Here is a 57,671-nt window from a genome sequence, read left to right on the forward strand (position 1 = left end):
AACGCCCCGCAGTGGAAGCCGGGCTCCCTCGCCGAGGTCGACGACCAGGAGGTCGCCCGGTTCTTCGCCCCGCTCGGCCCCGGCGAACAGGAACTCGGCCTTGCCCAGGCGCCTGCGGACATCTCCGCAGGGGAGGGACAGGACGGACAGGGCAGGTAGGGCGGACGCTGCCCGTGGCGCCCGGCGCAAGCCTGCCCGCCGGGCACTATCCGTCGCCGCCGGAAGGCCGGGCGCTATCTGTCGCTGCCGGACAGGCTCGGCTGCAAGGCCCGGACGAGCGCGAACAGTCGGTCCTCGTTGCCCGTCAGCCCCGCGCTGCGCAGGGCCTGGTCGGCCTCCCGCATCGGAGAGGTGAGCAGCGGCAGGTAGACCGGTGCGTCCTCGGGGTCCGCGAGCGCTGCCCGGGTGGCCTCCAGCAGGCGGACGTACGCCTGCGCCGCGGCGAGTTCGTCGCTGTCCATCTCAGCATCTCCTCCTCAGAGCTGTCGGACCGTCAAGCATCTCTCATGGGTCTGACAACACCGCCTCACGACCGGGCGCGCCCGCCGGACAACCCGCCCGGCGGCTCCACCTCCAGGTAGCGCCGTCTGCGCGGCCCCCGGTAGAGCAGCACGGTCCAGCCCAGCTCCCGCAAGGCCGACGCGCAGCCGGCCAGCGCCTCCTCCTCGTCGTGCGCGGCGCCGCTGCCGGGCGGCCCGGTCCACTCCACCCGGACCGAACCCGCCGACTCCCCGTCGCTCACCCGGTATCCGGCCGACACACGGCGCCCCGACGGGTCGACGGCCGAAGGCGCCGCGCCCGACCTCTCCAACGCCAGCGCGACCGCCCGCACCGGACGGTTCAGCTCCCACGGAGCCGGCGCGCCCTCGGGGTCGGGCCGCCCCGTCCCGGTGAGCCGACGGATCTGTAGCAGCCCCTCGAACGCGGTCCGCACCGAAGCGGCCCGTGCCGCCGCGGGCTCGGCAAGCGGCGGTCCGTCGCCGGTCGCCGGCTCGAATCCGGTGCTCTCCTCGGTGCCCATCCGCCCCCTCGTGTGACGCGGCCGCCTGACCGGTCAGCTTCCGGTTCCCCGCACATCCGCCTCCAGCGCCGCCTTGAGGCGCTTCAGCGTCGTACGGATGTTGCCGGCCTGGAACTGCGCGAAGGTCTTGCCGCCCGTCGCCACGCGGTCGAAGGCGTTGGCGAGAAGGTCCGGCCAGCGGCGGCGGTCGTCGGTCCAGGTCTCCGTGACCCGGGTTCTTCCGTCCACCGCCTCGAAACGGTACTCCCACGTGGCGATCGGCCCCGGGAGCAGCGGGCGCCGCAGACCGATCGCGTGCACCCGGAAGGCGAAGCGCTCGCCGGGATCGGCCGCCGTCACCGTGCACCGGGTCGTCCAGCGTGCCGGGCCACGCTTGTTCCGGCCCTCGAAGACCATGCCGACGTACGCGTCGCGCCGATCGCCCCGCACGGTCGCGCCTCGGTTCTCCGGGCTCCAACGCCCCATCGCCGTGGGGTCGCTGAGCTGCGCGTAGACCAGTGCCGGGGAGGCGTCGACGATGATGCTGTCCGCTACGGACATGGTGCGGGACATGACGTGACTCCTTGTTCACGGCCGTCGACGGACCACGCCCGGGCGCCGGACGGACCGTGGAGCCGGCATCCCGGAGCCCACACCTTACTCACGGGTAGATTCACGTCGTAAGGGCGCGGTCCGATGGGCGGCCGACGATCCGGCCGGGCGAGTACCCCCGTTTCCCGCCCGGCCGGAGTCTTCGCCCAGCCAGCCGCCCGACACGTGGTGTCGGGCGGCGGAACGTCCGGTGTCAGGCGCGGAACTCCGCCGGACGCTCCGGCGACGCCTCCGCGAGCGCCTTCACGACGGCGTCGGCGTCACCCCGGTTGCCGTACACCGGTGTGCCGGGCTGCTGGCGCCACGAGTCGTCCAGACCGCCGCTGTCGACCGTGTCGAAGCCCAGCGCGTCGATCAGGTCGCGCACCGTCCGCTTGGCCGCCGGGTCGTCGCCCGCCACCGGGAGCACCAGCCGGTCCGCGGCGCCCTGCGGGCGGGCCCGGTCCAGGATGTCCTGGGCGTAGGTGCCGTTGAACGCCTTGATGACGGGGTGGCCGATCTGCTGCTCCGTCCACCGGCTCTCGGGCAGCCCGTCCTCGATGGCGGCGATGCGGCCGTCACGCTGCTGCGGGTAGTAGTTGCCCGTGTCGATGACCGCGACGCCCTCCGCCGCGCCGTCGAGGAAACCGGCGGGCAGATCGGGCACGGCCTTCAACGGCACGGTGACCACGACCACCTGGGCGCCCTTCGCGGCCTCCGCCGCGGTCACCGGCTTCGCCCCGGTTTCCTCGGCGAGGGCGGTGAGCGTCTGCGGGCCGCGGGAGTTGGCGACCGAGACCTCGTGCCCGAGGGCGGCCAGACGCCGTGTCAGATTGCCGCCGATGTTGCCCGCGCCGATGATGCCGATCTTCATGGATCAGACCTTCCGTAGCTTGCCCGGTGGAGAGGAGTGCGTTCTGTCGCTTCACCAACTCCGGCCCCGGAGGAGCTATTCCGTTCTCCGCGAAGGAATATCCGATCGGCTCCCGGGCGTTGATATCCGCTTCGCGTTGCGCCGACCGAGGCCGGAGCGTGCGCCGTAGGCCATTTGAGTGTCCTTGTCGGCCGCTCACGCCGGACGGGGAAGGATGTCCCACCGCACCGATCGCCGCGGGTCCATTCTGGTCGCCGAGTCCACACGGGCCGTCGACCGAAGGAGCGTCGTAGTGACGACGAGGGGCATCTCGCAATCGGTGGAGACCGATACCGCCGAAGAGGACGAAATGCCGGTACGGAGCGGAGAACCCGGCAACGTGGTCATCAAGTGGATGACCACGACGGACCACAAGACGATCGGTACGCTCTACCTCGTCACCTCCTTCGCGTTCTTCTGCGTGGGAGGGATCCTGGCCCTGGTGATGCGGGCCGAGCTGGCCCGGCCCGGTATCCAGCTGATTTCGAACGAGCAGTTCAACCAGGCGTTCACGATGCACGGCACGATCATGCTGCTGATGTTCGCGACGCCGCTGTTCGCGGGATTCGCGAACTGGATCATGCCGCTTCAGATCGGCGCGCCCGACGTGGCGTTCCCGCGGCTCAACATGTTCGCGTACTGGCTCTATCTCTTCGGCTCGCTCATCGTGGTGGCGGGCTTTCTCACCCCGCAGGGCGCGGCGGACTTCGGCTGGTTCGCCTATGCCCCGCTCAACGACGCGGTCCGTTCGCCGGGTATCGGCGCCGACATGTGGATCATGGGTCTGGCTTTCTCCGGCTTCGGCACGATCCTCGGTTCGGTCAACTTCATCACCACGATCATCTGCATGCGCGCCCCCGGCATGACGATGTTCCGCATGCCGATCTTCACCTGGAACGTCCTGCTGACCGGTGTTCTGGTCCTGCTGGCCTTCCCGGTCCTGGCCGCGGCCCTGTTGGTGCTGGAGGCCGACCGTAAATTCGGCGCCCATGTCTTCGACCCGGCCAACGGCGGCGCCCTGCTGTGGCAGCACCTGTTCTGGTTCTTCGGCCACCCCGAGGTCTACATCATCGCCCTGCCGTTCTTCGGCATCGTCACCGAGATCTTCCCGGTCTTCAGCCGCAAACCGGTCTTCGGTTACATCGGACTGATCGCGGCCACCATCGCCATCGCCGGGCTGTCCGCGACCGTATGGGCGCACCACATGTTCGTCACGGGCGGGGTGCTGCTGCCGTTCTTCTCCTTCATGACGTTCCTCATCGCCGTGCCGACAGGCGTGAAGTTCTTCAACTGGATCGGCACGATGTGGAAAGGGTCGCTGTCCCTGGAGACCCCGATGCTGTGGGCCGTCGGGTTTCTGGTCACCTTCCTGTTCGGCGGTCTGACCGGGATCATCCTCGCCTCACCGCCCCTGGACTTCCATGTCTCCGACTCGTACTTCGTCGTCGCCCACTTCCACTACGTGGTGTTCGGCACCGTGGTGTTCGCGATGTTCGCCGGATTCCATTTCTGGTGGCCGAAGTTCACCGGGAAGATGCTGGACGAACGGCTCGGGAAGATGACGTTCTGGACGCTCTTCGTCGGATTCCACGGCACGTTCCTCGTTCAGCACTGGCTCGGTGCCGAAGGCATGCCCCGCCGTTACGCGGACTATCTCGAAGCCGACGGATTCACCGCGCTGAACACCATCTCCACCATTTCCTCGTTCCTGCTCGGCCTGTCTCTCCTGCCGTTCTTCTACAACGTCTGGAAGACCGCGAGGTACGGCAAGAAGATCGAGGTCGACGACCCGTGGGGGTACGGCCGTTCGCTGGAGTGGGCGACCTCCTGCCCGCCGCCGCGGCACAACTTCGTCACGCTGCCGCGGATCCGTTCCGAATCCCCGGCGTTCGACCTGCACCACCCGGCGGTCCGCTCCCTGGAGGAAGCCACCAACCGCCCCGGCGACTCCAGGACCGTCGCCCCGGGGGACCCGCACGAGCGGTGACGCCGGCCCCGGGCCTGACGGAGCGACGGAGAGGAGGACGGATGGAACCCGACAAGGACAGCGCCAGGGGCCTGGCGCAACTGGAGGGCTTTCTGCTGTGGAACGCCGAGGTCGAACGGGCACGACGGCAGGCACGCCGCTTCACCGACCAGTTGCCCTGGCTGACCACGGCGCAGCGTGAGGACGTCGAGCGGGTGTTCATCACCGAACGCGTCGCCGTCGCGCGGGAGTCGCTCACCCGCATCCGCGACCGCGCGGACGAACTGCGCGAGGAGTACAGCGGGCGCTACGCACGGCTCCGGGCCCGCTGCGTCGCCGTCTCGGTCGGTGCGGTGGGCGCGGTGACCTGCCTCGGTACGGCGGTGACCCTGGCCATCCGCTGACCCCGCGAGGCACCACCGCCCCACCGCGCCCCGGAGCTCCCCGGTGCGGCCGGTCACCCGGCCGCACCGCACGGGCCCGGGGCGCAGAAGCGGAACCGGAAGCGGTCAGTGGCGTACCAGGCAGAAGGGATGCCCGGCAGGGTCGGCGTACACACGCCAGCCGCGCGCCTCGTCCCCGGCGTCGAGCAGGGAGGCCCCGGCCGCCAGGACCTCCTCGTGCGCCCGTTCCTGGTCGGTCACGCCGAAGTCCAGGTGGAACTGCTGCGGCGGCTCCTGGCCCGGCCAGTTCGGCGGCCGGTGGCCCGCCACCCGCTGAAAGGCGAGGACGAGCCCGCCGGGCGTGTGCAGCGTGGACCACTCTGCGTCGCACCCCCACCGCCGGTCCGGACGGTCGACCTCGCCCCCCAGCAACGACGCGTAGAAAGCGGCCAGTTCCCTCGGGTCCGGGCAGTCCAGGACCACGCACTCCAGTTCAGCGATCATGACCGCATCGTAGGCATCCGCCGCGTGCGCCGCCCGCGTCGCGCCGGCTCAGCGGGCCCCGAACACCTGCGTCCACACCGGACCGCCGCCGGAGTCCACCTTCCCCATGCCGATCTCCTTGAACGAGCAGTTGAGGATGTTCGCACGGTGCCCCGGGCTGTCCATCCAGGCCTGCATCACATCGGCCGGCGTCCGCTGACCCTTGGCGATGTTCTCGCCGTACGTCGACCACCGGTATCCGGCCGCGGTGATCCGGTCGCCCGGGTCCCTGCCGTCCTGCGAGGTGTGGGAGAAGTAGTCCTGGGCCGCCATGTCGGCGGAGTGCCGCTGCGCGGCCGTGTTGAGCAGGCTGTTGACGGACACCGATCCGCAGCCCTCCTTGGAGCGCTCGGCGTTGACCAGCTCGGCGACCTGCTCGGCCATCCCCGACGGTGCGGGCGGCGCGGGCGTGGGCGGGGCCGGCTTCGGAGCCGGGGCGGCGGAGCTGGGCGCGGGCGGCGGCGTCGTGCTCTTCTTCGGCTTCGGCTTGGGCTTCGGCTTGCGCGACGGGCTCGGAGACTCCGAGGGGCTGGGGGACTCGGACGCCGTGGGGGAGGGGGACGGCGTCGGGACGGTCGACGTGGGCAGTTCCGTACGGGGGGCCGGGGCGTCGGCCGTGACGGTCGTCGCGTCCCGGTCGTCGCCATCGGTGTAGAGGTGCACCGCCGCGCCGCCCGTGCCCAGCGCCGCGACCGCCACGACAGCGGCGACGGCCGAGTTACGGCGGCGCCGCCGGGCCTGTAGCCGTCTGCGCTCGGCGCGGCCCGCCCCGGCGCCGTCGGCGCCCGGAGCGGGGGCCTGGAGGTGCGCCGCCGTGGCGAGCAGCTCGGGAGCGGCACCCGCCCCCGCCGCCGCGGCCACCGGAACGAGCGCCAGACCCACCAGCAGCCCCTCGGCGGGCACCAGCCCCGAGCCATGACCCGAGCACACCGTGCACTCGCGGGCATGGCGGGCCAGCCGCTTGCGCCACAGGGCGGAGGGGACGCCGTCCCAGCCGGCCGTGATGTCCTCCAGCAGCACGCACGGCGGCTCGGCCGCCAGCGCGCCCACCACGACCCGCGCCGCCTCCAGCTGGGCCTTCATCCGCTGCACCCGTACGGCGGTGTGCTGCGGGGTGAGTTCGAGAGCGGCGGCGACCTCGGCGCGGGACAGATGCCCGGCGGTCTCCAGCCACCACAGCGACAGCAGGGCGCGGTCGTCCTCGTCCAGCCAGCGCGTCGCCTCCGCCACCTGCCGCCGCTGACCGGTCAGGCCGAGCTCCAGGATCGTCACCTCGACGAAGTCCGCGCGGGGATCCGGCAGGTCGTACGCGGCGTCCAGCCGGTCCGCCGGTATCGCGCCCGCCTGCTTCTCGCGCCAGTGCGCGCGTATCTCGTTCATGGCTATCGCCACCAGCCAGGAACGGAAGCGCTCCGGGTCGCGCAGTTCGGGCAGGGACCGAAGCATGCGCAGCACCGTCTCCTGCACCACGTCGTCCACGTCCGCATGACCGTCCAGCGCACGTCCGACGACGTTGTACAGCAGCGGCAGGTACGCCGAGACGAGCTGGTCCTTGGCCCGCTGATCGCCGCCCTGCGCGGCCGCGATCAAGACCGTCGGGTGATCCTTGCCCATGCTGTGCTCACTCTTCCGGGGTCCGGTGCTGTCACTTCCCACACTCGGGAGATGGGGTGAGGGCGGGACGATAACAAGAATCCGGCGAGCAACCCCGGAAACCTTCGCCGCGGACCTCCGCAGCCCGGACCCGGCAGGCCCGTTTCGCCACCGTGCGCGGCGGCCCGGGCACACTCCGCGCACCGGTCCACGTCACGGAAGGTGATCCATGACACGGACCGGTGCGCGGGTCGGGCGGCGGCCGGACATCGGCCGCCCGGTCACGGTGGACCGGTTCAGGTGCGGTGCGGCCCGTCCTGGTCGCGGTCCGAGCCCAGCTGCTGCTTGAGCTTGTCCTGGGCGGTGTCGACGTGGCCCTTGTACTTGCCGTGCGTACGGTCGTCGACCATGTCGCCTGCCTTGTCGATGCCCTTGCCGGCCTGGTCCTCGTGGCCCTTGAGCATCTTCTTGATCTTGTCCATCGCGGACATACGTCCTCCTCGTCGACGGTGCGCCCCCACACATCAAGGGTCACCGCACCGGGCGCTGCCCGCATCTGCGCCGGGACACCGCGAGCCCCGGACCGACGGACCGGGTGCCCGCGGGACGTGTGAAGCCGCGCCGACTGGGCACATACCGGTTGACCAGGAGGAGGTGGTGGCATTGGGCCGCATCCGAGTCGTCGTCCGTCGTCCCCCGCCCCCTTCGGGGCCGCCGCCGCTCGATCTGCGCACCCCGTCCGGCCGCCCCCTGCCGTACTGACCACGGATCGTCCGCGTTACGGATCATCCGGGTGCGGGCCGCCGTCGAGCGGGCCGTGCCGCCGCGGTCTGTCCTCGTACCGTCCCGGGTCCGGCCCCGACAGCGGCGCGAGCTGCTCCACCAGGGCCTCCAGCTCCTCGACGGCGTACTCCGTCTCCCGGCGGATGTTCTGGTGCTCCGCCACGATGGCCCCGAGCAGCAGCGCGGTCAGCGCGACGCATCCGTTCAGCAGCGACAGGTTGGCCATGATCTGCATCAGGCTGTGCCCGGCGAACGGCCCCAGCGCGTCCGTACCGGCGAGGATGGCGAGCACCGAGACGACCAGGGCGCACGGTGCGCTGCCCGGCAGCTGGAAACGCAGGGCGGACCAGATGATCACCGGGAACACCAGATAGACCATCGACAGCGAGCTGTGCGTGGCGATCCACGACGACACGAACACGACGACCGCGAGGATCGACGCCTCCAGCCACCGGTCGCTCCGGCGTGGCCACCGCGCCCTGCGCAGGACCAGCAGGACAGGGGTGACGACCAGGACGCCCATCGCGTCCCCCGCCCACCAGGACGACCAGACCAGCCAGAACCGCCCCGGCGGAACCTTGTCGTCGAGCAGCAGGGTGAAACTCCCGATGGTGGCGCTGATCAGCATCCCCGCGAACGCGCCGAGGAAGACCAGACAGACCCCGTCCCGCAGCCGGACCAGCTCATTGCGGAAACCGACCTTCCGCAGCAGGGCGTACGCGGCCAGCGGGGCGACCGTGTTGCCGAACATGATGGCCAGACGGCTCACCGTGAACGCGTCGCCGATCTCGGTGACCGTGACCAGCGTGCCCAGCGCGATGCCCGGCCAGACGCGGACGCCCAGGCACAGCAGCGCTGCCAGGGCGATACCGGTGGGCGGCCACAGCGGAGTGACGACCGCGCCGTCGATGACGACCTGGCGCATCAGCCCGACCCGCCCCACCAGGTAGTAGGCGCCCGCGACGCCCAGGATCTGCGCCACGTACACGGCCCGACGTCTGGCTTCCTTGCTGCGGATCACACCACTCATCAGACACCGACCGCGGGGGCAGTCGGCAGGTGACACGCGCGGTACGGTCCGCCGTCACCGCCCTCCGCGGCGGGCGGCGGCATGGCGCAGGACCAGGACGGCGGCATCGTCCTCGTGCCCCGTCACCTCCGCCGCGCCCAGGACCTCGTCGGCCAGTTGCGCCGCGCTCACCGAGGCGTGCGCGGCGACCAGCTGCCGGACCCGCTCCAGGCCGTCCTCGATCACCAGCGACGGTCCCTCGACGACCCCGTCGGTGAGCAGCACGATCGCCCCGTCGCATTCGAGGGTGTGCCGGGTGACGGGATAGCCCTCGCCGGGCTCGATGCCCAGCGGCATGCCGCCCGGGTCCTCCGTGACGCCGGACCGGCCCCCCGTGGTCGCCCACACGGACGCCACGTGCCCGGCCCGGGCGCTGTGCAGCTCCCAGGTCGTCGGGTCCAGCCGCAGGAACGTACAGGTCGCGAACAGCCCCGAGTCCACGGACACCAGCAGATCGTTCGTCCGGCCCAGGATCTCGCCCGGATCGGACGCCGTGCCCGCGATGGCCCGCATCGCGATCCGGACCTGGCCCATGAAGGCGGCCGCCTCGACGTCATGACCCTGTACGTCGCCGACGGCGAAGCCGAGCGCCCCGTCCGCGAGGGGGAAACCGTCGTACCAGTCGCCGCCGATGTCCAGGCCGTGGCGGGCGGGCGCGTAGCGGGCCGCGGACTGAAGACCGGGGAGCGTGGGCAGGGCCGCCGGAAGCATGTCCCGCTGGAGGGCCTGCGCGAGTTCCACCCTGGCCTGGTGGAACTCCACCTCGCGCCGAGCGCGCGCGGTGAGGTCCTGCAAGGTGTTGAGCAGGTCCTCGGCGCTGGCTGAGCGGGAAGTCCGACGCCGGTTCATGTGCCGCTCCGCGGTGCGTTAAGTCCCTGAATCATATGGCGGGCCACCCCGGGCGGCGACTGCGGCGACGCCTGCGGTGGCGCTCGGCTCAGGACGGGCGCGAGCGGTACAGATCGCGGAGCAGGCAGATCTCGGCGCCGTGGTGCAGCACCTCCTGGTTGACCCACCAGACGACATCGACAAAGGGATCCTCGGCGTCGCTGCCGTTCGGATACGCGCTGTACCCGACGGTGTCCAGGGCCGCGTCGTCCGCGGTGAGCAGGGCCTCGCGCCAGGCTGCGGACGCGGCCTCGAAGGCGGCGACCGCCCCGGCGGCGTCCCCGGGCGTGCGGTAGCCCTCGCGGGTGAGCGACCTGCTGCCGTGGGTGTGGTCGGCGCGGAGGGTGAGCATCTCGGAGAGATGGCTCAGACGCCACGCGGTCGTGGTGAACGGCGGGGGAAACGGATGCGGGAAGTCCGCCGCGTCCCGTCCCCAGTCACCGGCTCCGGCCAGCGCGGTCGCCCGCGCCCCGGGCCCGTCGCCGCGACGGCGTACGGACCAGCAGTCGGGCACGGGTTCCCAGAGGTACTCGTCGTCGCCGAGCGGGGTGACGCCGATGTCGATGCCGTTGCCGCTGTCCATGACAGGACCGGCCAGGCGGGCGAGAAGCCGCTCGCAGGCGAAGTCGAACTGCTCCAGCAGGGGGATCAGGCGCGGTGGGATGGTCACCGGTGGAGCGTGTCACAGCCGCAGGACGGTCGCGCGTTCTTTTCCGGCGGCGGCCCAGCGGTTCTGGCCCGGCGGCCCGTCGGCCCCTGGCCCGGACCCGGACGGCCTGCCGTCCGACGGTGGCCGGATGGACGCTCGTACCGAGCCGTTGTCAGTGCTCGGTGGGATGCTGCCCGCATGGACGAGCTGATGAGGCAGCGACGGGTGTACGGCACCGACCACGACGACCCCCGCCCGGGACCGAGGCCGGGGCACGACTACCGCGAGCTGGTCGGCGGCCCGCTGGACGGGCTGCTGCTCGACGTCACGGGCTGGGACGAGGCGGACCTGCGCGACGGCGTCGGGCTGGTCACCGAGATCGGCGCCTACGGCCCCGGCGGACGCGCCGAGTACGGGCCGCGGTCGCCGGACAGCCACCAGTGGGACTGGCGCGGTGACGTGAGGTGACGAAGGCCGGGTGACGCCCAAGCCCCTCTCCGGCCTTCCCACGAGCCGGGGGAGGGCTGCCGGCCGGTCCCGGCCGTCCGATAGGTTGGCCGGTCATGTGGGCTTTGAGCGCGGTCGGGTACCGGCGGCTGGGTGCGGTGGGATCCCTGGCGGTCGTCGGCGGCGGCTGGTTCGCCGGGAAGCTGCCGGTCCACGACCCCTGGGGCCTGTGGACCGACCACGGGTCCGCCACGAAGGCGGTGGCGGCCGCCCTCGCCTACATCGGGCTGACCGTGCTCGTCGTGGCCTGGTGGCAGTACGGCAAGACCGCCTCCACCGCCCGCGACACCCTCGTCACGCTGGCCTGGTGGACGGCCCCGTTCCTGCTCGCGCCCCCGCTCTACAGCGCCGACGTCTACAGCTACATCGCCCAGGGCTCGATGGTCGTCGAAGGGCACGACGTCTACACCGTCGGCCCCTCCGCCCTGGACCCCGGCGGCATCGGCGGCGACGCCGCCGCGAGCGTCGGCAACCACTGGCGCGACACCCCCGCCCCCTACGGGCCGCTCTTCCTGCTGATCTCCGCCGCCGTCGCCTGGACCACCGGCGGCACGATCGTCCCCGCCGTCCTGGCGATGCGCCTCGTCGCGCTCGCCTCGCTCGCCCTGATCGTCTGGTCCCTGCGCCGCCTGGCGCGCGAACACGGCCGCAGCGAGAGCCGCGCCCTGTGGCTGGGAGCCCTCAACCCGCTGCTGCTGATCCATGTCGTCGGCGGCGTGCACAACGACGGGCTGATGATCGGCCTGATGCTCGCCGGTTTCGTCCTCGCTCTGCGCGGAAAGTGGATCGCGGGCAGCGCGCTGGTCGGACTCGCCATGATGGTGAAGTCGCCGGCGGCCGTGTCGCTGCTGTTCATCGGGGTCCTCGTGCACGCCGCCGCGACGGGGCCCGAGTGGCGCCGCTGGGCCAAGGGGCTTCTCGCGCCCGGCCTGATCGCCTGCGCGGTCGCCGGAGGGGCCACGCTGGTCAGCGGCACCGGGTTCGGCTGGCTCGACACCCAGGGCGTCGCCGCGAACATCCACACCGCGCTCTCCGTCACCAGCGACCTCGGCCTCGGACTGGGCGAGCTGGCCCACCTGCTGCTCGACGTCGACGCGGAACCGGTCAAGTCCGCCGTCCAGACACTGGGCCTGGCCGTCGCACTCGGCCTGATCCTCGTTCTGGCCCGGCGAGCGATGCGCGGCACCGTCACGCCCGCCCACGCCCTCGGCCTCTCGCTGCTCGTGCTGGTCGCGCTTTCGCCCATGGTCCAGCCCTGGTACCTGCTGTGGGGCATGGCCGTCGCCGCCGCGACCGCACCGTACGGCCGTCTCTCCGCCGTCCTGATCGTGCTCTCGGCGGCCCTGGTGTACGAGACGCACCCCATGGGGGCCACCCCGCCCTACGGGTTCGCCCTCGCCGGTCTCGCCGTCGTCCTCGGCACCCTCGCGATCCGCCGGACCCCCGTCGTGCCTCCGGGCGTTCGGCTGCCCCGCCGGCGTACCCCCGAGGACGCGACGGAGCACCAGGACACCTCTGCTTCCCCGGCTCCGGCCACGGCTCCGCAGAGCGCTCCGTAAACAAATCCCCTCGACGCCTTGCAAGATCCTCCGTTACGCTGAGCGGGTCCTGTTGTCTCCGATAGAGGTGGACGTTGCGCATCTGAGGTCCGCGATCATCGCGCGGTACGGCCCTGGCCCGTACACGGTCACGACGTTGTCGGCATGTCTGCCGCCCGTGACTTCCGCGTGGATGCGACCTCGGTGCTGAGCCGTCCCTCACCTTCGCAGGACTGTTCCTCCCACCGCCTTCCGGCCCCCGGGCCGGGTCGCCGCGTGCTGTTCGCATACGAAGCCCCCTTGTTCCTCCGCTTCCGACTGCGAGAACCCCATGAGCCATCCCACCGCGCCCGGCGCCTCCGTCGCCGCCTCCGGCCTCACCTTCCAGTGGCCCGACGGCACGAACCTCTTCGACGGGCTCTCCCTCACCGTCCCCCGGGGCCGCACCGGACTTGCCGGGGCCAACGGCGCCGGCAAGTCGACCCTCCTGCGCCTGTTCGCCGGACTCCTGCGTCCCGCGTCGGGGTCCGTCACCATCGGCGGCAACCTCGCCTACCTGCCGCAGAACATCACCCTGGACACCGGCCTCCGCGTCGACGCCGCCCTCGGTATCGCCGAGCGGCGGGCCGCCCTGCGCGCCATCGAGTCCGGCGACGTACGGGAGGAGCACTTCGAGACCGTCGGCGACGACTGGGACGTCGAGGAACGCGCGCTCGCCACCCTCGGCTCGCTCGGGCTCGGCGGCGTCGAACTGGACCGCACCGTCGGGCAGTTGTCCGGCGGGGAGACCGTCCTGCTGCGTCTGGCCGCGCTGCTCCTGGAACGCCCGGACGTCCTCCTTCTCGACGAACCGACCAACAACCTGGACCTGTTCGCCCGACGCCGGCTCTACGACGCCGTCGACTCCTGGCGCACCGGAATCCTGATCGTCGTCAGCCACGACCGGGACCTGCTGGAGCGCGTCGACCGCATCGCCGAACTCCGGTCGGGCTCGGTCAGCTGGTACGGGGGCGGCTGGTCCGCGTACCAGGAAGCCCTCGCCACCCAGCAGGAAGCCGCCGGACGGATGCTGCGCGCCGCCGACGCCGACATACGCCGTCAGCAGCGCGAGCTGGAGGAGACCCGGATCAAGGTGGCCCGCCGCCAGCGCCACGACAAGAAGCTGGACGGGCAGCGGAAGGCCCCGCGCATCGTCGCGGGGGAGCGCAAACGTTCGGCCCAGGAGTCCGGGGACCGGCTGCGCGGACTGCACGAGGACCGCCTCGACGAGGCCCGGGAGCGCAGGGAGGAAGCCGCCGAAGCCATTCGCCGCGACGCCGAGATCAAGGTGAGCCTGCCCCACACCGCGGTCCCCGCGGGCCGCACCGTCCTGACCGTACGGGACCTGAGCCTCCCCTACGGGCGGCTGCGCGAGGGCAGCCTCCAGGTGCGGGGACCCGAGCGCATCGCCCTGATCGGCCGCAACGGGGCCGGCAAGACCACCTTCCTGCGCACACTCACCGGGGAGCTGGCGCCGAGCACCGGAGAGGCCACGGCGACGGTGCCGTTGAAATTCCTCCCGCAGCGGCTCGACGTCCTCGACGACGCCCTGAGCGTCGCCGACAACGTCGCCCGCACCGCCCCGGGGACCACCGACAACCAGATCCGCTCCCAGCTCGCCCGGTTCCTCTTCAAGGGGGCCCGTGCCGAGCAGACGGCGGGCACGCTCTCGGGCGGCGAACGCTTCCGGGCCGCGCTCGCGGCGACGATGCTGGCCGCCCCGGCCCCGCAGCTGCTTCTGCTGGACGAGCCGACGAACAACCTCGATCTGGCCGGCGTGCGCCAGCTGACGAGCGCCCTGGAGGCATACGAAGGCGCGCTGCTCATCGCCAGCCACGACCTGCCGTTCCTGGAATCCGTGGGCATCACCCGGTGGATTTTCCTGGACGACGAGCTGCGGGAGACCGACGCCGACGAGATCCGCGAACTGTTCGGGAGCCCGGAGTCCACTCAGGCCGCTTCGTAGCTGTGGGCCCGCCCGCCCCGCCACTCCACCCAGACCGGGTTGTCGAGGATCCGGTCCGCTTCTTCGAGGCCGGCCTCGCTCAGGAACACGATCACGTCGTGGTCGCTGTGGGCCAGCCCGAGTATCTCGTCCCGGCCTTCGTAGTGCACGGTCACCCGGCGGCCGCCCGAGGGGGTCGGCCGGTGGATGACGATCGGGGGATTTGCCATGGCTCCACCCTGCGACGCGCCCCGCACCCTCGCATCCCCGGCCGGACCTCTCCGCGAGCGGTCCGACGACGGCTCGACGACGGGCCGGCGACGGCCCGGAAAAGGCCCCCGCACCGCCCGCTGGGCCCGCGGGGGCCCTCACCGCCCGGCGGCCGCGAGTTCCACCGTTGTGGTGACGCGGACCAGGGAAGGGCCGCGCGGGGCGGAGCCGAACCCGAAGGCGACCGGCGGATCGAGCGGGGCGAGCGCACCCAGGCTCACCCCGTCCAGCACGGCGTCGGCGGCCACGACGGGCCGCAGTCCCCGCGCGCCGTACCACTCGCGCCGTCCCGGGCCCGCACGGCCCAGGGTGCGTACGCCGGGCATCAGCAGCCGGGCCGGTACGTCGCACAGCGCGGCCCACACCGGGCTGCGGGCGAACGGGGCCGGAACGGCGGACAGCAGCAGACCGAGGGCCGACCGGCGTCCGGTCCGCAGCCGCAGACGCAGCGGACCCGCCTCGACCAGCCAGGCGGAGTCCCCGGCCGGGGCGACGGCGGTGACGGACACGGGCACCACCTCGATCCGGTCGAAGCGGTAGGTGGCGGCGACGAAGTCCGCGATCCGCCGGGACGGGGCCAGCAGGACCCGTTCGCCGTCGGGATGCTCGACCATGACGTCGCTGAACGCCCCGAACGGCGAGCGCGGCCAGTGCCCGACCACCAGCCGGGTGCCCGAGGAGGTCCCCACACCGGCGATCCAGCCGTCGAACCGCAGTCGCTCACCCGTCATGACCGACAGTCTGCCCGGCCGCCCCGGATCACTCGAAGCGGGACGGGTCCCCGGCTCCGCGGCGTACGATCTCGGGCTCGTCGCCGGAGAAGTCGATCACCGTGGTCGGCTCGGTGCCGCAGTCGCCCGAGTCGATGACGGCGTCCACCTCGTGGTCGAGCCGCTCCTTGATCTCCCAGCCCTGCGTCAGCGGCTCCTCCTCGTCCGGCAGGAGCAGGGTGCTGGAGAGCAGCGGCTCGCCGAGCTCCGAGACCAGCGCCTGGGTGACGACGTGGTCGGGGATGCGCACGCCGACCGTCTTCTTCTTCGGGTGCAGCAGCTGACGGGGGACCTCCTTCGTCGCGGGAAGGATGAAGGTGTAGCTGCCGGGTGTCGCCGCCTTGACCGCACGGAACACGTCGTTGTCCACGCGGACGAACTGCGCCAGCTGCGCGAAGTCGTGGCACACCAGCGTGAAGTGATGCCGGTCGTCGAGATTCCGGATCGACCTGATCCGGTCGATGGCGTCGCGGTTGCCCAACTGGCAGCCCAGGGCGTAGCACGAGTCGGTCGGGTACGCGACGAGCGCACCGGAGCGGATGCTGTCGACCACCGTGCCGATGGTGCGGGGCTGGGGGTTTGCGGGGTGCACGTCGAAGTACTTGGCCATTCGCCGAGCTTACGCGTTCGGGCCGGGCCGGGAGAGCCCTGTGCGGAGAAGCGTGAGAGGCGGCCCGTCGCGCGACGGGCCGCCTCTTCTTCCGCTTCGTACACCGGTGTTCGGCGCCGGGCCCGGTCAGACCGCGGCGGCCCCCACCAGCTCGTCCAGGACGTCCTCCATGGTCACGAAGCCGATGACCGTGCCCTTGCCCCCGGTCACCGCCGCGAGGTGCGTACCGGCGGCACGCATCGCGGTGAGGGTGTCGTCGAGCGGGGTGTCGATCTCGACCCGGATGACGGGGTGGAGGGCGGACGTCGGCAGCGCCTTGGTGCGCTCCGCGACGCCGAGGGCGTCCTTGATGTGGAAGTAGCCCAGCAGCCCGTCGTCGGGGCCGGTGACCGGCAGCCGGGAGAAGCCCGAGGCGACCGCGGCCCGCTCCAGACCCTGCGGGGTGATGCCCAGGTCGACGGTGACGGTCCGGTTCAGCGGGACCATCACCTCGCCGACCGGCCGGGTCCCCAGCTCCAGCGCGTCCCGCAGCCGCTCGCCGTCGGCCGGGGCCAGCAGCCCGGCTTCGCTGGAGTCCTTCACCAGACGTACGAGCTCGTCGTCGGTGAACACCGAGGCGACCTCGTTCTTGGGCTCCACCTTGAGCAGCCGCAGCAGCATGTTGGCGAAGGCGTTGATGCCGAAGATGACCGGGCGCAGCGCCCGGGTCAGGGCCACCAGGGACGGCCCCAGTGCCAGGGCGGTGGCGACGGGGGCGGCCAGCGCGATGTTCTTCGGGATCATCTCGCCGATGAGCATGTGCAGATACGTCGCCAGCGTCAGCGCGATCACGAACGCGATCGGGTGGACCAGCGCGTCGGGCACGCCGACCGCGTCGAACGGCGGCTCCAGCAGATGGGCGATGGCCGGTTCCGCGACGGCGCCCAGCACCAGCGAGGAGATGGTGATGCCGAGCTGCGCGGTGGCCATGGCGGCCGACAGGTGTTCGAGCCCCCACAGGGTGCTCTTCGCCCGGCGGCTGCCCCGTACGGCCTGCGGCTCGATCTGGCTGCGGCGGACCGAGATGAGCGCGAACTCCGCGCCCACGAAGAACGCGTTGGTGAGGAGGGTGAGCGCGCCGATGGCGAGCTGTACGGCGGTCATCGGGCGTCCTCCTCCACAAGGGCCGGCGCCGGCGCGGGCGCGGTGATCCGGACCCGGTCGGCCCGGTGGTGCTCGATGTCGAGCACGTCGAACTGCCAGCCGTCGACCTCCACCCGGTCCGCGCGGACCGGGATGCGGGCCAGCTGGTTGGCGAGCAGGCCGGCGAGCGTCTCGTACGGGCCTTCCGGCGCGGTGAACCCGATCCGGTCGAGCTGGTCGAGACGGATGCTGCCCTCGGCCGCCCAGACCTGGCGGCCGTCGCCGAGCGGCTCGGCCGGTGCGAGGTCGGGGCGCTCATGGGGGTCGTGCTCGTCGCGGACCTCGCCGACGACCTCCTCCACGATGTCCTCGACGGTGGCGACCCCCGCGGTACCGCCGTACTCGTCGATCACCACGGCCATCGTCCGGTGCTTGCGCAACTGCGCCAGCAGCCGGTCGACGGGCAGCGAGTCGGGGACGAGGAGCGGCTCGGTGGCGAGCTTCGTGACCGGGGTCCGGGGCCGCTCCGACTCGTCCAGGGCGAGGACGTCGCGGATGTGGACCGTGCCGATGACCTCGTCCAGGCTGTCCCGGTAGACCGGGAAGCGGGACAGGCCGGTGGCCAGCGTGAGGTTGGCGGCGTCGGTCGCGGTGGCGTGCGCTTCCAGCGCCCGGACGTCGACGCGCGGCGTCATGACGTTCTCGGCGGACAGCTCGGCCAGGTGCAGGGTCCGGACGAACAGCTCGGCCGAGTCCTGCTCGATGGCGCCCTCGCGGGCGGAGTGCTGGGCGAGCGCGATCAGCTCCTGCGGCGTACGGGCGGAGGCCAGCTCCTCGGCCGGCTCCAGGCCCAGCCGCCGCACGAAGCGGTTCGCGGTGTTGTTGAGGTGCCGGATCAGCGGGCCGAAAGCCGCCGTGAACGCCCGCTGCGGGGTCGAGACGACCTTGGCGACCGTGAGCGGGCTGGAGATCGCCCAGTTCTTCGGGACCAGCTCGCCGACGACCATGAGCACCACGGTGGACACGGCCACACCGAGAAGCGTGGCGACCGTGGACACGGCGCCGGACGGCAGCCCGACGGCCTCCAGCGGGCCACGCAGCAGCACCGCGAGGGACGGCTCGGCCAGCATGCCGATGACCAGGGAGGTCACGGTGATGCCGAGCTGGGCGCCGGAGAGCTGGAAGGTGAGCCGCTTGGCCGCCTTGAGGGCGCTCTCGGCGCCGCGCTCACCGGCCTTCGCGGCGCGTTCGAGCTCGCTCCGCTCGATGGTCGTGAGCGAGAACTCCGCCGCGACGAACACCGCACAGGCAAGTGTCAGCGCGAGGGCGAGAAGAAGAAGGACCACTTCGCTCACCGTGTCACCTCCGTCCCCTGGTGCGTGGGGTCAGGGATGACACGGTTCGTACTGGGAGGCTCACCCATTGCGGTGCCGTAGCTCCTTCTCTGTTCGGGCCGTCGGGATCGACGGTGGGGGACGGGTGTGAAACCCGCCTGATAGATAGTAAAGGGAACGCAAAGCTATGGGGAGTGGCGGGTGTCACACAGAGTGCCGCCGGGGAGCAAGTGCCTCGCGGTGGGTGACGGGGTGCGGGGAAGTTTACCGCGATCTTGATGGCCGAAACTGTGCGTAGCGGTCGTGGGCTTGGGAAATCCTTTACCTCCCGGGAGCCTCTGCCCGGCGAGGTGGCTCACGCCCCTCGATCGCCCATCCACAGAAGGAGCGGACGCCGCACATGGTGTCCAAGAAGTTGCTCGGAGCCCTCGGGGTCGGTGGCCCCTCGGTCGACACCGTTCTGCAACCCGGCCCGGCCCTGCCCGGTGGTCTCCTCTCCGGAGAGGTCCGCCTGCGGGGCGGCGGGTCGGACGTGACGGTCGACCGGATCTCCCTTCTCCTCGTCGCCCGGGTCGAGAGGGAGGGCCAGGAGGGAGAGGACGAGGCCACGGTCGTCCTCGAACGCTTCACCGTCGGCGGCGGGTTCCGGCTGGCCGAGGAGGCCGACCATATGGTGCCGTTCACCGTCACGCTGCCGTGGGAGACGCCGATCACCGAACTCCACGGCCAGCACCTCGGCCCCGTGCTCGGCATCCGGACGGAGCTGGAGATCGCGGGGGCGCGCGACAAGGGCGACCTCGACGCGCTCGCGGTGGGACCGCTGCCCGCGCAGGAAGCGATCCTGGAGGCCTTCGGCCAGCTCGGATACGTGTTCAGGTCCGCGGACCTGGAGCTCGGCCACATCCGCGGAACGGGCCAGCAGCTGCCCTGCTACCAGGAGATCGAGATCCTCCCGCCGGCCGGCCACGCCCACGCCGTGAACGAGATCGAGGTGACCTTCATCGCCGCACCGGGCGGCCTGGAGGTCGTCATCGAGGCGGACAAGCGCGCCGATCTCTTCACCGAGGGGCACGACACGGTTCACCGCTTCACCGCATCCCACCACGCGGCCCCCCAGACCGACTGGAACGCCCAGGTCGACGCCTGGCTGAAGGAGGTCGTCGCCGGCCACGAGGCCCATGCGGCGCCGCCCTCGTACGGTGACGACCACGGCGACCGGCACCGCTCGGGCCCGGGTGCCGGCGCGGTGGTGGCGGGCGTCGCGGCGGGCGTGGCCGTGGGCGTTGTCGGCGGCATGGTCGCGGCCGAGGTCGTCGACGAGATCGGTGACGCCTTCGAGGGCGAAGACGACGAGGACGCGGGAGGCGACGACGAGGGCTGACCGCAGAGGCCCCGGTCCATCGGGGCCTCCGCGCCCTCACCGTGTTCTGCGGTGGTCGTAGGAGATCGTGAGCCACGGCACCACCAGCCCCGACCGGAAGAGGATCTGCGGCCAGGAGCGGTCGGTCCACGGGACCTGGGTGATGAGCAGGGCGCACAGCGTCGTGAAGGACGCCTGACCGACGACGACGCGGGCCCAACGGCCGCGTCCCCCGGCGCGTGCCGCAGGGCCACCGCCGCCTCGGAGACGGCGGCCTCGTGCGCACCCGAGGCGAGGAGCGGCTCGGCCAGGTGCAGGCGTAGCGGTACGTCGTCGGGAGCGGCACCATGGTTGCTCCCCTCGGCCCTGCCCGGCGGGTGCCGCGGGTCCCGGGGGAGGAAGGTGGGAAGCGGAACGGCCGCTCACGTGGACAAGGAGTCCCATGAACCCTGGACCCCCTCCGCCCGATCCGCGGCACCGGCGCCCCGAAGGCGTCACCGGCACGACGGTCGAGGCGCTCGGTGCCCTGTCGAAGGCGCTGGAGACCGCGGAGCGCGCCCGGGGTGCCCTGTACGAGTTCCACCAGCTCACCGGGAGCGCCGACCTGGCCCTCGACGATGCCGTACGGCTGCTCCGCGCGGCGGGGCACGGGCGGCAGGCAGATCACGTCGAACGGGAGATCCTCGGCCGCAACGTCATCCCGGGGCACTGGACGTTCCAGATCGTCGAGGAGTACAACTCCACCTACTACGACGTGTTCCGGACGATCGAGCGGGAGATCAGGCAGGAACTCGCCGAGGGCCGCGACCACCTCTACGAGGCCGAGATGAAGGCGGCCCGGCGCACCGAGGGGCATCCGGACCACACCGCCGACTGACCGCCGCCCGTCCGCTCGGGAACCTTCCTCCCTCCGTCGTCACCGTACGTAGCCGCACGAGATGCGGAGCGCACCGACTCCGGTGACGCTGGGGCTCCGGTCGCGCGCAACGCAGGTCGCCGACGGAGGAACCACGACGGAGGACACCCCCATGAACCTGTACGACAGCCCGGTGGAGCGAGCCCGCCGCACCCGTGAACGCGCCGAGGAACTGGGCCGCGCCGCAGACCGGGCCACCGACCCCGAGCACCGCCGGCGGCTGCGGGCCAAGGCCCAGCGGCTGCTCCGCGAGGAGCCCACGCCCGACCCCGGCCGCTAGCGGCCGACGTACGGGAAAGCCGATTGCCCGGGCGCCCGCCGCCCGGGTAGCGTCACGCACCGTGACCCCGACTCTGCGTACCGAGAGGCTCCTGCTGGAGCCGTACGTCCCCGAGGACGAAGAGGCCTTTGTGGCCCTGTTCCAGGACACCAGGGTGTCCCGGTGGATGGGTGACGGCCCTTCCTCCGAAGCGGAGGACCGGGAGCTGTTCGGGCGGGTCTTCACCAAGGTCTACGCCCAGGACCTGTTCGCCGTCTGGGCCGTCCGCCGCGACGGCCGGCTGGTCGGGCACGCCGAGATCAAGCGGACCGACACCGTCGACGGCCACGAGATCATCTACGCCCTCGCGCCCACGGCGTGGGGCTCCGGCCTCGGTACCGAACTGGCCCGGGCCGTCGTCGCCCACGGCTTCGACACCCTCGGACTGGACGAGGTCCACGCCACCGTCGCCGCCGCGAACGAGGCCTCGCTGACGCTGCTGGACCGGATCGGCTTCGCGTACGTGAGGGACATCGAGGAGGACGACGGCAGCACCACCCGCGTGCTGACCCTCCGCCGCTGACCCCGGCCGCCGGGCGACCGCCGGCGAAGGGTTCAGGCCGCGGGGGCCACCGACGCGCCCTCGACGCCGTGACGCTTGAGGGCGTCGGCGACAAAACCGTCCGCCTTCATCTCCTCCACGAACGACGCCAGCAACTCCTGCGCCGCCGCCCCTCGCCCGGCCGGTACGCCCATGGCCTGCTGGATCACCATGAACCGCCCGGGCAGCAGCCGTACGCCTTCCTCCCGCGCGGCCTCCGCCTCCAGCAACTGCCGGATTCCGGCGGCCACTTCGACCTCGCCCGACCGCAGGGCCGCGAGCGCGCGCGGGGCGCCCACCAGGCGGACGACCTCGGCGTGGCGGATCTCGCGGGTGAGGAAGAGGTCGTAGGCGGACCCGGCCCCGACCGAGATCCGGGTGCCCTCGCGGTCCACCTGGTCGTTCTCGGTGATGGTGGCTTGCTCCGGCACCAGGTAGCTGCCCTCGATGAGGACGTAGGGGGCGGTGAACCGCAGCCCCTCGCTCCGCGCCGGGTCGACCGCGAAGAACCCGATGTCCGCCCGCTCGGCCCGCACCGCGTCGACCGACAGCGCGGCCCGCTCGAAGGCCACCAGCTCCACGGGCACCCCGAGCCGCCGCCCGAACTCCCGGGCCAGATCGACGGAGACCCCGGCGGGCTCGCCGCTCGACGGATCCCGATGGGCCAGGATCGGGTTGCCCAGGTTGATCGAGGCACGCAGGGTGCCGCCGGGTGCGAACGTGGAGACCAGGGCGGGGGATATCGGCTGCTGAGTCATGGAGCCGAGTCTACGAGGGACCCCCGGCGGCCGATCGGCGTACGGGACCGGACCGGCCCCGCAGGCTGTGGCCGGCAGAAGGCGTACGGGACCGGCGACCTCCGGCGTATCAGGTGCCCCACCCGACGCCTCAGGCCCCCACCGTGCCGTCCACCCCTTCCCGCAGCAGGTCCGCATGACCGTTGTGGCGGCCGTACTCCAGCAGGACGTGCACCATGACCATCCGCAGCGAGACGTCCTTCTCCCAGCGCGGCTGACGCCCCACCAGGTCCAGCGAGTCCGCCTCCCGCTCGATCCGGCGCGAGGTCTCCACCTCCGCCTCCCAGGCGGCGAAGGCCTCGGCCCCGGTCGAGGCGCTCGCGTCGTACGCCGCCTGGAAGTCGAACAGCTTCTCCGACCACACCATTGGAGCCGCCTCGTCCTCGAACACCCGCCGGAACCAGGCGCGTTCCACCTCCGCCAGATGCCGCAGCAGAGCCAGCAGCGACAAGGTGGACGGTGGCATCGACCGCTCGCGCAACTCCTCGTCGCTCAGCCCCGCGCACTTCATGGCCAGGGTCTCCCGGTGGTAGTCGAGAAAGGCCCGCAGCGTCTCGCGCTCACCGCCCAGGAGCGGGGGCCCGATCCGGTCGTCACTCGTCATGGTCATCTTCCTCGGTTCCGTGGTGCCGGCCGACAGTATGTACGTTCCGGCACTCCCCGGGCAGCCGGGTTTCCGCGAAGCCGCCTCTAGGCTGTGGGGCATGGACGTACGAGAGCTGCTGCGGCGCTCCGGGGGACCGGTGACACGCGACCGGATCGGGGACGACCTGGCCGCGCTCGGCCTCGGACCGGGCGACACCGTGATGTTCCATACGCGCCTGTCCGCGATCGGCTACGTCCCGGGCGGCCCCCGGACCGTCATCGACGCCCTCCTCGATGTCGTCGGCCCGACCGGCACGCTGATGGTTTCCTGCGGCTGGAACGACGCCCCGCCGTACGACTTCACCACCTGGCCCAGCGCCTGGCAGGACGTCCTGCGCGCCCACCATCCCGCGTACGACCCGGAACTGAGCGAGGCCGAGCGCACGAACGGCCGACTCCCCGAGGCCCTGCGCCGCAGACCGGGGGCCGTGCGCAGCCGCCACCCCGACGCGAGCCTCGCGGCGCTCGGCCCGTCCGCCGCCGCGCTGATGGCCGACCACCCGTGGGACGACCCGCACGGCCCGGGCAGCCCGCTGGCCCGCCTCGTCGCCCTCGGCGGGCGGGTGCTGCTGCTCGGGGCGCCCGGCGAGACGATGACGCTGCTTCATCTGGCGGAGTCGCTGGCCCGGGCGCCCGGCAAGCGCTTCGTGACGTACGAGCAGCCCATCCGCGTGGACGGCGTCCGGGTCTGGCGTACTTTCCACGACATCGACTCGACGGACGGCGCGTTCGACTACTCCCGTGTCGTGCCCGAGGGGCAAGACCCGTTCGCGGTCATCGTCCGGGCCATGCTCGACGCCGGCATCGGCAGGACCGGCACCGTCGGGGCAGCCGACAGCTGCCTGTTCGATGCCGGTCCCGCCGTCGACTTCGGCGTTCGCTGGATCGAGAAGCAGCTGAACGCACCCGCGTGACGGCGTTCGCTCAGGCCAGCCGCACCTTGACCGTCTGCGTCGCCCCGCGCGTACCGGACAGGTCGCCGAAGACGAGGCGCAGCGACGCGCCCGTGGTCGCCGACGTCACCGTCGCCGGCTTCGACACGACCGAGGCGACGGCCCGGTTCCAGGTGAGGGTCAGGCTGGTGCGCATCCGCATGGGGTCGCTCACGCGTACCGTCGCCGTCCCGTCGGCGTGCTCGGTCACCATCACCGAGCACGGGGCGTCCGCCACCAGCGGCCCGACGCTTCCGCCGAACCAGAAGTTGACCGCCGTCAGCCCCAGCGAGGGGACCGCCACCCCCTGCTGGTCGTCCGTGTTGGCGAGCACGCGCAGCCAGCCGCTGTCCGCCGCCCGTGCCGCCGTGCGCTGTTCGGACGCGCCGGGCAGGAGCTGGTACGCGTACGTGGCGTCCGACGGGTCCGTGCCGTGGTCGAACCAGAGGGTGAGGTACTTCCGGGAGACCGGATCCGTGGAGCCCGCCTGGTTGATGTCGCGCCAGCGCCCCGTCCGGTTCTCCCGCAGCGCCTTCACGTTCGCCCCGCCCGGGAACACGTAACCGCCGTGCCCGGCCAGGTGCGCCCAGGACGCGCCGGACAGCGTCGCCGACCAGGGGGCGGTGACCGGTTTCGCCGAGCCGTCGACGGTGAACGGGGCGTTGCCCGTCGGCCCCAGGTTCCGGTTGTCGACCGTGGTCTCCACGGCCGCGCCGTCCCGGCCGTGGATGCCCGCGCCCAGACACACCACGGTGTCGTCGAGGAAGAACCACGACTTCTTCGCCATCAGCGTGCTGGAGAGGCCCTTGAGGTACTGGCCCACGGCGGCGCGCTTGGTGTCGGTGACCCCGCCGACCCAGTTCACCTCCGGGAGCGCGACGCCCCAGTCGCCGCCCGCCCCGTCGGCGAGCACCTTGCGCGAGACCGTGGTGCCGGGCAGTCGGTACGGGTCTACGGTGGGCCAGAACGCGTCGCTGTACTGGCCGTTGGCGAAGGTGTCGCCCCACCAGTAGAGCATCCCGTTGCCGGTGTGCCAGCCGCGCAGGTTCTCGCCGTTGCCGGTCTCGTAATAGGTGATCCGCCGGTCGGCCATGCTCAGCGACGCCGCCCAGCCCGGGCGGCGGTGCGTGGCCCGGGCCATGTCGGGGAAGAGCCGGTGGCCCGCCGGCTCGGCGACCGGGGTGAGGGAGGTGTCGTCCAGGACGCTCTTGATCCGGGCCAGTGCGGTGAGCCCGAGCGAGGGGTTGCTCAACGGCGGGCTGTAGTAGTCGCGTTGCGCCCAGCCCTTGACGAGCGCCCGCCACCGCGCGTTCTCGGCGGCCGACGCGCCCTGCCCGAGCAGCACGATCGAGGCCATGATGGGGTGCCCGCGCCGGTGGTCGTCGACCTCGCCCCGGCTGATCGCGCGCCCCGCCACGGAGTCCATGACCAGGCCGTTGTAGAGGAACGGGGCCCACGCGTTCTCCACCGCGTCGAACACCACCTGCCGCTTCGGATCGGTGACCTCCCAGGTGGTCCCCTTCAGCAGCGCGAACAGCAGCCCGAGCCCGCCGAGCATCACCGATCCGTAGCTGCCGGTGTAGGGCACGGTGGTGTGCTGGATGAACGAGCCGTCGGCGTACAGTCCGTCGCCCTTCGTCACCAGCGGGAAGACGGGGGAGAGGGCGTCGCGGGCCAGCGCGATCTTCGCCGCGCTCCCGCCGACGACCCCGCGCAGGGCCAGCACCCGGCACAGGTCGACCCGGTTCGCCCCGGTGCTGGTCCCGGTGTACGAGGCGACGGCGGAGTCCGGTACGAAATGGTCGACGGCGGCGCAGTAGCGGGCGAGCCGTTCCGGGGCGATGGCGTCGTACATCAGGACGCACACGTCCAGCAGGGCCTGCGGCGCGCCGATCTGCCAGCTGTACCAGTTGCCGTACCGGGTCTGCCCGTCGTTGTAGACCTGGGTGTTGAGGTGTTCCAGGCCGGTGAGCACGGCGTCGCGCAGGGCGGTGTTCCCGGTGAGCCCGGTGCCCTGCTGGCGGTAGGCCTGGGCCATGGTGTTCAGGCGGATGAAGCTGTCGGCCATCCGCCCCGAGAAGACGTACGACTCGGGGTCCGTGTCCGGGTCCGGATCCGCGAAGACGGCGTCGGGCCAGAGCGAACCCTCCGCCGGGGCCATCGTCTCCAGCCACTGCGACGCCTTCGTGCCGAGGTCGGCCAGCCGGCTCTTGAAAGGTTCCGCGGTCGGGCTGAACCCCTCACCGAGGATCAACGCGCTCCACGTGGTGCGGAGTGCGGCGTACGCATCGTTCTCGGGGGCGGCGGAGGCGGCGCCGGGCGCGGCGAGTATCAGCGCGCCGCCGCTCGCGGCGGTGAGCACGGCGGAGGTGGCCAGGAAGGTACGGCGGGACCAGGCAGAAGTCATGGGAGAGCTCCGGGTCGGGGTGACGTGTCTCCGGCGGGAACCCGGCGCGCGGCGGGCGTTGCGTGGGCGGGCGCTGAACCGACCCCGGGATCCGACTGTTCTGAGCGGGCGGGCACTTTCTAGCAGTCGCCAGGCGAGTCGCTCAATGACTTTGGCCGAATTGATCGTATCGATCGGTTCTCGCGGCGTGTATGTCGCCCTCGTGGGTGAACCGGCGTGTGCCCGTCGCGCGGAGGCAAAACTCCGCTCGGATCGTTTCGAGCGGATGTGATCGATATGGTTGAGCCAGGCCGACGGCGGCTGTTCGGGGCCGGAAACCCCGTGCTTCCGCCGCCGGGACACCGTCCGCCCAGAGCCCAGCCGTCTCCGAGTCCAGGGGGATCCATGCGACTGCACGTCGACCAGCGCCACGAGCGGGTGCTCGAACTCGTCCGCGAGCGCGGCAGCCTGCGCGTCGCCGAACTCGCCGAGGAACTCGGCATGTCCGCCGTCACCCTGCGCCGGGACGTCGAGGCGCTGGCGGCCCAGGGTCTGGTGGAGCGGCTGCACGGCGCGGTGGTGTGGCCCGCCGGGCAGTCCCGGCCCGCCCCGGCCCCCGTGCCGTCCGCCGAAGGGCTGGTGGTCGGGATGGTCGTGCCGACCACCGAGTACTACTACGCGGACGTGGTGCGCGGCGCCCGGCAGACCGTCGAGGGCGCGGGCGCCCGGCTGACGATCGGGCTCTCCCGCTACCTCCCCGACGAGGATGCCGCCCAGGCCCGGCGGCTGCTGTCCACCGGCGCCGACGGGCTGCTGCTCACCCCCAGCTGGGAGCGCGGCTGCCCGGAGCAGGGCGAGGGGCTGTGGACGGTGGAGCAAAAGACTCCGGTCGTCCTGGTGGAACGCTCGGCACCGCTCGGCCATCCGGCGGCGCGCCTGGACCGGGTGCGCTCGGACCACGCGCACGGGGCCGCCGAAGCGGTGGCGCACCTGGCCGGGCTCGGCCACCGGGCGATCGCGCTCGCCGTGCAGGACAGCCCGACCGCTCCTCGGCTCCGGGTCGGCTACCGGGCCGCCGTGGAGGCGCTGGGGCTGACTCCCGTGTCGCCCTCACCGCTGGACGAGGCCCCGTCACGGTCGGAGGCCGATCGTTTCGAGCGGACGCTGGAGTACCTGTGCCAGGGCGTGGCGAGCGGCAACGTGACCGCCGCGATCGTGCACAGCGACGCCGACGCGATCGTCCTGATCCCCCGGCTCCAGGCCAGGGGGGTGCGGGTGCCCGAGGACCTGGCGGTGATCGCGTACGACGACGAGGTCGCCTCGCTCGCCGACCTGCCGCTCACCGCGGTGGCCCCGGACAAGCACGCCGTGGGCGCCGCCGCGGCCCGCCTCCTGCTGTCCCGCCTCGGCGTCCACGACCCCGGCACGACGGACGCCATGGATGCGACGGGCCAGGGTTCCGGTGCCCGTCGGCACTTGGACATCCTGCCCACCCTGCGGGTCCGGGTCTCCTGCGGGGCGGCCGCCGCCGCTCCGTAACGCAGAAACGACGCGAGACGCACCGCACCACGAGCCGTGCCCCGGGCCAACAGGCCCTGCGGGCGCGGCTCTTCGCATTCCGGGGGGCAGAGGTGCGTCACTGATCGATTCGATTGAATTGGTCATTCGCTCTTGACGGCGATCGGTTCCGCGCAAAATGATGTGTGCCGTTCACCTCATCTCCCGCAGTTCGAGGTCTCGTAGGAGCCGGCCCATGCCCTGTATCGCCCGCACGTCCCGCCTCGCCCTCGCGGCGTCCGCCGCCTCACTCGCCCTGCTCGTCACCGCCTGCGGCGGCTCGGGCTCGGACGCCTCGGGCCCCGGCGGCGGCAAGCCCGTCACCCTCACCTTCTGGTCGGCCACCGCGGGCGCCAAGGAGACCGCCGACGCCTTCAACAAGACGCACACCGACATCAAGGTGAAGTTCTCCATGGTCCCCGCGGGCCCCGAGGGCGTCACCAAACTGTCCAACGCGGTCAAGGGCGGCAACGCCCCCGACGTGGCCACCATGGACTACTCCGCCCTGCCCGAGTACGCCAGCGAAGGGAACCTGGAGGACCTCACCTCCAGCTCCGGCGACCTGGTGAAGAAGGAGTTCCCCGAGGCCGTCCAGTCCCTGGTCAACCTCGGCGGATCCACCTGGGCGGTCCCCTTCGACGTCACACCGATCCAGCTCTTCTACCGCAAGGACCTGTTCAAGAAGCACGGCGTCGACGTGCCGACGACCTGGGCCGAATACCGTACGGCCGCCGAGAAGATCCACGCCGGCGACCCCGACGTCACCATCACCAACTTCGGCGGCGGCGACCCCGCCCTGCTCTCCGGCCTCGCCTGGCAGGCCGGCGCCCGGTGGTACGGCACCAACGGCGACGCCTGGAAGGTCAACATCGACGACGCGGCCTCCCGTAAGGTCGCCGCCTACTGGGACAAGCTCCTCGCCGACGGCCTTGCCTCCAAGACCCCGCTCTGGGGCGAGGGCGAGACCAAGGAACGCGCCACCGGCAAGGTCGCCACCATCATCGGCGCCGCCTGGAGCGCCGGGAACTTCCCCGTCAGCTACCCCGACTCCAAGGGCAAGTGGGGCATAGCGCCCCTGCCCACCTGGGACGGCAAGCCGAGCACCGGCATGTACGGCGGAACCTCCTACATCGTGCCCAAGGGCAGCGAACACACCGAAGCCGCCGCCGAGTTCATCAAGTGGGTCACCACCGAACCGGAGGCCATGACCGCCCGCCTCAGCTCCCTCAAGACCCCCAGCAGCGCCCTGCCCGCCAACGAGGGCATGCGCGCCACGGCGGCGAAGCAGTTCGACAGCTCCTACTTCGGGGACCAGGACGTCTACGCCGTGGCCGGTCAGGCGGCCGACACCATCGTGCCCGGCTGGACCTGGGGCCCCGTCCAGCAGCAGGTCACCTCGGTGCAGATGGCCGCGGGCGGCGACCACACCAAGATGCTGAGCTCCGGTCAGGCGAAGGGTGAGAGCGCGGTCACCGATCGCGGCCTGAAGCTCGACAAGTAGGGCCTGACGCACGGCCCTGACCCCGCGGCTGCCCGGCACCCGCCGTGCCGGGCAGCCCCACCCCTCGACCGACCGCCCCACCCCGCCGAAGGAGCACCAGGTGGCAGCCCCACTCGCCCGGCCGGCCAAGACCCCGGCACCCCCGGCCGTGCCGCCGCCCGCCGGACCCGCCCGATCCGCCGGACCGGGAAAGCCCGGCGCCCCGGGCGGCCCCGGCACACGACGCGGACAGCGCCGGGCCGTCGCCTTGTTCACCGTCCCGTTCTTCGCGCTGTTCGCCGCCGTCACCGTCCTGCCGATGATCTACGCGGCCTGGATGAGCCTCTACCGGGAGGAGTCCTCCGGCCTGGGATTCGGCGGAACCGAGCGCGTCTTCGCCGGATTCGGCAACTTCACCGAAGCCCTCGGCAGCGAGGCGTTCCTCCGCTCCTTCGGGAACATCGCCCTCTACTGCGCCCTCTACATCCCCGCGATGGTCGGCGGCGCGCTCATCCTGGCCCTGCTCGTCGACTCGGCCATGGCCCGGGCCAGGCGCTTCTTCCAGATCGCCTACTTCCTGCCGCACGCGGTGCCCGGCCTGATCGCCTCGCTGATCTGGCTCTACCTCTACACACCCGGCCTCAGCCCGATCATCGACGTACTGGACGCCCTCGGCGCGAACTGGAACTTCTTCGGCGAGGACGAGGCGATCTACTCCGTCGTCAACATCTCCGCCTGGCAGTGGACCGGCTACAACATGATCATCTTCTACGCGGGGCTCCAGGCCGTTCCCCGCGAGGTCCTCGAAGCCGCGACCGTCGACGGAGCCGGCGCCCTGCGCACCGCCCTCCAGGTCAAGATCCCCATGATTCGTCCGACCGTCGTGCTGACCCTGCTGTTCACCTGCGTCGGCGCCATCCAGCTCTTCGACGCCCCCAAACTCGTCCAGCTGCGCGCCAACACCATGGGCGAGGACTGGTCGCCGACCATGTTCATCTACACCGCGGCCTTCAAGGGCCACGACTACGGCCTGGCCGCCGCGAGCTCCCTGCTGCTCGCCCTCGTCGCCGGGCTGCTGTCCTTCGTCGTCACCAAGCTCGGCAACCGGTGGAAGGCCTCATGAGCACCCAGACAGCCAACCGCGAGGCACCGGCCGCCGTCACCCGGCGCGACCGAGCCGAACGCCGCACCGCACCACGGCCGCCCGCACGACGGAGCCGCACCGGCGGCCTCACCTCCCGGGTGGCGGTGAACGCCGTCCTGGCCATCGTCGCCGTCTACACGCTGATGCCGCTGACCTGGCTCCTCATCGCCTCCACCAAGAGCTACCGGGACCTGTTCGCCACCAACCCGTTCAGCCTCGGCGACTTCCACCTCCTGGCCAACCTCAACGCCCTCCTCGAATACAACGACGGCGTCTTCGTCCGCTGGATGCTCAACAGCCTCCTCTACACCGTCGTCGCCTCCCTCCTCTCCACCCTCATCTCCGTCGCCTGCGGCTACGCCTTCGACAAATACGCCTTCCGCGGCCGGGAGAAGTGGTTCGGCGTCGTCCTCGTCGGCGTCCTCATCCCCTCGACCGTCGTCCAGCTCCCGCTGTACCTGATGGCCTCCGAACTGGGCCTCGTCAACACCTACTGGGCCGTCCTGATCCCCAGCCTCGTCAACCCCTTCGGCGTCTACCTGGCCCGCGTCTTCTCCGAGGGGTACGTGCCGGGCGAGGTCCTCGAAGCCGCCCGCGTCGACGGAGCCGGCGAGGTGAAGACCTTCGTCAAGGTCTCCCTGCCGATGCTCGCGCCCGGCTTCGTGACCATCTTCCTGTTCTCCTTCACCGCGAGCTGGAACAACTTCTACGGCGCGCTCATGATGCTCAACGACGACCGGCTCTACCCGGTCAACCTCGGCCTGTTCATGTGGAACCAGAACGTCTACCAGCAGCCGGAGCTCTACCCGCTGGTCATCATCGGCTCCCTCGTCGCCGTCGTCCCCCTGATCGTCGCCTTCCTCTGCCTCCAGCGCTTCTGGCGCTCGGGCCTCACCGCAGGAGCCGTCAAGTGAGCCACTCCGCCACGCCCCGGGTGACCCGCCCCCGCACCGTCCTGGCGATGAACGGCGAGACCCGGGCCGCGATCCTGGCCCCCGAAGCCCTGGACCGGCTCGCCCGCGTCGCCGACCTCGACCCCCGACTCCTCGTCACCGACTTCGGCGCCGACGACCCCGCCCAGCGCACCGGACTCCACGAGGCCGAGGTCCTGTTCACCGGCTGGGGCTGCCCCCCGCTCGACCCGGCCGCCCTCAGCGCCATGCCCCGGCTGCGCGCCGTCGTCCACGCCGCAGGATCCGTCAAGCACCACATCACCCAGGACGTCTGGGACCGGGGCATCGCCGTGAGCACCGCCGCCACGGCCAACGCCCTCCCCGTCGCCGAGTACACGGTCGCCGCGATCCTCTTCGCCAACAAGCGCATCCTGGAGAGCGCCCGCGTCTACCGCGAAGCACGCTCCCGGGTGAACCTCCTCGAACGGTTCCCCGGCGTCGGCAACTACCGCCGCACCGTGGGCATCGTGGGCGCCTCCCGCATCGGCCGCCGCGTCGTCGAACTGCTGCGCCCCTACGACCTGCGCGTCCTGGTTCACGACCCGTACCTCGACGAGGCGGACGCCCGGGCCCTCGGCGTGGAGCGCACCGAACTCGACACCCTGGCGGCCGAGAGCGACGTCGTCAGCATCCACGCCCCCGAACTCCCCGGCACCCGCCATCTGTTCGACGCCCCGCGCCTCGCGCTGATGCGGGACGGGGCGACCCTCGTCAACACCGCACGCGGCTCCCTGGTGGACACCGAAGCACTGGTGAAGGAAGCGGTCACCGGACGCCTGAACGCCGTCCTCGACCACACGGAACCGGAAGTCCTGCCCGCCGACTCGCCCCTCTACGTTCTGCCGAACGTCCTGCTCACCCCGCACATCGCCGGCTCCCAGGGGGGCGAACTCCACCGGCTCGCCGACGCCGCCGTCGACGAACTCGAACGGTACGCGCACGGCTTGCCGTTCGCCCACGCGGTGGACCCCCGCACCCTGCACCAGCAGGCCTGAACCCGTCCCCGTACCCACCTCCGTACCCCTCCGGGAGACCCGCCATGTCCCGTGCCCGCCGCGTGCTCGTCGTCGGCATCGACGGAGTGCGCCTCGACACCCTGCGCCGGGTGCCCACCCCACACCTCGACGCCGTGGCCGACGCCGGATTCCTGGCCCCGGTGACCGTGGGGGAGGACACCCCCACCATGTCCGGCCCCTGCTGGGCCACCGTCGTCACCGGAGTCTGCGTTACCAAGCACGCCGTATGGAGCAACGACTTCAGCGGCCACCGCCTCGGCGTCTTCCCGGACTTCGCGACCCGCCTGGCCCGCCAGGACGGCCGCCGCACCTATGTCGCGGCGGCCTGGGAACCCCTGGTCACCGTCGCCGACGGCGGTCCCCTGTTCCGCCGCCCCACCCGGCTCACCCACCACGCACCGGCCGCCGACACCCCCGCCGCCTGGGAGGAGGCCGATGCATCGACCGTGCGCGACGCGGTGGCCGTCCTCACCCATGAGGATCCCGAGGCGTCCTTCGTCTACCTCGGCGCCCCCGACGAGACCGCCCACCACCTCGGCTGCGGCGAAGCGTACGAGGCATCGATCGAGTCCGCCGACCGCCGCCTGGGCGACCTCCTCACCGCCCTGCGGGCCCGGCCCGGTTACGAGAACGAGGCCTGGACCGTCCTCGTCGTCACCGACCACGGGCACCGGGACGAGGGCGGCCACGGCGGCGACAGCCCGGCCGAACGCACCGCCTGGCTCGCCTGCGCGGGCCCGGACATCACCGCCGGGGCCCGCCCCGCCCGCCCCGTCCGGCACGAGGACGTCGCCGCCCAGGTGTACGCGGCCCTGGACCGTACGCCCGACTCGCACTGGACGCTCGAAGGCCGCCGGATATCCACAGTGCCGCGCGGGGTGCTCCTCGATATGGACGGCACGCTCGTCGACACCGAGCCGCTCTGGCTGGAGGCGTCCCGGGCCGTTGCGGCGGCCCACGGCCACCACCTCACCGAGGAGGAGGGCGCCGCGGTCCTCGGCCGCACCTGCGCCGACACGGCCGCCGGCCTCGTACGGCTGTGTCCGGAGCCCACCACCGTCGCCGGGCTGGAGACCGAGCTGGAGGACACGTTCCTCGCCGCGGTCGAAGCGGGCGTGGAACTGCGGCCCGGAGCACGCGCCCTGCTGGACCGGCTGGAACGGGATGACCTGCCCGCCGCCCTGGTGTCGGCGTCGCCGCGCCGGGTGGTGGACGCGGTCCTGCGTACGTTGGGCGGCGAGGCGTTCCGTACGACGGTGGCGGACGGCGAGAGCGACCGCTCGAAGCCCTTCCCGGACCCCTACCTGAAGGCGGCCGCGCGGCTGGGGCTGCCGCCCGAGGCCTGCTTGGCGGTCGAGGACAGCCCCACCGGAGTGGCCGCGGCGGAGGCGGCGGGCTGCCGGGTGCTGGCCGTGCCCTCGGCGGCGCCGATCGCGTCGGCCCCGGGACGGCGGGTACGGACGGACCTCACGGCCCTGCTGCGGGAATGGGGACCGGAGCAGTCGGCATGACGTGACGTCATGAGGACGCCGGGGGCCGACGGGCGCGCTGCCCGCCGGCCCCCGGCGTCCTGGTTGTCACGCGGCGTGCGCCCGCCCCGGGGCCAGCACCGCCATCAGCCGCGCCACCGTACGGGCCATCGCGTCCCGGCCGTCCGCCAGATACCGGCGCGGGTCCACACCCCGGTCGTCCTGGGCCAGCCGCTCCCGTATCGCCCCGGTCATCGCGATGTTCAACGCGGTCCCGATGTTCACCTTGCGGATCCCGCCCTCCACCGCCCGGGCCAGTTCCTCGTCGGAGGCCCCCGATGAACCGTGCAGCACCAGCGGAACCGGCACCGCCGCACGCAGCCCGTCCAGCAGACCGTGGTCGATGACGGCGTCCCGCGAGGTCATGGCGTGCGAGGTGCCGACCGCCACGGCCAGCGCGTCGACCCCGGTGGCCGCGACGAACGACCGCGCCTCCTCGGGGTCCGTACGCGCCCCGGGCGCATGGGCGTTCAGCGGCGGCTCCCCGTTCTTCCCGCCGACCTGACCGAGCTCGGCCTCCAGCCACAGGCCCCGCTCGTGCGCCCAGACGGCGGCGGCACGGGTGGCCGCCAGATTCTCCGCGTACGGCAGCCGCGCGGCATCGAACATCGCCGAACTGAAACCGCAGTCCGCCGCCCGGTGCAGCAGCTCCGTCGACTGCACATGGTCCAGGTGCAGGGAGACGGGGACGGCTGCCTGGTCCGCGACCTCCGCCGCGGCACGCGCGATCGGCCGCGGCCGGCCCCGGTGATAGGCGACCGCGTTCTCGCTGATCTGGAGGATCACCGGCGAACCCGCCGCCTCCGCGCCCTCCGCGATGGCTTGCGCGTGTTCCAGGGTGATGACGTTGAACGCGGCGACCGCACGGTGCTGTGCGGCGGCCTCGGCGATCAGATCGCCGGTGGCGGCGAGGGGCATGGCGACTCCGGGATGAGGGACCGTCGGCAGGGGGGCGCGGGCTGTCAGGCCGTGGTGCTGAGGATGACCGAGCGGGTGAGGTGGCGCGGCCGGTCCGGGTCGAGGCCGCGCGCGTTCGCGATGGCCAGCGCCAGACGCTGCACCCGGACCAGCTCCGCCAGCGGGTCGAGGCCACCCGCCACCCAACGGGCGCCGGTCGCGTGCACCTCGTCCATCAGCCCGGACGGGGCCTCGCCGAGCATCCAGGTCGCGGTGGAGCGGGTGGAGATGCTGATCGGGCCGTGCCGGTACTCCATCGCCGGGTACGCCTCGGTCCAGGCGAGCGCGGCCTCGCGCATCTTCAGCGCCGCCTCGTTGGCGAGCCCCACGCTCCACCCCTGCCCGAGGAAGGTGAACTGGCTGCACTCCACAAGCCCTGCGGGCAGCGGCTCGGCCAGCGCGACCTGGGCGTCCTCGACGACCGCGTCGCTGTGCAGACCCAGATGGGCGCGGAGCAGGGTCAGCGCCGACGTCGCGAAGCGGGTCTGCACGACGGACTTCTCGTCGGCGAACTCGAGCACGATCGTGTCGTCGGCCATGGCGGCCATCGGGGTGTCGGAGTCGCCGATGACGACCGTGCGGCGGGTCGTGTCACCGATCCGGCCCAGAAGCCCGAGCACTTCCGTCGTGGTGCCGGAGCGGCTCAGGGCCACGACCCGGTCGTAGGGGCGCCCGGCCGGGAACTCGGATGCGGCGAAGGCGTCGGTCTCGCCCTGGCCGCTGCCCTCCCGGAGGGCCGCGTAGGCCTGGGCCATGAAGTACGAGGTTCCGCAGCCGACTACGGCGATGCGCTCGCCCGCCGCCGGGAGCCGGTGGGCCAGCCCGTCCGCCATGCCTGCGGCCACCTGCCAGCAGTCGGGCTGGCTGGCCAGCTCCTGAGCCACGTGCGTCATCTGTGCTCCCTGTTCGCGGCAAACGATGCTCGAAGCTGCATATTAGGCAAGCGTTTCACGCAATATCAAGCAGGCGGGCGGTGCGTTCGTGCGCCTGGCGGGGTCCGGCTCGGCCTCCGTCGGCGGGGGTTCGGCGGGTCGATGGTGGGGTGTGCGCTGCTTCGCGGTCGCGCATTTCGTCCCGCCTGATGGGTAGGGTGATGGCGTTTCGCGTTTTCTGGGGAAGGGCCGAGCTAGGGGGAACGATTCATGGGTTCGCTGACGGGAAAGGTCGCGTTGGTCACGGGTGCCAGCCGTGGGATCGGCCGGGCGATTGCCCGGCGCCTTGCGCGTGACGGGGCCCTGGTCGCAGTGCATTACGGTGTGCGGGGAGATGTGGCGCAGGAAGTGGTCGAGGAGATCACGAATGCGGGCGGGCAGGCATTCGCGGTGGGTTCCCTGCTGGGGGTGCCGGGAGACGTCGAAGCCCTGTACGAGGCGTTCGGCGCGGGAATGGCGGACCGGGGAGAAGACCTGGTGCTCGACATTCTGGTCAACAATGCGGGTGTGAGCGGATCGGGGCGCATAAGCGACGCCTCACCGGAGGTATTCGACCGCCTGTTCGCGGTGAACGTGAAAGCGCCGCTCTTCCTCATCCAATGGGGTTTGACCCTGATGCGGGACCGGGGCCGGATCATCAACATTTCGTCGGCCGCCGCCCACCGGTCTTTTCCGGAGTCCGTGACCTACGCCATGACCAAGGGGGCGCTGGAGACACTGACGCTTGCGGTGGCAAAGGAAGTGGCGGAGCGCGACATCACGGCGAACACCGTGGTGCCCGGTTTCGTGGAGACCGACATGAACGCCCGGCGACGCGAGACGCCCGAGGCCGCGGCGGTCCTGGCCGCGCACTCCGTGTTCGGCCGCATGGGCCAGCCCGCCGACATCGCCGACGTCGTGGCCTTCCTCGCCTCGGAGGATTCCCGCTGGGTCACCGGCCAGAGCATCGATGCCACGGGCGGCATCGGGCTCTGAGGCGCGGACGGGCCGGTGCCGGGGCGGTCCGAACCGCCCCGGCACCGCGCACCACCACGCATCACCCTCACGCGCCCGTGAGCAGCGACTCCCACGCGATCGCCGTATCCGGGTGACGGGCCGTCAACGCAACGCCGACCGGGCCCGCCGAGTCCGCCGGGCCCTCGTCGGGATCGGTCCACGTGCCGTCGCAGCCCAGCAGCTCCGCGACCGCGTCGAGCGTCCCCGGGTGGGTGAACAGCAGCGCGGCACCACGGCTCGCGCCGCCGGCCGCCCGCACCCGGCCGCCGTCCGGCGCACCGGCCTCCGGTATCTCCCGCCACGGCGGCACCCACGCGTCCAGCGCCGGGAGCCGGGCCGGGAAGATCCGCCCCGCCTCCCGGATCAACACCGGGGCCAGGTCCGCGGCTCCGGCTCGCAGGGTCGTGATCAGGCTCGGCAGCCACGGCAGCAGCACCGGGTCCGGCAGCCGCCCGAACGCGTTGGACACGGCCTCCACCACCACGTCCGCCAGCCCCGGCACCGGCACCAACGCGTGCACGAAGCCGCTCAGATAGCGCGGATAGGCGGGCACCACCATCGGGTTGGCCAGCAACTCACCGCAGCGCTCCCGCAGCTCGGCCCGGGAGAGGGCGCCGAGCTGCACCTGCGCCGCCCACAGAAGCGCCGTCCGCTCCGGGTCCGTGGGGCGGGACTGGGCGACGGCCAGCTCCAGCTGGGCCCGGTCGCAGCCCAGGGACAGCGCGAGGCTCTCCATGCTGAACAGGAACCCCAGCATCGCCGCCACCTGCCCCACGGTCGCGTCCTCGTCCGTGAACGCCGTCGGCAGCAGGGTGCAGTAGTGCGCGTAACCGGCCTTGACGAACGACTCCACCCACGGCGGCAGCACCGGCTCGGCGGTCCGGTAGTACGCCAGCAGCCCCCGCACCCGGCGCAGCACCTCCGGGGCCCCGTCCACCGTGCGCTCGGCGGCGAGGACCTCCAGGGCGCGGACGCCCAGCTCATCGGCGAGGCGACGGCTGCCGAGATACAGCGTGGCGTCCTCGACGGCGGCGAGCACGCCCGCCGTCGTCGCCCGCGGCCCGTACGCGTCGCGGCGCAGCCGCTGTTCGAGGACCTGCTCGATGCTCACGCCCTCGTACCCCAGCTCGATGAGCGCCCGCTGATGGGTGCCCAGCGCCAGGTCCCACGACTCCTGGATCGACCGCTCGCCGAGCTTCCGCTCACCCATGATCGGCCGGGCCGCGCCGTGCGGCATCAGCCGGCGCAGCATCCACAGCACGTCCGAGCACGCCCCCAGCTCCGGGCGGGAGTTCATGTCCAGCAGGGCACGCTGCACACCCCGCTGCTGGAGCTTCAACTCCAGCGGGGCGAGCCGGTCGTGCACATCGCGGGCCAGCGGCGGCAGCGCGTCGTAACCGACCCGGCCGATCCGGTCGCCGCCCATCATGATCTCGACGAGACGCCGCACATCGCGCCGGCCGGGCACCGCGTCCTTCTCGATGCACGTGATCGCCGCGTCCTGGAAGTCGTAAGGGGTGGGCTTGGCCCGGTCCCGCACCCCGGCGAGCAGGATCGACGTCTCGAACACCGCGATGGCGTCGGCGGTCGACGCCAGATAGCCGCTGCGCCGTGCGGCGCGCACGATGTCCACCGACCAGCCCAGCAGCTCGGCCTCGTCCAGCGTGTCGAGGACGGGCGGCCGCCGCAGGAACCCGGAGAGCTGGTCCTCGGCCGCCTCCCGCGGGGCAGCGGCGCCGGCCGGGGCGGCCTTCTTCGTCGTGCGCGGCTTCTTCGCGCCGTCCTGCCCGGCCAGCCGGTAGGGCTGCACCCGGGTGCGCTTGAGGTTCTTCGCCCACTGGGTCGCGGCGATCGACACCGACCCGGAAGCCAGCCCGAACTGCGCCTCGATCGCCGCATGGCTGGACGGGATCAGCCCGTGCTGCCAGGTGGTGGCGGACCGGGGGGAGATGGTGAACGGTCCGCTGCCCGCCACCCCGAACTCCTCGACGCGGCTGGCCGCGTGGAAGGCGCCGCACACATACAGGCAGTCCTCCGGGTCCGTCCCGCCGGCCGCCAGATGCTCACGGATCCGGGTCCACATGTACCGCTCGCGGTCCTCGTCCACCCGGACCCGGTCCCCGTCGCCGGGAGCGAGCCGCCGGAACAGGCTGCCGACGAGGAACATCACCTGGCGGTAGGCGTCGTGATCGCTGTCGCCGAGCGGCACCTCGACGTACTGGTGCCACCACTCCGACCAGTGCCGCACCTTGCCGTGGCGCAGCAGATGCTCCTCCAGCTCGGCGAAGCGGGGCCGCAGGTCGCCGATCTCCACGCCGACCGCCTCACCGTGCAGCGCGGCTTCGGGCTCCGGCACCCCGTCCGCCGGAGCGGACGGCTCTTCCGGGGTGCGCTCGCCGTGGCGGCTGTCCCACTGGAAGACATGGTCCGAGGACCGGTCGACGAGGACCAGCTCGACGCCCGGGGTGTCCAGCGCGTAAGCGATGGCCTGGTACTCGGCGGACGCCTCGGTGATCGGGGCGACGACCGACAGCGGCGCCCACTCGGCGGGGAACCCGTCGACGTCGCTGGCGAAGGCCTGGACCGCCACCGGCAGGCGGCAGTTGCGCAGCTCGTCCAGGAGCGGCGCCATGTCCTCGCACAGCTCCAGATACACGACCTTGGGCTGCTTCTCGCGCAGCCGCCGGGCCATGGCGAGGGCGGAGGCGGGCGAGTGGTGGCAGACCGGGAAGATCTCCAGGGGCTCGCGCACCGCCCGGTCGACGTCGTCGACCATGCCGAGGAGGATGCCCTCCAGAGCGCCGGGCCCGTCAGCGAAGGCGGTCGCGGCCTCGTGCAGCTGCTCGCGCAACGCCGCGAACGACGTCTGCCCGGCGCTGTTTCCGGGCATCCGGTCGGACCCGTTCGGGGAGGTCCGGCCCGGCCCGTTCGCAGGGGACCCGGTCATGACAGCGTGGCGATCGTGTCGCGGCCGCCGTCCAGGAACTCCGGCCACGAGCCGCCCTCCTGCTTGCTGCGCGGCTCGACGACGCCGTGCAGATACTTGTTGAAGATGGCCAGGTCCTCGGGGTCGCGGCGGGCGAGGGAGCCGACGAGCGAGGAGGCGAGGGCCCGGGCGGTCAGCGTGCGCTCGCCGAAGAAGTTGCTGTGCAGGACGGCGTCCTCCAGCACACCGATCTGTTCCGCCGTCGACAGCGACGACTCCAGCTTCTCGTCGTCGCTGCCCGCCGCCGCTGCCGAGGCCCGCAGATCGGCGAAGCTCTGGAGCAGGACGTCGAGGAGCGTCGGCGGCACGTCCAGGTCGATCGCGTGACGGCGCAGCAGCTCCTCGGTGCGGAAGCGGACGATCTCCGCCTCGCTCTTCTTGTTCGTCACCACCGGGATGCGTACGAAGTTGAAGCGGCGCTTCAGCGCGGACGACAGGTCGTTCACACCCCGGTCGCGGCTGTTGGCGGTCGCGATGATCGAGAAGCCGGGCTTGGCGAAGACGATGTTGTCGCTCGCCTCCGTCCCGTCGCCCTGCAACTCGGGGACGGAGATGTACTTCTCCGAGAGGATCGAGATCAGTGCGTCCTGGACGTCGCTGGTGGAACGGGTCAGCTCCTCGAAGCGGCCGATGGCGCCCGTCTCCATCGCGGTCATGATCGGCGACGGGATCATCGACTCACGTGACTGTCCCTTGGCGATGACCATGGACACGTTCCACGCGTACTTGATGTGGTCCTCGGTCGTGCCGGCCGTACCCTGCACCACCAGCGTGGAGTTGCGGGAGATCGCGGCGGACAGCAGCTCGGCCAGCCAGCTCTTTCCGGTGCCGGGGTCCCCTATCAGCAGCAGGCCCCGGTCGGAGGCGAGGGTGACGATCGAGCGCTCGACGAAGCTCCGGTCGCCGAACCACTTCTGGGAGATCTCCCGGTCCAGGCCGTCGGCGCGCTCGGAGCCCAGGATGAACAGCCGGACCAACTTCGGGGAGAGCCGCCAGGAGAACGGCTTGGGGCTGTCGTCGATCGACTCCAGCCAGTCGAGCTCCTCGGCGTACTTGGTCTCGGCAGGGGCACGCAACACGTCGGACATCGGAAGGCCTTTCTGACAGGCGGGAAAGTGAAAGAAGAAAGAAGGGGGACACGGCGGGGGGAGCGCACGCGATGACGGGCGGCGGCGGTCACACCCCGCGGGGCCTCAGGTGAGGAACGTCTTGAGTTCGTGCACGAGCTTGTTGATGTGCCCGGAGACCACGGGCGTGCCCAGGGCCTTGAACCGCTCCCGGAACCACGGGTTGACCTCCTGCCGCCCCGAGCTGGTCACCGAGCCGACGGGGATGAACTTCACCCCGGAGCGGTGAACGGCCTCGATGCCTTCGAACAGCGGCTGGGAGCGGTCGAACTCGTAGAAGTCCGAGATCCACACCATGACGGTGTTCTTCGGCTCGGCTATCTTCGGGCGCGCCATCGCCATCGCCACCGGACCGTCGTTGCCCCCGCCGAGATTCGTGCGCAGCAGCACATCGAACGGGTCGTGCACCCACGGCGTCAGATCGATCGAGCGGGTGTCGTAGGCGATGAGATGGACGTCCACCTTCGGCAGCCCCGCGAAGATCGAGGCCAGAATCGTGCAGTTCACCATCGAGTCGACCATCGAACCGGACTGGTCCACCACGACGATCAACCGCTGCGGCGTCGTCCTGCGCACCGTGTGCCGGTAGTAGAGGCGGTCCACATACAGCCGCTCCTCCTCCGGACTCCAGTTGGTGAGGTTCTTCCAGATCGTGCGGTCCAGGTCGAGATTGCGGAAGACCCGCTTGGGCGGCACCGAACGGTCCAGCTCGCCGACGGTGGCCTTCTCCACCTGCGTACGCAGCACCTCGGCCACCTCGTCGACGTAACGGCGGATGAGGGACTTCGCGTTGGCCAGGGCCACGCCCGACAGGTTGCCCTTGTCCCGCAGCAACTGCTCGATCAGCGACATGCTGGGCGTCAGCCGCGCGGCCAGCGCCGGATCGGCCAGCACCTCTCGCAACCGCATGCGCCCCACGAGATCCGCCTCGATCGCCGCCAGCTCCGGCCCGAGACCGCCGCCGTCCAGGCCCGCGCCCGACGCCCGGCCGCCGCGAAGCCCACCCGGCGGACAGCCCAGCGCACGCTCCAGCCACCCGGCGTCGGACTGCCAGCGCGCCAACTGCTCGGCGGTCACCGCGCTCGAACCGGTCGCGAAGACATTGAGCAGCACCTTCGACACCAGCGCGGCACGCCGCACCTCCGCCGCCCGGTCGCGGGAGCCGTCCGCATCGTCCTCCGGCGTCATCAGCCCGTCGAACTCGGCGGCCAGTTCCGGATGGCGCTGTACGACCGAGTCGAGCGACGTCCCGGGATCCAGCAGCGCGGACGGCAGTCCGATGTCCTCGACCACCCCCAGGCTCGCCGACTCCAGGGCGGGCTGCTCCTCACCGTCGAGGAGACGGGCCAGGAGCCGCCAGTACAGCACCTGACGGCGGTTCTCGTACGGGTCGGGCCCGGAAAGGGGCGGGCCGGCGACGGGACCGGGCGACTGCCCGGTGAGGTTCTCGGTCATTTCCGCAACAGCCTTCCGGCGCGCTCGCGCAGCACGGCGACGGCGTCGGTGGCGGCCTTCTCCGCCCGGACACCGGCCTTGTCGGTGGTGCCGCCCGCCCACGCCCCGGCGTGCACGGCCACGGTCTTCTTCCGCACGGTCGTCTCGACCGCGAGCGGCTGGAGAACGAACTCCCCGGCATCCCAGCGCAGCAGCCCCACGCAGGCGTGGGAGGCGGCGACCGCCTCGGGCGTCAGCGGACCGGCGGCGGGCATCCGGTCCGTGTCCACGGCCAGCGGCTGCCCGGCGAGACCGAAACCGAGACGGCCCTCCTCGCTGTGCGTGGCATACCCCTCCAGCAGCACCGGTACGGCGATCCGCACGGGATGCCGGTCCAGCGGGGCGACATGGGCGGCCGTAGCGGCGGACAGCCTCACCCGCGCCGTGGCGAAGGGGTCGGCCGGCTCACCCGCACGGGCCCGCTCGTCGTCCCAGACCAGATCGCCCTCGGCGGTCACCGGCATGGCGTCCAGCTCCATCGACCGGCCCTCGCTCACGGCACCGAGCAACGACATCCGGGGACGCAGCAACTGCCACAGCCCCGCCCCGACGACCGTGTCGGGCTTCGGCGCCGACACCCCGGCACGCACCAGACGGGGCGCGCCCCCGTCGGCGGGCTCGAACACGGCATGGACCTGGGCCTGTACGGCCGTCGCATGCTCCTGCACATCGACCCCGAGCGGCAGCAGCCGGCCGGTCACCGAGCCGTCGGCCCGCTCCCCGGCGGATCCAGGCACCGTCAACAGCAGGGCGCGCGACCACAGATCGGCCCAGCGGCGCACCGGCACCCGCTCCAGGGTCGCCCCCGGGCAGGACGCGGCGAGCTCGGCGGCGAACCCGTCGAGCAGCGTCGCCCGGCGGCGCAGCCCCGCATCGGGCAGCATCGCGGAGACCACCGGGGCGGCCCCGGCGACCAGCTCGTGGTCGATGCCCCGCCAGCCACTGCGCGCGAGGTCGCACAGCCAACTACGGGCTGCCGCAAGGAGATTCGCCCCGTGCTCCGGCCTGGCGACGGCCGGAGAAGACGTCTCCTCGGCGACGCCCGAAGAGGATTCCCCCTCGGGGGCGGCCGGAGGTGACTGTTCCTCGGGGGCGGGCCTGCCCACAGCCTCGTCCACGCGCCGCGCCAACGCGTCGTGCACGGAACCGAGCAGCGCGCTGCGGGCGGCGGCGAGCGCCACGAAGTGGTCCTCCCCGGCGGCCCCGGCCGCCGCCCGCTCGGCCGCCTCCGCGACCCGGGCGGCCAACGGAGTCCCGGCGACGGCCCCGGCGAGCCCGGCAACCGCGGCCGCCTGGGCGGCCCCCGGCCGCAGCAGACCGGCCACCAGCGCCCCGTCGAACGCGTCCACGGCGGCGAGCGCCTCGTCGAGCCCCTCGACCGGATCGGCCAGCAGATCGCCACGCATCAGGCCACCGCCCGCGTCGGCGGAAACCACTGCATCTCGGGCAACGGCGAAGTGACCGGAGCCAGTTCCAGATAGGCGAGGTGCCGCAGGAACCGGCTGAACACCTGGGCGGCCGCCGACGAGTCGCCCTTCTCCGGCCGCGTCGCCGTCATGGCGGCGGTGAGGGACTGCGCGTCCGGCTCCCCGTCCGGGGGCTCCACCGCGAGATAGCGGGCGACGCGCTCAGCGCCGTACTGCAACACCGCCTCGGTGACGAGCGCCTGGATGTGCTTGCAGAACATGCCGCGCGCACCGCCGCAGGGCCGGTTGTTGTTGGTGCTGCACGCGAACGCGTACGTCCGCGCCGCCACCGACGACACATACACCCGCCCGATGTCCGAACCGCTGGAGACGACCCCCTGCAACCGCCCGTCGGCCAGCTCGACGAACGGCACCTTGGCCAGCTTCCGCGGACGCGCGGGCGCCATCACCCGCGCGGTACTCGACTGCTCCCAGACCGACAACGCGCCAACTCCCATGCATGCGAAAGGGGACGTCCACGCCCTTTCGGCGGGACATCTACGAACTTAATCCCGACCACTGACAACGCCGTCGATCGTCCCCGGGCCGATGGTGCGGGTGAGGAGGTGCAGGGGCGCGGCGTGGATGCCCGCCGCCTCCGCAGCTTCCCAGTAGGCCAGCCCGGTGGCCGCGTCGACCGGACCGTGGACGAGCGGCACCGCGGCACCCGAGGAGTGGAGCAGGGACTCCAGCCGGCAGGACGCAATGGTGTCCGCCACCATCGGCTGCGCCAGGTAACCGGCCACCGCGGCGGCCGGCAGCCCCTCGGCCACCTGCCGCTCGGCGGGCCCCGCGCTCAGCAGCCCGCCGCCGACGACCAGGACGTCCTTCGCCCGTTCCATCCGGCCGAAGGCGCGCGTTGTGTCGAAGCAGTGCGGGAACGAGTCGTCGACCACCGTCGTACCCGGGGCGAGAGCGTCGATGTCCAGGAGCGTGCCGCCCCCACTGACCGCCGCGACGATCAGCCGGGCCCCGTACACGGCATCGGGCAGCCCTCCGTCTGACTCGACCACCTCAATGACTTCGGCGAGGCCGCGTGCCAGAAGGCTGTCGGCGAGTTCCTTGAGACGTGGCCCGCTGCCCGGTACGTCACAGAGCAGCAGCCGGGCGGGCGGTTCCTTGGCCAGCGTGAGCAACAGCTCAAGGGAGGAGGAGCCGATCGAACCGAGGCCCACGAACGCGACGGTGAGCGAGCCCAGTTGCTGCCGGGTCGCGTCGAGAGCGGCGTGTACGGTCCTGACGACGGACACGACGGTCGCCGCATGACCGGTGGTGATGGTGGGGGCAGCGGGGACAGAAGGGGCGCCGGTGACGGCAGGAGCCGCGCCCGTTGCTCCGACGGCCCGCAGGACGTCGAAGCCGTAGCCGGTGAGCGACGGGATCATTCCGGCCAGGGACACGGCCCGCGCCCCCAGGGACGAGGCCAGCTCCACCCCGCGCGTGATGTGCCCGAGCAGGGCGTCGCCGGGAGCGAGTTCGTCCGCGAACAGCGGGACGCACACGAAGCCCGAACGGCCCAGCGGCGTACGCAGCGTCTCCAGCAGCTGCGGCCGCCCGTCGGGGAACAGCAGGGTCCGCAACTCCTCGCGCGGCAACGCCGCCTCCGGCAGACCCGCCAGCCGGGCCAGGTCGGCCGGGGAGGGCAGATAACCGATGAGCGCGGCGTCCACCGGCTCGTTCCGGTCAGGACCGGTGCCGGTACTGATACCGGGCACGGCCGAGGCCGCCGCGTGCGCCAGACCATCGCGTACCGCGTCCGCGAACGCCGCCAGCGCCTCCGGGGTGAACGCCGTGGCCGCCGCGCGGACAGTGACCCGCAGCCGCCCGCCCTCCGGACCGGCGGCCAGGAACACATCCGTCCCGGCCGGAGGCGGCGTGTACACGCTGTCGCCGTCCTCCCGGGTGACCGTCAGGGCCTCTCCGTCCTCCGGGCCGACAGCGGAGAAATCCAGATAGGTGAAGAAGAACTGGGAGGCCAGGGGCAGCCCGTTGGGCAGCGCAGGCACGGCCCCCTCGTACGTCCGCGCCTCGGCGGCCTCCACGGCGAGCCGCCGCAGATCGTCCGCGAACCCCGTGCCGTCCCTGCCGTCCCTGCTGTCCCTCCGTCCCGACACCGGACTCGCGGGCCGAAGCGGAACAGCCGTGGCGAAAGGACCGAACACTCGGTGTACGTCGGGCAAGGCATCATCCCGGCCGCTCACCGCGAGACCGAGCACCAGATCGGCCCGGCCGGTGATGGCCGCGAGCGCCCGGTAGTAGGCGGTGAGCACGGGGGCGTAGAGGGTGGATCCGTTGCGCGTGGCGAGCCCGCGCAACGCCTCCACCTGGTCGGCGTCGACCGTGAACCCGTACGTGTGGAAGAGCCGGTTCGCCACGGTGCCGGGGCCTGTACCGGCGGCGGAGAGGACGGGCGGCCGGTAGGGGGCGCTGAGCCGGGCCCACCGGTCATCGCGGGAGGCAGCACCGGAATCCGTGATCGTGGCTTCCGCGCGTTGCGCGAGGCGGACGGCGTGGTCGCGGAAGGTGCTGCGCAGGGGAACCCGAGCCGGTACGTCACCCCGGGAGAGGGCGTCGTACACGGTGATCAGCTCTCGTACCAGCAGCGCGGCGCTGTAGCCGTCGCCGATGATGTGGTGGGCGTGCGCCACCAGGACGTGCTCGTCGGGAGCGAGTGTGAGCACCCGCAGGCGCACCAGGGGCCAGGCCCAGGGCTCGAAACGGCGCGCCCGCTCGGCGGTGACACGCTCCTCCACCTGCCCAGGGCCGGTGAGGGTCTCGAAGTCGACCGGCAGGCGCAGTGAGGACGGCAGCTCCTGCTGGACGGCCGGACGCACCCGGGCGGGGAAAACCGTGCGCAGCATCGGGTGGCGCCCGACGAGCGTGTCCACCGCGCTCTGGAAGCGGGCGGTGTCGAGACGGCCGTGCAGGCGGAACCGGGTGAGCCAGGACGAGGTCGTGCCCGGTGCGATGGCTTCGGCCAGCAGGAATCCCCGTTGGGTGGGGGTGAGCGGGAAGGGCGCGGGCACCCCGGTATCGACAGAGGCGTCGGCGGCCGTGTCAACGACGGTGTCGTCGGCTTCGGCTGTCGCCGCGTCCACGGCGGAGGCGAGGGCCGCGAGCGTGCGGTTGCGGTAGATGACGGTCGGCCGGGGGAGCGGTCCGCCCTGCTTCTCCAGCCGGGCGAACACCTCCAGCACGAGCAGGGAGTCACCGCCCAGGACGAAGAAGTCGTCCTCGCGGCACACGTCGTCGGCCTGGAGCAGGGCGGACCAGACGGCGGCGAGCCGGATCTCGGTCGGCGTACGGGGTGCGGTACGGGTCGCTGCCGGACGGGACGGCGAACGGGGTGGCGCGTCCCCGAGGGCGGCCAGCGCACGGCGATCGATCTTGCCCGTGCCCGTGAGCGGCATCGTGCCGACTCGGGTGATCCGGGACGGAATCATGTACGAAGGCAGCGACTGAGCCAGATGACGCCGCAGCTCCACGGCAGCCGCTCCGGACGAACCGGAAGCTTCGGACGACCCGAAAGCTCCGAGCGACCCGGACGCTCCGGGCCCGGGCGTCACGAAGGCGGTGAGGCGCCCGTCCTCGGCGAGAACGACGGCGTGAGTGACATCGGGATGCGTCTGGAGCACCGCCTCGATCTCGCCCGGCTCGACCCGGTTGCCCCGGATCTTCACCTGGTCGTCCAGCCGCCCGAGGAATTCCAGGGTGCCGTCCTCGGAACACCGCACCCGGTCGCCGCTGCGGTACCAGCGCCGCCCGCGCCGAACGGTGAACGCGGCTTCGGTCAGGGCGGGTTCGCCGAGGTACCCGGGGGTCAGACCGACTCCGGCGATGAGGAGTTCGCCCGCCTCGCCGGGAGGCAGCGGCTCCCGGTCGGGACCGACGACCTCCACCTCCGTACCCGACACCGGGCGGCCGATGGGCAGTCGCCGCACCTCGTCGTCGGGCCGTTCGCGGATGATGTGGCAGCTCGTGTTGATGGTGGCCTCGGTGGGGCCGTACAGGTTGGCGATGCGCCGGCCGGCGCCGAAGAGGTCGAACCAGCGGCGTACGTGCGCGGGTGACAGCGCCTCGCCGCCGACATGGACCCACCGCAGCGCCGACAGATCCGGCAGCGGCGCGCCGGTCCGTACCCGTGCCTCGGACGCGCTGAGGAGCTGCTCCCAGAGCGTGGGGACCGAGCTCCACACGGTGATCCGGCGGCGTTCGACGTGGGTCAGCAGCCGGTCGGGATCGCGCAACAGGTCCCAGTCGACCGTGACCACGGTGGCGCCGACGAGCAGCGGGGCGAGGAGCTGGCGGACGGAGGCGTCGAAGCAGGGCGACGCGGTCTGGGCGAGCCGGTCGTGCTCGTCGTACCCGAAGGTGTCGATCGCCCAGTCGAGATAGTTCTCCATGGACCGGTGGGTGATGGGCACGGCCTTGGGCCGCCCGGTGGACCCGGAGGTGAAGATCACGTACGCGATGCCGTCGGCGTCGGCCAGGGGGCCGGGCGTCTCGTTCCCGTGCGGGACGGATTCCCGCGGGAGCGGCGACGCCGGTACGTCGACGGGCACCAGGGTTACGTCACCGAGCGTTTCTCCCACCGCGCGGGTCGCGGCGTGACAGAGCACCGCACGAGCCCCCGAGCGCGTGAGCTGGTCCACCAGACGCGCGGGCGGGTGCCCCGCGTCCAACGGAACCCAGCCCGCCCCGGCGCGCAGAGCCGCGACGACCGCGACGACGGTGTCGGCGCCGGGTTCGGTGAGGAGCCCGACGAGGCTGCCCGGGGTGACACCGTGGGCGAGGAGAGAGGCCGCGAGAGCCTGCGAGGCACGGTCGAGTTCGCCGTACGTCAGGGTGGCGGCGCCGGTGTCGACGGCGACCGCGTCCGGGGTGGCCCGGAACCGCTCGACCAGCCGGCGTACGAGCGTGGCGGACCCGGAGGCCGGAAGCGGCGCGGCGGCCGTCGCGGCCAACTCGTCGTGGAAGTCACGGTCCAGGCGGGCCACCGTCTCCGGGGCGAACAGCCGGACGGGGAAGTTCCACGAGAAGCGCAGGACCGTCTCGTCCTGCCAGCACAGCAGGCTCAGCCGGGTCGCGGCGGTGGCGGTACCGGCGGCGGTCGGCCGCACGCTCACCGGACACCGCTCGTCGAGGGCGGCGGGAAAGCGCGAGAAGCTGAAGCCGGCCGGGCCGACCGTCCGGGGCCCGGACCCGGCCGGGTCCATCGGCAGCAGCCGCGCCAGGTCAAGGCCGGTGAGGCCGGCATGCTGCTCGCTCTCCAGCCAGATCCCCGCCAGCCGTCCGGCCAGGACCCCGACCGGCTCGTCCGGGTCCGTCGAGCACAGCAAGGGGAGAGTGTCGGCGAGCGGCCCCACGAGCCGGTCCAGGCCCGCGATCCGGTCGTCCCGCCGGGCGCGGGCGACGTTCACCGCGATCTCCCGCTGCCCGCTCCACCGGGCCAGACAGCGCACGTGTGCGGCGAGCAGCAGATGGAACAGGCTCACCCCATGGTCAGCTGCCCGCTTCTCCAACGCGGCGGTCAGCGCCGGATCGAGACTGCTCTGACGCGTGGTCAGGGGAGCCGAGGGAAGGGCGCACGGATCACCGTCGTACGGCAGGCGCAACGGCTCGCCACGCGAGGCCAGCCGGTCCGCCCAGTACCGCCGGTCGGCGGCGAGCGCCATCGCACCGTCTGTGGTGGACCGCTCATCGGCGGCAGCGGCCGCGTACCGCGCGAAGTCGGTGCCGAGCGCGGGCAGCGTCGGCGCGTCCCCAAGGGCGAAGGCGGTGTAGAGCGACCAGAGTTCCCCGGCGAGCACGTTGAGGCTGTATCCGTCACCGGCCGCGTGGTGGATCACCAGCACCAGATGGGACAGCTCAGGGCTCTCCCGGGCGAGGACCGCCCGCAGGGGAGACTCGGTGGAGAGGTCGAACGGCCGGTTGCACAGCGCCGCTTCGAGCTCCTCGATACGACCGGCCAGCTCGTGGACCTCGTACCAGGTGGACAGGGCGGAGGGCGGCGCGACGTACTGCACGGGTGACGCAGACGCGATCCCGCCGGCGCTGTCCTTGATGCGGATCCGCAGCATGGTGTGCCGGTCGGCGAGCGCGTCGAGCGCCCGGCCCAGGAGCCGGGTGTCCAGAGGGCCCCGGACGGTCTGGCGGACGTAACCGTGAGCCGGGACGTCCGGGTGGAGCCGGCTGCTGGTGTGCAGGGCCAGTTGGACGGGGGTGAGCGGGAAGGGGGACCCGTCCGGGACGGGTTCCGGCGCACGCGGGAGGGCGGGGGAGGCGAGCGCGGGTGTGCTGTCGAGGTGCGCGGCCAGTTCGGCGACGGTCCGGTACTCGAAGAAGAGGGTGGCGGGCAGCGCCCTGCCCAGCTCCCGTTCGAGCTGCCTGACGAGGTCGACGGCGGCGAGCGAGTCGAGACCGAGGGCGAGGAACGGTTCGTCGTCCAGAACCTCGGCGGCGGGCAGCCGCAGGGCCGAGGCCAGCAGTCGGCGAAGCAAGGGGGCGGTGCTGGTGTCGGTGTCCCCGGAGGCCGCCGGTCCCGATCCCGTTGCTGCGGCTTCTGTTGTTGTGGTCGAGGCCTCCGGGGTTTTCGGGGCCACCGGCGGCGAGGTCGGTGTCAGCTCGGCGAGCACCAGTTGCGCCGCGTCGACACCGCATGCCGTGCGGAGCGCCGCCAGCGCGGGAGCGAGAGCAACGGGCCGCCCTCCGGCGTTCCGTACGGTGGTGGAGCCTGCTCCCGTCCCGGTTCCGAGGGCCGCCGCCATGCCCGTACCGGCCAGGGCGGCGAGGTTCACGGACTGCCAGGGCCTGCCCGCGTGTCGTTCCGACGCGGCGAACGCGTCGAGGAAGGCGTTGGCCCCGGCGTAGTCGCCCAGCGCGCCCGCCAGCCCGGGCAGCACGGCACTCACGGAGGAGAACGCGACGCGAACCGCCGGGTCGAGCCCGTGCCGGCGCAGGGCCAGCGAGAGCAGCAGCGTGCCCCGGGTCTTGGCTGCCAGGGCGTCCGCCGTCTCCTCCGGCCGCCTGTTCCGCAAGGTGCCCGGTCGTACGACACCTGCGGCGTGGAAGAGGGCGTCGAGGCGGGGCAGTTCCGCGAGGAGCGCGTCGACATCCCGCTCCACCGAGACGTCGGCCACCCGGTAGTGAACGGTGGCGCCCAGCGTACGGAGTTCGTCGGCCAGCCCCGTGGGAAGCCCGGGGGAGCGCCCGGTGAGGACGAGGGTGGGCCGGCCCCGGCCCGCGAGGTCCCGGGCGAGTGCGGCGCCGATTCCGCCGCCGCCCCCGGTGATGAGGAAGGTGCCGTCGGGCGGCAGCGGTGACCGTGTCGTCCCGGCCGGTGCTGAGACGTCGGCCGCCGGCGGTACGAAACGGCGGGTGAGCCGTCGTCCCCCGCGCCAGGCGACGACGGTCGCGCTGCCCGGAGTTCCGCCCGACTCCAACTCGGCCAGCACCGCCGCCAAACGCTGGGACGGGGTGTCCAGCGAGCAGAGGTCGAGGGCGGTGGCCGCAGCGCGCGGGGTCTCCTGCGGCAGCGCCAGCAGGAGTCCGCCGAGGACGGCATGGGCGGGCCGTGGCCTTTCCCGGACGGTGCCCGTGGCATGCACGTCCTCGGTCACCACCAGGAACCGGTCCGCGCGCGTCTCGTCGAACTCTGCGAGGGCGTGGCCGAAGGCGGCCAGCACGGCATCGTGGGCCCGGCCGAGGGCGTCGCCGGTGTCCTGGTCGGGAGCGGGCCCGGCCACCAGGACCACGGCATCCGGCCGCCCGTCATCACCGGCTTCGTGCCGACGGACCCCCGCGGCGGCGAGCTGTGAGGCGAGCCGGTCGACGGACGCGGGGTCGGGACCGGTCAGCAGCACCGAACGCAGGGACCCCGCCGCCTCCGCCGCCTTTCCGGGCAGGCTGTTGTCCTCCCACACGACCCGGTGCAGCAGAGGGCGTGGCGAGGACGGATCGGCCCAGTACCGGCGGCGCTGGAAGGGGTAGGTGGGCAGGGGAACCCGGCGGTGGCCCGCGTCGAGCGCGGTCCGGTCGAGCGGCATGCCGAGCGACCACAGCCGGCCGACGGTCTCCAGAAGGTCTCCGCGCCCGCCGTTCCGGTCATCGGGCAGTGGCACGGCATCCGTTCGACCGGTGGAACGTCCCGGCAGGGCGCACAGCACCGTGATTCCGTCGCCCGACTCACCAGGCGCGTACGCCTCCGTCGCCGCGCGGACCGCACCCGACAACGGCGCCCCGGGGCCGACCTCCACGAAGGTGTCGTACCCCTCCCGGGCCAGGCGCTCCACGGCCGCCCCGAACAGCACCGGGCGCTCGGCGTGGTCGCGGAGGTACGCCGGATCGAGGACCGGCTGCCACTCACCGGTGACCGTGCTCATGAGGGGCACGGACGGGGCCCGCGGAGTCAGCGCACGGGCCGCGTCGGCGAGCCGGTCGGCCACCGGCCGCATCAGCGGTGAGTGGAAGGCCCGCGAGACCCGCAGACGGCGCGTGGGGACGCCCTGGGCATCGAGGGCGAGGGCGGCGCGTTCCACGGCGGATACGGTCCCGGACAGGACCTGGAGTCCGGGACCGTTGTACGCGGCCACGGCGAGGCTCCCGCCCGAATCCGCCACCGCCGCTGCGACGGCCTCCTCGCCCCCGCGAACGGCGAGCATGGCGCCGGGATCGGTGAACGCGCCCATGAGACGGCCGCGTTCGGCCGCGAATCGCACCGCCTCCCGGAGAGTCAGCACCCCGCTGACACAGGCGGCCGTGATCTCCCCGACGCTGTGCCCGGCGACCGCTTCGGGCGCCACACCCCAGGCACGCAGCTGGCGGGCGAGCGCCACCCCGGAGGCGACGAGGAGGGGCTGGGCCACCTCGGTCGCGGCCTGCGCGGCCGGATCCACCTCCGGGTCCAGCCCCCAGTCCAGCAGGGGCCGCCCGCAGACAGGGCCGAGAAGCGCGGACGCCTCGTCGAACGTGTCCCGGAACACCGACGCCGTCCGGTACAGCGCCCGGTCCTGGCCGGGGGACTGCGCACCCTGCCCGGGAAACAGGAAGACGACGCGCGGCCGGGAACGAACGACGTTCGCGGCGACCCCGCCGGTCTCGACGCCCTTGCCCCCTCCACCCGCCCCGGCTACGACGGCGGCGAGCCGTTCCCGTAGATCACCCTCGGCGACGACGGCGAGCCGGTGGGGTCCCTCGTCCCACGACGTACTCGCGGTCCGGCAGACATCGCCCTCACTCAGTTGCGGACGGCTTTCCAGATGCGTGGCGAGCCGGCCCACCGCATCCCGGAGCGCACCCGCACTCCGCGCCGAGAGGGTCAGCAAATGAGGCCCCTCGACGTCGACTTCACACGCCGCATCCGCCGACGACGAAGCCGGGTCGGCCAACAGAGATTCCGGGGCCTGTTCGAGAACGGCATGGGCATTGGTGCCGCCGAACCCGAACGCGTTGATCCCTGCGACGAGGGGACCGGCGGACGTCCAGTCCCGCGCCTCGGACACCACGGAGAAGCCCGCAGGGGCGAGGCCCGGCGCGGGCGGAGTGTGGTGCAGCGACGGCGGCAGCCGACGGTGGCCCAGGGCCAGCACGACCTTGACCAGCGCGGGCAACGCGGCGGCGTTCAGCAGATGCCCGATGTTCGTCTTCACCGAGCCGAGCAACCGGGGTTCGCCGTCGGGCCGTTCGGGAAACGCGTGGGCCAGCGACCGCAGCTCGATCGGGTCGCCCACGGCCGTGCCGGTCCCATGGGCCTCCACATAGGTCACCGATGCGGGATCGACGCCCGCCGCCTCGTACGCCCGGGTGATGACCTCGCGCTGCCGCAGCGGATTGGGCGCCATGAGGCTCATCGACCGGCCGTCGTTGTTGACGGCCGTCCCCCGGACCACCGCGAGCACCTGATCGCCCGAGAGGCGGGCCGCGTTGAGACGGGTCAGGACGATCGCCGCACCGCCCTCACCCGGTACGAAGCCGTCCGCGTCGGCGCTGAAGGCGCGGCTGCGCCCGGTGGGGGACAGGGCCTGCGCCTCTTCCAGGAGCCGGTGCGGGGTAGAGGTGAGATGGAGGTTGACCCCGCCGACGACGGCGATGTCGCACTCGCCGTCCAGCAGGCTGCGCCGGGCCAGATGCAGGGCCACAAGACCCGACGAGCAGGCGGTGTCCACGGCGAGTGCGGGACCGTCGAGATCGAGGCCCTGCGAGACCCGGGCTGCGATGAGCGACGGCAGATTGCCGGTGAGCGCGGTCGGCACGGGGGAGCCGTCGGCCGAAGCCCGGTCCAGGACCTCGCGGTAGCCGCTGTCGCCGACCGCCGCGAACACACCGACCCGGCGACCGCGCCGACGGGGCCCCGCGTATCCGGCTCGTTCGAGTGCCTCGTGCGCGAGTTCCAGGAAGAGCCGCGCCTGCGGGTCGATCGCGCGTGCCTCGTCCTCGCCGATACCGAAGTAGTCCGCGTCGAAGGCGGCCGGGTCCTCCAGGAGCGCCGCCCAACGCTTCCGGGGAGCGGCCCGGCGGTCGCGGGCGTCGTCGTGCCAACGCCCGTACGGTACGGGGGTGACGGCGTCGTGCCCGTCGATGAGCAGGTCCCAGAAGGCCTCGGGGGTGTCGGCGCCGGGGAACCGGCAGGCCATCCCGATGACAGCAGCGACGGCTGCGCCGCTTTCCCCAGCCCTTCCGTCTTCCCCGCTCTTCCTGACCTTCCCGGTCTTCTCGTCTTCGCCGGCCTTCCCGGCTTCGGTGGCGGACGAAGACGTCCCGGGCGCCACTGTCAGAAGGTGACCGGCGAGCGCGGCCACCGTGCCGTGGTCACGGATGACCGCCGGAGGCAGCGTCACACCGAACGCGTCCTCCAACTCCACCAGGACCTCCATCGCCTTGAGCGACGTCCCCCCGAGACTCCCGAACGGCTCATGCGAACCGATCGACACGACGGGCCGGCCCAACACGCGCGCCCACACCTCCCGGACGGCCTCGACGGTCTGCGCCCGAGCCCGGGGCACGTCAGCGCGAGGCTCCGCGGACAGAGCACCGTCACCTGCCGACGGCTGACCGGCCAACGGCTCACCGGCCGAAGCAGCCCCGAACCCACCCGCCTCGAATCGCTCCCGCAACCGCCGCCGTTGCAGTTTGCCGCTCGTCGTACGGGGGAACGCCCCCGGCGGCAGGGCCAGCACCCGTACATCGTCATGGAGCAGCGCCTCGCGCACCCGGGCAGCGACGCGTTCGAGCACCTCCGACGCATCGCGCGGGGGCCGCGCCCAGGGGACGAACACCACGACGCGCTCCGCACCGGTGACGGGGTCGGTGGAACCGACCACCGCCGGGGCGCCGGGAGGCAGACCGGGCGTCGCCGCCGCGACCTCCTCCATGTCCGTGGCATGGAAGGTGCGGCCGTTGAGGAACAGCACGTCCTTGTGCCGGCCCGTGACGCACAGTCGGCCGTCCCGCAGGAACCCGAGATCACCGGTGCGCAGCCACCCCTCCGTGAACGTTTCCGCGCTCACACCGGGAAGTCCGTGGTAGCCACGGGCCAGTTGGGGACCGCGCACCATGATGTGCCCGACCCGCCGGTCCCCGAGCACATCGCCCTTGTCGTCGACGATACGCACGGCGCAGTCGGCCACCGGCCGCCCGACGTCCATCAACTCGACCGAGCCCTCGCCCGGTTCGGCGTCCACGGCGACGCCGCCGCTCAGCGACGCCCGGTCCAGGACCAGCGGCTCGGCCACTTCCCCCGGCGGCGGGAAGGTCACCGCGAGCGTCGCCTCCGCTAGGCCGTAGACGGGCTGTGCTGCCGCCGGATCCAGCCGCGCAGGCCGCGTCCTGTCGGCGAAGGAACGCCACACCGCGGGCGCGATCGGCTCCGCCCCGACCAGGAGCAGCCGTACGGCCGAGAGGTCCAGCCGGGCCAGGACGTCGTCGGAAACGCGGCGTACGGCGAGCGCCAGGGCGAAGTTGGCCGCGGACAGCACCGTGGCCCGGTGCCGGGCCGCCACCTCGAACCACAGGCGGGGCTGCTTGGCGAAGGACAGCGGACCGATCTTGACCTGCCGGGCCCGGGCGGCCAGCGGAGCCAGATGCGTACCGATGAGCCCCATGTCGTGGAAGTACGGCATCCAACTGACCACCACGTCGTCGGCGCTCAACGCCGACGCGGCCCGTATCTGCTCCAGATTGGCCAGCACCGCACGGTGTGTCACCTCCACCCCCTTGGGCGCGCCCGTGCTCCCCGAGGAGAACTGGAGGAACGCGACGTCGTCGCGCCCGCCGGGTGCGGGTTCCCGCAGCAGCGGCCCCTCGCGCAGGGCATCGAGGCTCAGAGCGCGGGCGGCGTCGGGAAGCTCGTCGACCAGCGGCGCGGTCGAGGCGTCCACGACGAGCGGCGGCCGCCCCAGGTGCTCCCAGACCGGCAGGATCCGGCGGGTGTCAGGAGCCAGCGGAACGGGAACGAGACCGGCCGCCACCGCGCCCCAGAACATCGGCTGGAAGTCCTCGCTGCGGTCGGCGAGCAACGGCACACAGGTCCCGGGTTCGACGCCCGCCTCCCGGAAGCCGCCGGCCACCCGCAGGGAATCGTCCAGAAGCTCGCGCAACGTGACCGTCAGCTCGCTTCCGTCGCCACGGACATGCACGACGGTCTGCCCGGGGGCTTCACGGACCGCGTCCAGCAGTACATCCAGCAGGGTCATGTGGTGCTCCACCGGTCGATCGATCCGTTCTGCGCGAGTTCTCCGAAGTTCCCGGATGTTTCCGAAGAATGATCTTAAAAACGCGCGAGCCAGGGGGAATCAACCGCCGGGAGGAGACGGCGTGCGCCCTGGGAGTGACACGGTGGAGGAGTCCGGCCGCCGACGCACCGGGGTCCCGGCCCCGCCGACGCACCGGGGCCCGGCCTGCTCGTGTGCCCCTGGCCGGCCGGTGGTGGGCCGGCCGGCCAGGGGCACACATTGCTGCGCTCTCGCCTACGCGCCGGTCGGCGCCGCCTGCTGCACGACCTCGAACGACCACACCGTGGACCCGCTCGCCGCCGGCTTGGGACGCTCGCCGCCGGAGGCGTCGCCGCCCTGGTGGGCCGCCTTCATCGGACCCTCCATCCACGCCTGGAAGGAGGCCTCGTCACGCCAGCGCGTGTAGACGAGGTAGTCGTCCGTGCCCTCGACGGGGCGGAGCAGCTCGAACCATTCGAAGCCGTCGGAGCTCTCCACGGCATGGGCGCGGGACGCGAAGCGCTTCTCCAGCGTCTCGCGTTGTTCCTGGGGGACGGTCAGCACATTGATCTTGACTACGCTCATGGCTCCATCCTGCCGTACGAGGTCTGCACCCCGTCGCTTCAGGGGGAGGGAAGCGTCCGCGCCGGTCTCCCGTCCCCGCTCCCGGGGGCCGGGGGAAGCTCCACGGTGACGCGCAGCCCGCCCCCGGCGCGCGGGGCGAGGTTGAGTGTCCCGTCGTGTGCGCGGGCGATGGTCTCGACGATGGCGAGTCCGAGGCCGACCCCCGCGTCGTGCGTGCGCAGGCGCTCGGCGCCCCGCTGGAACGGTTCGGTGAGCGTCGAGACCAGCTGCGGGGTGAGCGGCACACCGGTGTTCTCGACCGACAGCACCACGGTCCCGGCGCGAACGCTCGTC

The 57,671-nt window shown here is 72.3% G+C and carries 46 protein-coding genes (2 of these 46 only partly in view); 18 read left to right on the forward strand and 28 right to left on the reverse strand.

What is annotated here, in order from left to right:
* A protein-coding gene (locus A3Q37_RS08360; RefSeq protein ID WP_065479991.1) for an enoyl-CoA hydratase/isomerase family protein crosses the window boundary here: on the forward strand, nt 1-159 show its final stretch. 945 nt of this gene lie to the left of the window's left edge; the window shows 159 of its 1,104 coding nt (coding positions 946-1,104); the start codon falls outside the window, past its left edge; the stop codon is at nt 157-159.
* Between the two features lie 74 nt (nt 160-233).
* On the opposite strand, the gene A3Q37_RS08365 is transcribed toward A3Q37_RS08360, so the two are convergent.
* The 4 genes from A3Q37_RS08365 to A3Q37_RS08380 form a co-directional block, all read right to left on the reverse strand.
* Nucleotides 234-461 (reverse strand): hypothetical protein, encoded by a 228-nt coding sequence (locus A3Q37_RS08365; protein WP_065479994.1) that lies wholly within the window; start codon nt 459-461, stop codon nt 234-236.
* Between the two features lie 65 nt (nt 462-526).
* Nucleotides 527-1,021: a hypothetical protein gene (locus A3Q37_RS08370; RefSeq protein WP_065480002.1), complete on the reverse strand. Its 495-nt coding sequence runs from the start codon at nt 1,019-1,021 to the stop codon at nt 527-529.
* Nucleotides 1,022-1,054: 33 nt separating this feature from the next.
* Nucleotides 1,055-1,573 (reverse strand): SRPBCC family protein, encoded by a 519-nt coding sequence (locus A3Q37_RS08375; protein ID WP_065480007.1) that lies wholly within the window; start codon nt 1,571-1,573, stop codon nt 1,055-1,057.
* 232 nt (nt 1,574-1,805) lie between these two features.
* Nucleotides 1,806-2,465 carry an NADPH-dependent F420 reductase gene (locus A3Q37_RS08380; protein ID WP_065480011.1) on the reverse strand — a complete coding sequence of 220 codons (660 nt, stop codon included), beginning with the start codon at nt 2,463-2,465 and terminating at the stop codon, nt 1,806-1,808.
* A gap of 349 nt (nt 2,466-2,814) precedes the next feature.
* On the opposite strand from A3Q37_RS08380, the gene ctaD reads away from it, so the two are divergent.
* Nucleotides 2,815-4,491, forward strand: a complete 1,677-nt coding sequence (gene ctaD, locus A3Q37_RS08385) for a cytochrome c oxidase subunit I (RefSeq protein ID WP_107471509.1) — start codon at nt 2,815-2,817, stop codon at nt 4,489-4,491.
* A 41-nt stretch (nt 4,492-4,532) separates the two neighbouring features.
* Nucleotides 4,533-4,874, forward strand: coding sequence for a hypothetical protein (locus A3Q37_RS08390; RefSeq protein ID WP_065480017.1), 342 nt, complete (start codon nt 4,533-4,535; stop codon nt 4,872-4,874).
* Between the two features lie 105 nt (nt 4,875-4,979).
* Here A3Q37_RS08390 and A3Q37_RS08395 read toward each other — a convergent pair whose 3' ends face one another.
* From A3Q37_RS08395 to A3Q37_RS08420, 6 genes are all read right to left on the reverse strand, one after another.
* Nucleotides 4,980-5,357, reverse strand: a complete 378-nt coding sequence (locus A3Q37_RS08395; protein ID WP_065480022.1) for a VOC family protein — start codon at nt 5,355-5,357, stop codon at nt 4,980-4,982.
* 48 nt (nt 5,358-5,405) lie between these two features.
* On the reverse strand, nt 5,406-7,010 hold the full coding sequence (locus tag A3Q37_RS08400) for a sigma-70 family RNA polymerase sigma factor (RefSeq protein WP_065480025.1): 1,605 nt from the start codon (nt 7,008-7,010) through the stop codon (nt 5,406-5,408).
* A 275-nt stretch (nt 7,011-7,285) separates the two neighbouring features.
* Nucleotides 7,286-7,480, reverse strand: coding sequence for an antitoxin (locus A3Q37_RS08405; RefSeq protein ID WP_065480030.1), 195 nt, complete (start codon nt 7,478-7,480; stop codon nt 7,286-7,288).
* 287 nt (nt 7,481-7,767) lie between these two features.
* Nucleotides 7,768-8,793, reverse strand: coding sequence for an MASE1 domain-containing protein (locus tag A3Q37_RS08410; RefSeq protein ID WP_176711374.1), 1,026 nt, complete (start codon nt 8,791-8,793; stop codon nt 7,768-7,770).
* Nucleotides 8,794-8,856: 63 nt separating this feature from the next.
* Nucleotides 8,857-9,690: a PP2C family protein-serine/threonine phosphatase gene (locus tag A3Q37_RS08415; protein ID WP_065480037.1), complete on the reverse strand. Its 834-nt coding sequence runs from the start codon at nt 9,688-9,690 to the stop codon at nt 8,857-8,859.
* 88 nt (nt 9,691-9,778) lie between these two features.
* Complete coding sequence (locus tag A3Q37_RS08420; protein ID WP_065480040.1) at nt 9,779-10,399, reverse strand: DinB family protein; 621 nt, start codon at nt 10,397-10,399, stop codon at nt 9,779-9,781.
* Nucleotides 10,400-10,576: 177 nt separating this feature from the next.
* Between A3Q37_RS08420 and A3Q37_RS08425 the strand changes: the two genes are divergently transcribed.
* The 3 genes from A3Q37_RS08425 to A3Q37_RS08435 all read left to right on the forward strand — a co-directional run bounded on the left by A3Q37_RS08425 (nt 10,577) and on the right by A3Q37_RS08435 (nt 14,428).
* Nucleotides 10,577-10,846, forward strand: a complete 270-nt coding sequence (locus tag A3Q37_RS08425; protein ID WP_006129434.1) for a hypothetical protein — start codon at nt 10,577-10,579, stop codon at nt 10,844-10,846.
* Nucleotides 10,847-10,941: 95 nt separating this feature from the next.
* Nucleotides 10,942-12,444: a polyprenol phosphomannose-dependent alpha 1,6 mannosyltransferase MptB gene (mptB, locus tag A3Q37_RS08430; protein ID WP_065480045.1), complete on the forward strand. Its 1,503-nt coding sequence runs from the start codon at nt 10,942-10,944 to the stop codon at nt 12,442-12,444.
* A gap of 310 nt (nt 12,445-12,754) precedes the next feature.
* The gene (locus A3Q37_RS08435; protein ID WP_065480048.1) at nt 12,755-14,428 is read left to right on the forward strand and encodes an ABC-F family ATP-binding cassette domain-containing protein; all 1,674 of its coding nucleotides are present in this window, start codon (nt 12,755-12,757) and stop codon (nt 14,426-14,428) included.
* Here A3Q37_RS08435 and A3Q37_RS08440 read toward each other — a convergent pair.
* From A3Q37_RS08440 to A3Q37_RS08460, 5 genes are all read right to left on the reverse strand, one after another.
* Nucleotides 14,413-14,637: a hypothetical protein gene (locus A3Q37_RS08440; RefSeq protein WP_065480053.1), complete on the reverse strand. Its 225-nt coding sequence runs from the start codon at nt 14,635-14,637 to the stop codon at nt 14,413-14,415. The genes A3Q37_RS08435 and A3Q37_RS08440 overlap by 16 nt on opposite strands.
* Before the next feature lie 138 nt (nt 14,638-14,775).
* Nucleotides 14,776-15,408, reverse strand: a complete 633-nt coding sequence (locus tag A3Q37_RS08445; RefSeq protein WP_065480057.1) for a hypothetical protein — start codon at nt 15,406-15,408, stop codon at nt 14,776-14,778.
* A 28-nt stretch (nt 15,409-15,436) separates the two neighbouring features.
* On the reverse strand, nt 15,437-16,057 hold the full coding sequence (locus tag A3Q37_RS08450; RefSeq protein WP_065480061.1) for an L-threonylcarbamoyladenylate synthase: 621 nt from the start codon (nt 16,055-16,057) through the stop codon (nt 15,437-15,439).
* A 126-nt stretch (nt 16,058-16,183) separates the two neighbouring features.
* Nucleotides 16,184-17,200, reverse strand: coding sequence for a hemolysin family protein (locus tag A3Q37_RS08455; protein ID WP_065480064.1), 1,017 nt, complete (start codon nt 17,198-17,200; stop codon nt 16,184-16,186).
* Nucleotides 17,197-18,534 carry a hemolysin family protein gene (locus A3Q37_RS08460; protein WP_065480067.1) on the reverse strand — a complete coding sequence of 446 codons (1,338 nt, stop codon included), beginning with the start codon at nt 18,532-18,534 and terminating at the stop codon, nt 17,197-17,199. Before A3Q37_RS08460 ends, A3Q37_RS08455 begins: the two co-directional genes overlap by 4 nt.
* A 379-nt stretch (nt 18,535-18,913) precedes the next feature.
* Between A3Q37_RS08460 and A3Q37_RS08465 the strand changes: the two genes are divergently transcribed.
* The 4 genes from A3Q37_RS08465 to A3Q37_RS08480 all read left to right on the forward strand — a co-directional run bounded on the left by A3Q37_RS08465 (nt 18,914) and on the right by A3Q37_RS08480 (nt 21,631).
* Nucleotides 18,914-19,894 carry a sporulation protein gene (locus A3Q37_RS08465; protein ID WP_065480069.1) on the forward strand — a complete coding sequence of 327 codons (981 nt, stop codon included), beginning with the start codon at nt 18,914-18,916 and terminating at the stop codon, nt 19,892-19,894.
* 421 nt (nt 19,895-20,315) lie between these two features.
* A complete protein-coding gene (locus A3Q37_RS08470; RefSeq protein WP_065480072.1) occupies nt 20,316-20,750 on the forward strand; it encodes a hypothetical protein in 435 nt (144 codons plus the stop codon).
* Nucleotides 20,751-20,901: 151 nt separating this feature from the next.
* On the forward strand, nt 20,902-21,069 hold the full coding sequence (locus tag A3Q37_RS37175) for a DUF6381 family protein (RefSeq protein WP_176711375.1): 168 nt from the start codon (nt 20,902-20,904) through the stop codon (nt 21,067-21,069).
* 61 nt (nt 21,070-21,130) lie between these two features.
* A complete protein-coding gene (locus A3Q37_RS08480) occupies nt 21,131-21,631 on the forward strand; it encodes a GNAT family N-acetyltransferase (RefSeq protein WP_065480078.1) in 501 nt (166 codons plus the stop codon).
* A 32-nt stretch (nt 21,632-21,663) separates the two neighbouring features.
* On the opposite strand, the gene A3Q37_RS08485 is transcribed toward A3Q37_RS08480, so the two are convergent.
* Together A3Q37_RS08485 and A3Q37_RS08490 are read right to left on the reverse strand one after the other, a co-directional pair.
* Nucleotides 21,664-22,407, reverse strand: coding sequence for an ABC transporter substrate-binding protein (locus tag A3Q37_RS08485; protein WP_065480084.1), 744 nt, complete (start codon nt 22,405-22,407; stop codon nt 21,664-21,666).
* Nucleotides 22,408-22,537: 130 nt separating this feature from the next.
* A complete protein-coding gene (locus tag A3Q37_RS08490; protein ID WP_065480093.1) occupies nt 22,538-23,050 on the reverse strand; it encodes a DinB family protein in 513 nt (170 codons plus the stop codon).
* Nucleotides 23,051-23,150: 100 nt separating this feature from the next.
* Here A3Q37_RS08490 and aac(3) point away from each other — a divergent pair, with 100 nt between their 5' ends.
* Nucleotides 23,151-24,005, forward strand: coding sequence for an aminoglycoside 3-N-acetyltransferase (gene aac(3) / locus A3Q37_RS08495; RefSeq protein ID WP_065480267.1), 855 nt, complete (start codon nt 23,151-23,153; stop codon nt 24,003-24,005).
* A 10-nt stretch (nt 24,006-24,015) separates the two neighbouring features.
* Here the strand turns inward: aac(3) and A3Q37_RS08500 are convergent, their stop codons facing one another.
* Entirely contained in the window at nt 24,016-26,430 is a 2,415-nt protein-coding gene (locus tag A3Q37_RS08500) for a polysaccharide lyase 8 family protein (protein WP_065480096.1), read from the reverse strand.
* Between the two features lie 384 nt (nt 26,431-26,814).
* On the opposite strand from A3Q37_RS08500, the gene A3Q37_RS08505 reads away from it, so the two are divergent.
* The 6 genes from A3Q37_RS08505 to A3Q37_RS08530 all read left to right on the forward strand — a co-directional run bounded on the left by A3Q37_RS08505 (nt 26,815) and on the right by A3Q37_RS08530 (nt 34,070).
* A complete protein-coding gene (locus tag A3Q37_RS08505) occupies nt 26,815-27,948 on the forward strand; it encodes a substrate-binding domain-containing protein (protein ID WP_065480099.1) in 1,134 nt (377 codons plus the stop codon).
* A 214-nt stretch (nt 27,949-28,162) separates the two neighbouring features.
* Nucleotides 28,163-29,467 carry an ABC transporter substrate-binding protein gene (locus A3Q37_RS08510; protein ID WP_065480102.1) on the forward strand — a complete coding sequence of 435 codons (1,305 nt, stop codon included), beginning with the start codon at nt 28,163-28,165 and terminating at the stop codon, nt 29,465-29,467.
* Between the two features lie 100 nt (nt 29,468-29,567).
* Nucleotides 29,568-30,569, forward strand: a complete 1,002-nt coding sequence (locus A3Q37_RS08515) for a carbohydrate ABC transporter permease (protein WP_176711376.1) — start codon at nt 29,568-29,570, stop codon at nt 30,567-30,569.
* Nucleotides 30,566-31,504, forward strand: coding sequence for a carbohydrate ABC transporter permease (locus A3Q37_RS08520; protein WP_065480105.1), 939 nt, complete (start codon nt 30,566-30,568; stop codon nt 31,502-31,504). Before A3Q37_RS08515 ends, A3Q37_RS08520 begins: the two co-directional genes overlap by 4 nt.
* Complete coding sequence (locus tag A3Q37_RS08525) at nt 31,501-32,538, forward strand: hydroxyacid dehydrogenase (RefSeq protein ID WP_079137705.1); 1,038 nt, start codon at nt 31,501-31,503, stop codon at nt 32,536-32,538. Before A3Q37_RS08520 ends, A3Q37_RS08525 begins: the two co-directional genes overlap by 4 nt.
* A 44-nt stretch (nt 32,539-32,582) precedes the next feature.
* Nucleotides 32,583-34,070: an HAD-IA family hydrolase gene (locus A3Q37_RS08530; protein ID WP_065480107.1), complete on the forward strand. Its 1,488-nt coding sequence runs from the start codon at nt 32,583-32,585 to the stop codon at nt 34,068-34,070.
* 66 nt (nt 34,071-34,136) lie between these two features.
* Here the strand turns inward: A3Q37_RS08530 and A3Q37_RS08535 are convergent, their stop codons facing one another.
* Complete coding sequence (locus tag A3Q37_RS08535; RefSeq protein WP_065480112.1) at nt 34,137-35,006, reverse strand: class II fructose-bisphosphate aldolase; 870 nt, start codon at nt 35,004-35,006, stop codon at nt 34,137-34,139.
* A 44-nt stretch (nt 35,007-35,050) separates the two neighbouring features.
* A complete protein-coding gene (locus A3Q37_RS08540) occupies nt 35,051-35,938 on the reverse strand; it encodes an SIS domain-containing protein (RefSeq protein ID WP_065480115.1) in 888 nt (295 codons plus the stop codon).
* Nucleotides 35,939-36,187: 249 nt separating this feature from the next.
* Here A3Q37_RS08540 and A3Q37_RS08545 point away from each other — a divergent pair, with 249 nt between their 5' ends.
* The gene (locus tag A3Q37_RS08545; RefSeq protein ID WP_065480122.1) at nt 36,188-36,952 is read left to right on the forward strand and encodes an SDR family oxidoreductase; all 765 of its coding nucleotides are present in this window, start codon (nt 36,188-36,190) and stop codon (nt 36,950-36,952) included.
* Nucleotides 36,953-37,019: 67 nt separating this feature from the next.
* On the opposite strand, the gene A3Q37_RS08550 is transcribed toward A3Q37_RS08545, so the two are convergent.
* The 8 genes from A3Q37_RS08550 to A3Q37_RS08585 form a co-directional block, all read right to left on the reverse strand.
* Nucleotides 37,020-39,863, reverse strand: a complete 2,844-nt coding sequence (locus A3Q37_RS08550; protein ID WP_107471510.1) for a hypothetical protein — start codon at nt 39,861-39,863, stop codon at nt 37,020-37,022.
* Nucleotides 39,864-39,916: 53 nt separating this feature from the next.
* Nucleotides 39,917-41,047: an AAA family ATPase gene (locus tag A3Q37_RS08555; protein WP_065480128.1), complete on the reverse strand. Its 1,131-nt coding sequence runs from the start codon at nt 41,045-41,047 to the stop codon at nt 39,917-39,919.
* Between the two features lie 105 nt (nt 41,048-41,152).
* On the reverse strand, nt 41,153-42,541 hold the full coding sequence (locus A3Q37_RS08560) for a VWA domain-containing protein (protein WP_065480134.1): 1,389 nt from the start codon (nt 42,539-42,541) through the stop codon (nt 41,153-41,155).
* Entirely contained in the window at nt 42,538-43,986 is a 1,449-nt protein-coding gene (locus tag A3Q37_RS08565; RefSeq protein ID WP_065480276.1) for a hypothetical protein, read from the reverse strand. The genes A3Q37_RS08560 and A3Q37_RS08565 overlap by 4 nt, the downstream gene beginning before the upstream one ends.
* The gene (locus A3Q37_RS08570; protein WP_065480137.1) at nt 43,986-44,504 is read right to left on the reverse strand and encodes a hypothetical protein; all 519 of its coding nucleotides are present in this window, start codon (nt 44,502-44,504) and stop codon (nt 43,986-43,988) included. Before A3Q37_RS08570 ends, A3Q37_RS08565 begins: the two co-directional genes overlap by 1 nt.
* Before the next feature lie 48 nt (nt 44,505-44,552).
* Nucleotides 44,553-56,747, reverse strand: a complete 12,195-nt coding sequence (locus A3Q37_RS08575; protein ID WP_176711377.1) for a non-ribosomal peptide synthetase/type I polyketide synthase — start codon at nt 56,745-56,747, stop codon at nt 44,553-44,555.
* 261 nt (nt 56,748-57,008) lie between these two features.
* Nucleotides 57,009-57,338, reverse strand: a complete 330-nt coding sequence (locus A3Q37_RS08580; protein ID WP_030590653.1) for an antibiotic biosynthesis monooxygenase — start codon at nt 57,336-57,338, stop codon at nt 57,009-57,011.
* A 38-nt stretch (nt 57,339-57,376) separates the two neighbouring features.
* A protein-coding gene (locus tag A3Q37_RS08585) for a HAMP domain-containing sensor histidine kinase (protein WP_218064548.1) crosses the window boundary here: on the reverse strand, nt 57,377-57,671 show its end. Its footprint extends 827 nt past the window's final position; the window shows 295 of its 1,122 coding nt (coding positions 828-1,122); its start codon lies off the right edge, out of view; its stop codon occupies nt 57,377-57,379.

The organism is Streptomyces sp. PTY087I2 (assembly GCF_001687325.1).
Lineage (GTDB): Bacteria > Actinomycetota > Actinomycetes > Streptomycetales > Streptomycetaceae > Streptomyces.

Bases quoted from the DNA above. Each gene is read 5' to 3' on its own strand.
- A3Q37_RS08400 (WP_065480025.1), bottom strand. From the start codon at position 7,010: ATGGGCAAGGATCACCCGACGGTCTTGATCGCGGCCGCGCAGGGCGGC.
- A3Q37_RS08435 (WP_065480048.1), top strand. From the start codon at position 12,755: ATGAGCCATCCCACCGCGCCCGGCGCCTCCGTCGCCGCCTCCGGCCTC.
- A3Q37_RS08450 (WP_065480061.1), bottom strand. From the start codon at position 16,057: ATGGCCAAGTACTTCGACGTGCACCCCGCAAACCCCCAGCCCCGCACC.
- A3Q37_RS08455 (WP_065480064.1), bottom strand. From the start codon at position 17,200: ATGACCGCCGTACAGCTCGCCATCGGCGCGCTCACCCTCCTCACCAAC.
- A3Q37_RS08530 (WP_065480107.1), top strand. From the start codon at position 32,583: ATGTCCCGTGCCCGCCGCGTGCTCGTCGTCGGCATCGACGGAGTGCGC.
- A3Q37_RS37175 (WP_176711375.1), top strand. From the start codon at position 20,902: ATGAACCTGTACGACAGCCCGGTGGAGCGAGCCCGCCGCACCCGTGAA.
- A3Q37_RS08545 (WP_065480122.1), top strand. From the start codon at position 36,188: ATGGGTTCGCTGACGGGAAAGGTCGCGTTGGTCACGGGTGCCAGCCGT.
- A3Q37_RS08580 (WP_030590653.1), bottom strand. From the start codon at position 57,338: ATGAGCGTAGTCAAGATCAATGTGCTGACCGTCCCCCAGGAACAACGC.
- A3Q37_RS08415 (WP_065480037.1), bottom strand. From the start codon at position 9,690: ATGAACCGGCGTCGGACTTCCCGCTCAGCCAGCGCCGAGGACCTGCTC.
- ctaD (WP_107471509.1), top strand. From the start codon at position 2,815: ATGCCGGTACGGAGCGGAGAACCCGGCAACGTGGTCATCAAGTGGATG.
- A3Q37_RS08560 (WP_065480134.1), bottom strand. From the start codon at position 42,541: ATGACCGAGAACCTCACCGGGCAGTCGCCCGGTCCCGTCGCCGGCCCG.
- A3Q37_RS08465 (WP_065480069.1), top strand. From the start codon at position 18,914: ATGGTGTCCAAGAAGTTGCTCGGAGCCCTCGGGGTCGGTGGCCCCTCG.
- A3Q37_RS08425 (WP_006129434.1), top strand. From the start codon at position 10,577: ATGGACGAGCTGATGAGGCAGCGACGGGTGTACGGCACCGACCACGAC.
- A3Q37_RS08365 (WP_065479994.1), bottom strand. From the start codon at position 461: ATGGACAGCGACGAACTCGCCGCGGCGCAGGCGTACGTCCGCCTGCTG.
- A3Q37_RS08555 (WP_065480128.1), bottom strand. From the start codon at position 41,047: ATGTCCGACGTGTTGCGTGCCCCTGCCGAGACCAAGTACGCCGAGGAG.
- A3Q37_RS08440 (WP_065480053.1), bottom strand. From the start codon at position 14,637: ATGGCAAATCCCCCGATCGTCATCCACCGGCCGACCCCCTCGGGCGGC.
- A3Q37_RS08510 (WP_065480102.1), top strand. From the start codon at position 28,163: ATGCCCTGTATCGCCCGCACGTCCCGCCTCGCCCTCGCGGCGTCCGCC.
- A3Q37_RS08500 (WP_065480096.1), bottom strand. From the start codon at position 26,430: ATGACTTCTGCCTGGTCCCGCCGTACCTTCCTGGCCACCTCCGCCGTG.
- A3Q37_RS08395 (WP_065480022.1), bottom strand. From the start codon at position 5,357: ATGATCGCTGAACTGGAGTGCGTGGTCCTGGACTGCCCGGACCCGAGG.
- A3Q37_RS08485 (WP_065480084.1), bottom strand. From the start codon at position 22,407: ATGACTCAGCAGCCGATATCCCCCGCCCTGGTCTCCACGTTCGCACCC.
- A3Q37_RS08570 (WP_065480137.1), bottom strand. From the start codon at position 44,504: ATGGGAGTTGGCGCGTTGTCGGTCTGGGAGCAGTCGAGTACCGCGCGG.
- A3Q37_RS08535 (WP_065480112.1), bottom strand. From the start codon at position 35,006: ATGCCCCTCGCCGCCACCGGCGATCTGATCGCCGAGGCCGCCGCACAG.
- A3Q37_RS08550 (WP_107471510.1), bottom strand. From the start codon at position 39,863: ATGCCCGGAAACAGCGCCGGGCAGACGTCGTTCGCGGCGTTGCGCGAG.
- A3Q37_RS08540 (WP_065480115.1), bottom strand. From the start codon at position 35,938: ATGACGCACGTGGCTCAGGAGCTGGCCAGCCAGCCCGACTGCTGGCAG.
- A3Q37_RS08470 (WP_065480072.1), top strand. From the start codon at position 20,316: ATGAACCCTGGACCCCCTCCGCCCGATCCGCGGCACCGGCGCCCCGAA.
- A3Q37_RS08490 (WP_065480093.1), bottom strand. From the start codon at position 23,050: ATGACGAGTGACGACCGGATCGGGCCCCCGCTCCTGGGCGGTGAGCGC.
- A3Q37_RS08390 (WP_065480017.1), top strand. From the start codon at position 4,533: ATGGAACCCGACAAGGACAGCGCCAGGGGCCTGGCGCAACTGGAGGGC.
- mptB (WP_065480045.1), top strand. From the start codon at position 10,942: ATGTGGGCTTTGAGCGCGGTCGGGTACCGGCGGCTGGGTGCGGTGGGA.
- A3Q37_RS08520 (WP_065480105.1), top strand. From the start codon at position 30,566: ATGAGCACCCAGACAGCCAACCGCGAGGCACCGGCCGCCGTCACCCGG.
- A3Q37_RS08565 (WP_065480276.1), bottom strand. From the start codon at position 43,986: ATGCGTGGCGATCTGCTGGCCGATCCGGTCGAGGGGCTCGACGAGGCG.
- A3Q37_RS08380 (WP_065480011.1), bottom strand. From the start codon at position 2,465: ATGAAGATCGGCATCATCGGCGCGGGCAACATCGGCGGCAATCTGACA.
- A3Q37_RS08445 (WP_065480057.1), bottom strand. From the start codon at position 15,408: ATGACGGGTGAGCGACTGCGGTTCGACGGCTGGATCGCCGGTGTGGGG.
- A3Q37_RS08505 (WP_065480099.1), top strand. From the start codon at position 26,815: ATGCGACTGCACGTCGACCAGCGCCACGAGCGGGTGCTCGAACTCGTC.
- A3Q37_RS08370 (WP_065480002.1), bottom strand. From the start codon at position 1,021: ATGGGCACCGAGGAGAGCACCGGATTCGAGCCGGCGACCGGCGACGGA.
- A3Q37_RS08405 (WP_065480030.1), bottom strand. From the start codon at position 7,480: ATGTCCGCGATGGACAAGATCAAGAAGATGCTCAAGGGCCACGAGGAC.
- A3Q37_RS08375 (WP_065480007.1), bottom strand. From the start codon at position 1,573: ATGTCCCGCACCATGTCCGTAGCGGACAGCATCATCGTCGACGCCTCC.